Source organism: Flavobacterium sp. I-STPP5a (assembly GCF_009764685.1).
In the GTDB taxonomy this organism is placed as follows: domain Bacteria; phylum Bacteroidota; class Bacteroidia; order Flavobacteriales; family Flavobacteriaceae; genus Flavobacterium.
Map to the genome: position 1 here is coordinate 1 of NZ_VHLM01000050.1, position 57,671 is coordinate 57,671.

The 57,671-nt window shown below is 32.4% G+C and carries 55 protein-coding genes and 1 CRISPR repeat array (1 of these 56 running past the window's edge); of the genes, 24 read left to right on the plus strand and 31 right to left on the minus strand.

Features of this window, described 5'->3' with window-relative positions:
- The coding region (locus FJV36_RS16480; RefSeq protein ID WP_233264941.1) for a hypothetical protein at window positions 1–186 on the minus strand (186 nt) is incomplete at its 3' end.
- Between FJV36_RS16480 and cas2 the strand changes: the two genes are divergently transcribed.
- The 3 genes from cas2 to hemN all read left to right on the plus strand — a co-directional run bounded on the left by cas2 (window position 113) and on the right by hemN (window position 6,850).
- A complete protein-coding gene (gene cas2, locus FJV36_RS09375; protein ID WP_158981053.1) occupies window positions 113–376 on the plus strand; it encodes a CRISPR-associated endonuclease Cas2 in 264 nt (87 codons plus the stop codon). The two genes, FJV36_RS16480 and cas2, sit on opposite strands and share 74 nt — an antisense overlap.
- A gap of 116 nt (window positions 377–492) precedes the next feature.
- A CRISPR array of direct repeats spans window positions 493–3,030; the repeat unit is 33 nt; unit sequence GTTGGGAATTATAAGCTAAAATACAATTTTGAA.
- A 356-nt stretch (window positions 3,031–3,386) separates the two neighbouring features.
- Window positions 3,387–5,351 (plus strand): DUF349 domain-containing protein, encoded by a 1,965-nt coding sequence (locus FJV36_RS09380; protein ID WP_158981041.1) that lies wholly within the window; start codon window positions 3,387–3,389, stop codon window positions 5,349–5,351.
- A gap of 134 nt (window positions 5,352–5,485) precedes the next feature.
- A complete protein-coding gene (hemN, locus tag FJV36_RS09385) occupies window positions 5,486–6,850 on the plus strand; it encodes an oxygen-independent coproporphyrinogen III oxidase (RefSeq protein ID WP_158729491.1) in 1,365 nt (454 codons plus the stop codon).
- Between the two features lie 68 nt (window positions 6,851–6,918).
- On the opposite strand, the gene FJV36_RS09390 is transcribed toward hemN, so the two are convergent.
- The 8 genes from FJV36_RS09390 to FJV36_RS09425 form a co-directional block, all read right to left on the minus strand.
- Window positions 6,919–7,620, minus strand: a complete 702-nt coding sequence (locus FJV36_RS09390; RefSeq protein ID WP_158729492.1) for a sulfite exporter TauE/SafE family protein — start codon at window positions 7,618–7,620, stop codon at window positions 6,919–6,921.
- 61 nt (window positions 7,621–7,681) lie between these two features.
- Window positions 7,682–8,134 (minus strand): FixH family protein, encoded by a 453-nt coding sequence (locus FJV36_RS09395; RefSeq protein ID WP_158729493.1) that lies wholly within the window; start codon window positions 8,132–8,134, stop codon window positions 7,682–7,684.
- Between the two features lie 21 nt (window positions 8,135–8,155).
- On the minus strand, window positions 8,156–9,574 hold the full coding sequence (ccoG, locus tag FJV36_RS09400) for a cytochrome c oxidase accessory protein CcoG (RefSeq protein WP_158981043.1): 1,419 nt from the start codon (window positions 9,572–9,574) through the stop codon (window positions 8,156–8,158).
- Window positions 9,575–9,644: 70 nt separating this feature from the next.
- Complete coding sequence (locus FJV36_RS09405) at window positions 9,645–10,544, minus strand: cbb3-type cytochrome c oxidase N-terminal domain-containing protein (RefSeq protein WP_158981045.1); 900 nt, start codon at window positions 10,542–10,544, stop codon at window positions 9,645–9,647.
- Window positions 10,545–10,567: 23 nt separating this feature from the next.
- Window positions 10,568–10,738, minus strand: coding sequence for a CcoQ/FixQ family Cbb3-type cytochrome c oxidase assembly chaperone (locus FJV36_RS09410; RefSeq protein ID WP_144892684.1), 171 nt, complete (start codon window positions 10,736–10,738; stop codon window positions 10,568–10,570).
- A gap of 5 nt (window positions 10,739–10,743) precedes the next feature.
- Entirely contained in the window at window positions 10,744–12,921 is a 2,178-nt protein-coding gene (gene ccoN / locus FJV36_RS09415) for a cytochrome-c oxidase, cbb3-type subunit I (RefSeq protein WP_158981047.1), read from the minus strand.
- Between the two features lie 31 nt (window positions 12,922–12,952).
- Entirely contained in the window at window positions 12,953–13,159 is a 207-nt protein-coding gene (gene ccoS, locus FJV36_RS09420; RefSeq protein ID WP_158729497.1) for a cbb3-type cytochrome oxidase assembly protein CcoS, read from the minus strand.
- A 111-nt stretch (window positions 13,160–13,270) separates the two neighbouring features.
- Window positions 13,271–15,712 carry a heavy metal translocating P-type ATPase metal-binding domain-containing protein gene (locus FJV36_RS09425; protein ID WP_158729515.1) on the minus strand — a complete coding sequence of 814 codons (2,442 nt, stop codon included), beginning with the start codon at window positions 15,710–15,712 and terminating at the stop codon, window positions 13,271–13,273.
- A 106-nt stretch (window positions 15,713–15,818) separates the two neighbouring features.
- On the opposite strand from FJV36_RS09425, the gene FJV36_RS09430 reads away from it, so the two are divergent.
- Entirely contained in the window at window positions 15,819–16,499 is a 681-nt protein-coding gene (locus tag FJV36_RS09430) for a Crp/Fnr family transcriptional regulator (protein WP_158729498.1), read from the plus strand.
- Between the two features lie 11 nt (window positions 16,500–16,510).
- Here the strand turns inward: FJV36_RS09430 and FJV36_RS09435 are convergent, their stop codons facing one another.
- From FJV36_RS09435 to def, 4 genes are all read right to left on the minus strand, one after another.
- Complete coding sequence (locus FJV36_RS09435) at window positions 16,511–17,959, minus strand: APC family permease (protein WP_158729499.1); 1,449 nt, start codon at window positions 17,957–17,959, stop codon at window positions 16,511–16,513.
- A 140-nt stretch (window positions 17,960–18,099) separates the two neighbouring features.
- Window positions 18,100–18,882: a nucleoside triphosphate pyrophosphohydrolase gene (gene mazG / locus FJV36_RS09440; protein WP_158729500.1), complete on the minus strand. Its 783-nt coding sequence runs from the start codon at window positions 18,880–18,882 to the stop codon at window positions 18,100–18,102.
- Window positions 18,883–18,958: 76 nt separating this feature from the next.
- The gene (locus FJV36_RS09445; protein WP_158729501.1) at window positions 18,959–19,444 is read right to left on the minus strand and encodes a DUF5606 domain-containing protein; all 486 of its coding nucleotides are present in this window, start codon (window positions 19,442–19,444) and stop codon (window positions 18,959–18,961) included.
- Between the two features lie 84 nt (window positions 19,445–19,528).
- On the minus strand, window positions 19,529–20,116 hold the full coding sequence (gene def, locus FJV36_RS09450) for a peptide deformylase (protein WP_086453103.1): 588 nt from the start codon (window positions 20,114–20,116) through the stop codon (window positions 19,529–19,531).
- 192 nt (window positions 20,117–20,308) lie between these two features.
- Here def and FJV36_RS09455 point away from each other — a divergent pair, with 192 nt between their 5' ends.
- Window positions 20,309–22,522: an FUSC family membrane protein gene (locus FJV36_RS09455; RefSeq protein WP_158729502.1), complete on the plus strand. Its 2,214-nt coding sequence runs from the start codon at window positions 20,309–20,311 to the stop codon at window positions 22,520–22,522.
- A 62-nt stretch (window positions 22,523–22,584) separates the two neighbouring features.
- Here the strand turns inward: FJV36_RS09455 and FJV36_RS09460 are convergent, their stop codons facing one another.
- The 3 genes from FJV36_RS09460 to FJV36_RS09470 form a co-directional block, all read right to left on the minus strand.
- Window positions 22,585–24,078, minus strand: coding sequence for a malate:quinone oxidoreductase (locus tag FJV36_RS09460; RefSeq protein ID WP_158729503.1), 1,494 nt, complete (start codon window positions 24,076–24,078; stop codon window positions 22,585–22,587).
- 118 nt (window positions 24,079–24,196) lie between these two features.
- Entirely contained in the window at window positions 24,197–24,613 is a 417-nt protein-coding gene (ruvX, locus tag FJV36_RS09465; RefSeq protein ID WP_158729504.1) for a Holliday junction resolvase RuvX, read from the minus strand.
- A gap of 77 nt (window positions 24,614–24,690) precedes the next feature.
- The gene (locus tag FJV36_RS09470) at window positions 24,691–25,269 is read right to left on the minus strand and encodes a hypothetical protein (RefSeq protein WP_158729505.1); all 579 of its coding nucleotides are present in this window, start codon (window positions 25,267–25,269) and stop codon (window positions 24,691–24,693) included.
- Between the two features lie 339 nt (window positions 25,270–25,608).
- Between FJV36_RS09470 and FJV36_RS09475 the strand changes: the two genes are divergently transcribed.
- Genes FJV36_RS09475 through FJV36_RS09485 form a run of 3 tightly spaced genes read left to right on the plus strand, consistent with a single transcriptional unit; the run spans window position 25,609 to window position 29,476 of the window.
- Entirely contained in the window at window positions 25,609–27,525 is a 1,917-nt protein-coding gene (locus FJV36_RS09475; RefSeq protein WP_158729506.1) for an acyltransferase family protein, read from the plus strand.
- A gap of 10 nt (window positions 27,526–27,535) precedes the next feature.
- Window positions 27,536–28,351 (plus strand): 2,3,4,5-tetrahydropyridine-2,6-dicarboxylate N-succinyltransferase, encoded by an 816-nt coding sequence (locus FJV36_RS09480; protein WP_158729507.1) that lies wholly within the window; start codon window positions 27,536–27,538, stop codon window positions 28,349–28,351.
- 12 nt (window positions 28,352–28,363) lie between these two features.
- A complete protein-coding gene (locus FJV36_RS09485; RefSeq protein ID WP_158729508.1) occupies window positions 28,364–29,476 on the plus strand; it encodes a glycosyltransferase family 1 protein in 1,113 nt (370 codons plus the stop codon).
- A 287-nt stretch (window positions 29,477–29,763) separates the two neighbouring features.
- Here FJV36_RS09485 and FJV36_RS09490 read toward each other — a convergent pair whose 3' ends face one another.
- Both FJV36_RS09490 and FJV36_RS09495 read right to left on the minus strand, forming a co-directional pair.
- Entirely contained in the window at window positions 29,764–30,525 is a 762-nt protein-coding gene (locus tag FJV36_RS09490) for a glycosyltransferase family 2 protein (RefSeq protein WP_158729509.1), read from the minus strand.
- Window positions 30,526–30,544: 19 nt separating this feature from the next.
- The gene (locus FJV36_RS09495) at window positions 30,545–31,300 is read right to left on the minus strand and encodes a Kdo domain containing protein (protein ID WP_158729510.1); all 756 of its coding nucleotides are present in this window, start codon (window positions 31,298–31,300) and stop codon (window positions 30,545–30,547) included.
- A gap of 116 nt (window positions 31,301–31,416) precedes the next feature.
- On the opposite strand from FJV36_RS09495, the gene FJV36_RS09500 reads away from it, so the two are divergent.
- Window positions 31,417–32,394, plus strand: coding sequence for a hypothetical protein (locus FJV36_RS09500; RefSeq protein ID WP_158729511.1), 978 nt, complete (start codon window positions 31,417–31,419; stop codon window positions 32,392–32,394).
- 2 nt (window positions 32,395–32,396) lie between these two features.
- Window positions 32,397–33,587, plus strand: coding sequence for a glycosyltransferase family 4 protein (locus tag FJV36_RS09505; RefSeq protein ID WP_158729512.1), 1,191 nt, complete (start codon window positions 32,397–32,399; stop codon window positions 33,585–33,587).
- Here FJV36_RS09505 and FJV36_RS09510 read toward each other — a convergent pair.
- From FJV36_RS09510 to FJV36_RS09535, 6 genes are all read right to left on the minus strand, one after another.
- Window positions 33,577–34,425, minus strand: coding sequence for a glycosyltransferase family 2 protein (locus tag FJV36_RS09510; protein WP_158981049.1), 849 nt, complete (start codon window positions 34,423–34,425; stop codon window positions 33,577–33,579). The two genes, FJV36_RS09505 and FJV36_RS09510, sit on opposite strands and share 11 nt — an antisense overlap.
- An 809-nt stretch (window positions 34,426–35,234) precedes the next feature.
- Window positions 35,235–35,405, minus strand: a complete 171-nt coding sequence (locus tag FJV36_RS09515; protein WP_158729514.1) for a hypothetical protein — start codon at window positions 35,403–35,405, stop codon at window positions 35,235–35,237.
- Window positions 35,406–35,462: 57 nt separating this feature from the next.
- The gene (locus tag FJV36_RS09520) at window positions 35,463–36,359 is read right to left on the minus strand and encodes an IS1595 family transposase (protein WP_158728160.1); all 897 of its coding nucleotides are present in this window, start codon (window positions 36,357–36,359) and stop codon (window positions 35,463–35,465) included.
- Window positions 36,360–36,403: 44 nt separating this feature from the next.
- Complete coding sequence (locus tag FJV36_RS09525; RefSeq protein ID WP_158728786.1) at window positions 36,404–37,363, minus strand: DegT/DnrJ/EryC1/StrS aminotransferase family protein; 960 nt, start codon at window positions 37,361–37,363, stop codon at window positions 36,404–36,406.
- Between the two features lie 2 nt (window positions 37,364–37,365).
- Complete coding sequence (locus FJV36_RS09530) at window positions 37,366–38,166, minus strand: glycosyltransferase family 2 protein (protein WP_158728787.1); 801 nt, start codon at window positions 38,164–38,166, stop codon at window positions 37,366–37,368.
- Entirely contained in the window at window positions 38,159–38,947 is a 789-nt protein-coding gene (locus tag FJV36_RS09535) for an NAD(P)-dependent oxidoreductase (protein ID WP_158728788.1), read from the minus strand. The genes FJV36_RS09530 and FJV36_RS09535 overlap by 8 nt, the downstream gene beginning before the upstream one ends.
- Before the next feature lie 174 nt (window positions 38,948–39,121).
- On the opposite strand from FJV36_RS09535, the gene FJV36_RS09540 reads away from it, so the two are divergent.
- From FJV36_RS09540 to FJV36_RS09560, 5 genes are all read left to right on the plus strand, one after another.
- On the plus strand, window positions 39,122–39,691 hold the full coding sequence (locus FJV36_RS09540; protein WP_158728789.1) for an L-threonylcarbamoyladenylate synthase: 570 nt from the start codon (window positions 39,122–39,124) through the stop codon (window positions 39,689–39,691).
- Between the two features lie 67 nt (window positions 39,692–39,758).
- Complete coding sequence (locus tag FJV36_RS09545) at window positions 39,759–41,186, plus strand: CCA tRNA nucleotidyltransferase (RefSeq protein ID WP_158728790.1); 1,428 nt, start codon at window positions 39,759–39,761, stop codon at window positions 41,184–41,186.
- A 60-nt stretch (window positions 41,187–41,246) separates the two neighbouring features.
- Window positions 41,247–42,269, plus strand: a complete 1,023-nt coding sequence (locus FJV36_RS09550; RefSeq protein ID WP_158728791.1) for a heme A synthase — start codon at window positions 41,247–41,249, stop codon at window positions 42,267–42,269.
- 52 nt (window positions 42,270–42,321) lie between these two features.
- The gene (locus FJV36_RS09555) at window positions 42,322–43,095 is read left to right on the plus strand and encodes a CDP-alcohol phosphatidyltransferase family protein (protein WP_158728792.1); all 774 of its coding nucleotides are present in this window, start codon (window positions 42,322–42,324) and stop codon (window positions 43,093–43,095) included.
- A gap of 238 nt (window positions 43,096–43,333) precedes the next feature.
- Window positions 43,334–43,516: a CsbD family protein gene (locus tag FJV36_RS09560; RefSeq protein WP_086453503.1), complete on the plus strand. Its 183-nt coding sequence runs from the start codon at window positions 43,334–43,336 to the stop codon at window positions 43,514–43,516.
- 107 nt (window positions 43,517–43,623) lie between these two features.
- Here FJV36_RS09560 and FJV36_RS09565 read toward each other — a convergent pair whose 3' ends face one another.
- From FJV36_RS09565 to FJV36_RS09585, 5 genes are all read right to left on the minus strand, one after another.
- On the minus strand, window positions 43,624–44,391 hold the full coding sequence (locus tag FJV36_RS09565; protein ID WP_158728793.1) for a LytTR family DNA-binding domain-containing protein: 768 nt from the start codon (window positions 44,389–44,391) through the stop codon (window positions 43,624–43,626).
- 66 nt (window positions 44,392–44,457) lie between these two features.
- On the minus strand, window positions 44,458–44,766 hold the full coding sequence (locus tag FJV36_RS09570) for a 2TM domain-containing protein (RefSeq protein WP_158728794.1): 309 nt from the start codon (window positions 44,764–44,766) through the stop codon (window positions 44,458–44,460).
- Window positions 44,767–44,768: 2 nt separating this feature from the next.
- Window positions 44,769–45,083 (minus strand): 2TM domain-containing protein, encoded by a 315-nt coding sequence (locus FJV36_RS09575; protein WP_158728795.1) that lies wholly within the window; start codon window positions 45,081–45,083, stop codon window positions 44,769–44,771.
- On the minus strand, window positions 45,074–46,405 hold the full coding sequence (locus FJV36_RS09580) for a 2TM domain-containing protein (RefSeq protein WP_158728796.1): 1,332 nt from the start codon (window positions 46,403–46,405) through the stop codon (window positions 45,074–45,076). Before FJV36_RS09580 ends, FJV36_RS09575 begins: the two co-directional genes overlap by 10 nt.
- Before the next feature lie 53 nt (window positions 46,406–46,458).
- On the minus strand, window positions 46,459–47,079 hold the full coding sequence (locus FJV36_RS09585) for a hypothetical protein (protein WP_158728813.1): 621 nt from the start codon (window positions 47,077–47,079) through the stop codon (window positions 46,459–46,461).
- 223 nt (window positions 47,080–47,302) lie between these two features.
- On the opposite strand from FJV36_RS09585, the gene FJV36_RS09590 reads away from it, so the two are divergent.
- Window positions 47,303–47,545 carry a hypothetical protein gene (locus FJV36_RS09590; protein WP_158728797.1) on the plus strand — a complete coding sequence of 81 codons (243 nt, stop codon included), beginning with the start codon at window positions 47,303–47,305 and terminating at the stop codon, window positions 47,543–47,545.
- A complete protein-coding gene (locus FJV36_RS09595; RefSeq protein ID WP_158728798.1) occupies window positions 47,538–47,831 on the plus strand; it encodes a type II toxin-antitoxin system RelE/ParE family toxin in 294 nt (97 codons plus the stop codon). The genes FJV36_RS09590 and FJV36_RS09595 overlap by 8 nt, the downstream gene beginning before the upstream one ends.
- A gap of 91 nt (window positions 47,832–47,922) precedes the next feature.
- On the opposite strand, the gene FJV36_RS09600 is transcribed toward FJV36_RS09595, so the two are convergent.
- Window positions 47,923–50,082, minus strand: coding sequence for a TonB-dependent receptor (locus FJV36_RS09600; RefSeq protein WP_158728799.1), 2,160 nt, complete (start codon window positions 50,080–50,082; stop codon window positions 47,923–47,925).
- A 278-nt stretch (window positions 50,083–50,360) separates the two neighbouring features.
- On the opposite strand from FJV36_RS09600, the gene FJV36_RS09605 reads away from it, so the two are divergent.
- The 6 genes from FJV36_RS09605 (at window position 50,361) to FJV36_RS09630 (ending at window position 56,235) form a co-directional block, all read left to right on the plus strand.
- Window positions 50,361–50,921: a sugar O-acetyltransferase gene (locus FJV36_RS09605; protein WP_158728814.1), complete on the plus strand. Its 561-nt coding sequence runs from the start codon at window positions 50,361–50,363 to the stop codon at window positions 50,919–50,921.
- A gap of 72 nt (window positions 50,922–50,993) precedes the next feature.
- A complete protein-coding gene (locus tag FJV36_RS09610; protein WP_158728800.1) occupies window positions 50,994–51,389 on the plus strand; it encodes a hypothetical protein in 396 nt (131 codons plus the stop codon).
- 244 nt (window positions 51,390–51,633) lie between these two features.
- Window positions 51,634–52,173 carry a hypothetical protein gene (locus FJV36_RS09615; protein ID WP_158728801.1) on the plus strand — a complete coding sequence of 180 codons (540 nt, stop codon included), beginning with the start codon at window positions 51,634–51,636 and terminating at the stop codon, window positions 52,171–52,173.
- 84 nt (window positions 52,174–52,257) lie between these two features.
- On the plus strand, window positions 52,258–52,617 hold the full coding sequence (locus tag FJV36_RS09620) for a four helix bundle protein (protein ID WP_158728802.1): 360 nt from the start codon (window positions 52,258–52,260) through the stop codon (window positions 52,615–52,617).
- A gap of 48 nt (window positions 52,618–52,665) precedes the next feature.
- Window positions 52,666–53,724, plus strand: a complete 1,059-nt coding sequence (locus FJV36_RS09625; RefSeq protein WP_158728803.1) for a nucleoid-associated protein — start codon at window positions 52,666–52,668, stop codon at window positions 53,722–53,724.
- 150 nt (window positions 53,725–53,874) lie between these two features.
- Entirely contained in the window at window positions 53,875–56,235 is a 2,361-nt protein-coding gene (locus tag FJV36_RS09630; protein WP_158728804.1) for a GAF domain-containing protein, read from the plus strand.
- Between the two features lie 2 nt (window positions 56,236–56,237).
- Here FJV36_RS09630 and FJV36_RS09635 read toward each other — a convergent pair whose 3' ends face one another.
- Window positions 56,238–57,416 carry a Pycsar system effector family protein gene (locus tag FJV36_RS09635; protein ID WP_158728805.1) on the minus strand — a complete coding sequence of 393 codons (1,179 nt, stop codon included), beginning with the start codon at window positions 57,414–57,416 and terminating at the stop codon, window positions 56,238–56,240.
- A 25-nt stretch (window positions 57,417–57,441) separates the two neighbouring features.
- Between FJV36_RS09635 and FJV36_RS09640 the strand changes: the two genes are divergently transcribed.
- Window positions 57,442–57,671, plus strand: the 5' portion of a protein-coding gene (locus FJV36_RS09640; RefSeq protein WP_158728806.1) for a metallophosphoesterase. The gene runs 3,496 nt beyond the window's last position; only the first 230 of its 3,726 coding nucleotides appear in the window; its start codon is at window positions 57,442–57,444; its stop codon lies off the right edge, out of view.

Consider the following 57,671-nt stretch of genomic DNA (forward strand, 5'->3'; position numbering starts at 1 on the left):
TTTTAGGACATATAACACCAATAGAGAAATGGAACCAGGATAAGCATCTAATTTTAATGAAAAAATTAACCGCATAAATAATAATCGAAATTTAGAATAATACTCTTGTTTTATAGGGGTCAAAACAGCTAGTACTTTTAGAAAGAAATTATTAGACGATGGTTTTTCTATGTTCCAATTTTCCATCTATATGCGTTTTTGTGCCAGTAGAGAAAATGCAGAGGTACATACCAAACGAATAAAAAACAACTTACCCGAACACGGAAAAATTGGTGTAATGCAAATAACCGATAAACAATTTGGAATGATGGAACTTTTTTACGGTAAAAAACCAATAGAACCTGAAAAACCTTCTCAACAATTAGAACTTTTCTAACAAACAGGACTAGAAAAAAGACTAACTCACTGTAGTACAACAAAGAAATACTACTTCTTTTTATTTTCAAAATAAGCTCACAACTACCAACATATCAATCAATTACACTTCGATGTGTTGGGAATTATAAGCTAAAATACAATTTTGAAAGCAATTCACAACTGCGGTTGTGCCATACTTGCGCTTCCTCCGGTTGGGAATTATAAGCTAAAATACAATTTTGAAAGCAATTCACAACCTATCCTTTCGCAATAGTTAACTATTTTTAGTTGGGAATTATAAGCTAAAATACAATTTTGAAAGCAATTCACAACAACTGCTCTATTTTGTCATTTGAGTTCATTGTTGGGAATTATAAGCTAAAATACAATTTTGAAAGCAATTCACAACGATAATATGTAATAAGCTTCTTCAAACGGGTTGGGAATTATAAGCTAAAATACAATTTTGAAAGCAATTCACAACTATTTTTACCTCCAGATAAACCTCCTGCTAGTTGGGAATTATAAGCTAAAATACAATTTTGAAAGCAATTCACAACCAAACTTACGCAATTCTTTAATCGTTTCATGTTGGGAATTATAAGCTAAAATACAATTTTGAAAGCAATTCACAACGATTATCTTCCGCTCTTCCTACTCCTCTAAGTTGGGAATTATAAGCTAAAATACAATTTTGAAAGCAATTCACAACTTGCTATATCTGTTTTCTTCCGCTGTTCCAGTTGGGAATTATAAGCTAAAATACAATTTTGAAAGCAATTCACAACTAGTTTCAAGATTTCTTTTCAAATTATCCAGTTGGGAATTATAAGCTAAAATACAATTTTGAAAGCAATTCACAACTGTTTATGTCTTATTATTATTTATACAAAGGTTGGGAATTATAAGCTAAAATACAATTTTGAAAGCAATTCACAACATTAACTGATACAATAATGAACGTTAGTAGGTTGGGAATTATAAGCTAAAATACAATTTTGAAAGCAATTCACAACTAGTTCTAATTTGTTCCTTTTTTAATCGGAGTTGGGAATTATAAGCTAAAATACAATTTTGAAAGCAATTCACAACTGATGATAACGGCGGTGTAGGCGGTAAGTTGTTGGGAATTATAAGCTAAAATACAATTTTGAAAGCAATTCACAACTATAACATATTTGGTTTAAAATACGTTTGTGTTGGGAATTATAAGCTAAAATACAATTTTGAAAGCAATTCACAACACCAACGTGTCTTCTCCTTTTTTCAACTCAGTTGGGAATTATAAGCTAAAATACAATTTTGAAAGCAATTCACAACGGAAATACCTAATAAAAAAGGATGTGTTGAGTTGGGAATTATAAGCTAAAATACAATTTTGAAAGCAATTCACAACTATTCTTTATTTCATTTACATTATCACTTAGTTGGGAATTATAAGCTAAAATACAATTTTGAAAGCAATTCACAACTCCTTATTCTTTAAATAATCCCCTAAATCGTTGGGAATTATAAGCTAAAATACAATTTTGAAAGCAATTCACAACCTATGAAAGGTTGTTGATTTTTAGAAGTTGGTTGGGAATTATAAGCTAAAATACAATTTTGAAAGCAATTCACAACCTTAACTGCTACAATAATGAACGTTATATTGTTGGGAATTATAAGCTAAAATACAATTTTGAAAGCAATTCACAACTTAGGTTTAACACGGGTTTTAATACGGCATGTTGGGAATTATAAGCTAAAATACAATTTTGAAAGCAATTCACAACTCGTGTCAATTAAATCATCTGTTAACGTGGGTTGGGAATTATAAGCTAAAATACAATTTTGAAAGCAATTCACAACTGTAGCATTGTAAACAGCTAAACTTGGAGTGTTGGGAATTATAAGCTAAAATACAATTTTGAAAGCAATTCACAACCAGCAGTTATAGCTTCCTCGATTGAGCAAAGTTGGGAATTATAAGCTAAAATACAATTTTGAAAGCAATTCACAACGAAAATAAAATCATAGCTAGGGGTCCTTCTGTTGGGAATTATAAGCTAAAATACAATTTTGAAAGCAATTCACAACCTTGTTTAACGAAGTAAAGCAGTCAAACGTGTTGGGAATTATAAGCTAAAATACAATTTTGAAAGCAATTCACAACTTGTCATTATTGTCGTAGAAATACAATAAAGTTGGGAATTATAAGCTAAAATACAATTTTGAAAGCAATTCACAACCGTTTTCTACTCTTAAAAATTGGTTTACGTGTTGGGAATTATAAGCTAAAATACAATTTTGAAAGCAATTCACAACCGGTATCGTTCATTAAGTCGGCAAAAACTTGTTGGGAATTATAAGCTAAAATACAATTTTGAAAGCAATTCACAACCCAGTTTGGCGTATTGCTCTGGTTGTTCGTGTTGGGAATTATAAGCTAAAATACAATTTTGAAAGCAATTCACAACTCTAAAATTCTTTCATAATCACTAGATAACGTTGGGAATTATAAGCTAAAATACAATTTTGAAAGCAATTCACAACGCAATTGGAGTTATAGAGGGCGTGCAACAGGTTGGGAATTATAAGCTAAAATACAATTTTGAAAGCAATTCACAACGTGCCTTACGTGAGAATAAAACGAGGGAAGTTGGGAATTATAAGCTAAAATACAATTTTGAATTACAAATCATGGAACACTTATAAAAAATAAAATCGATGTGAGATAAAGCAATTCACAACATTTGTGGATTCAGTAATTTTGTATTGATATAGTCTCATTATCAAATAAAAACTGCGTGAGCAAATTAAAAAAACTTAAATAAACTATAATCCCTAGCCCAGATGGAAGCGGCATCCTTTAGGGTCCTGATTTTTTTTCAGGATCCTAAAGATATAGCGTACAGCTGGAGAAAGCTCCTAATTAAAACCATCATTTGATGTATGATTAATAAAATGGCTTGTATATTTTGTATTTTGGTAAGGCTTTACTACCTTTCGGACTCAATATTATTTAGAAACCTTATACATTTAAAAAAATGTTAGAAGAAAAGAATGACAACCTGGATCAACATCAAGAAGATGCAGATGGAAATGGTACCGAAACAATCTTGAATGCTACTACTGCAACTCAAGATGATTTAAGTGAAATAACGCAACCCGAAGCTGTACTAATTGAAGCTGATGCAACTACTGCAACAGATGCGATTGCTGCCAGAAATGCAGAGGAAAGCGAAGATGAAACGTTGAAAGAGCGCCATGAAATTCCTATGAAGGATTATGATGCACTTGCACTTGAGGAGCTTGTTGAGGAACTTAAAGGTTTTGTTTCTAGCGATAAAGCACTTGCTTTCAAGGATCATATTGAAGAAATAAAGAAAGCTTTTTTAGCTAAATACAACCACTTAGTTGAAGAAAAGAAAGAGGAATTCCTTGCTGAAAATCAAGATCCTACTGAAGAGTTTGAATACCACTCTCCATTAAAAAGTCAGTTTGATAAATTGTATTCACAATTTCGTGAGGTAAAGAATGCTCATTTTAAAAGTTTACAAACTAACCTAAAAAATAACCTAGAAAATAGGCTTGCTATTGTTGAGGAATTAAAAGAACTTATAAATCCGCAAGCTAATATCAAGGACACCTTAAAACATTTTAATGATTTAAGAGAGCGATGGAATAATGCAGGGGCTATTCCTAAGGATAAGTACAACCATGTGTGGAATAATTATCATTTTCATGTTGAAAATTTTTATGATTATTTACACCTTGATCGTGAAGCGAGAGACCTTGATTTTAAACACAACCTTGAATTAAAACAAAAAATTGTTGCCCGTGTTGAGGAGCTGGTTCTTGAAAAAGATGTTAATAAAGCTTTTAGAGAATTACAAGATTTACACAAAATCTGGAAAGAAGATATTGGTCCTGTTTCAAGAGAACACCGAGATGCTATCTGGAATCAGTTTAGCGATTTGACTAAAAAAATGCACGATAAACGTGAAGTTTTATTTGAAAATCAGCGTGCAGTTGAGTTGGCTAATCTAGAAAATAAAAAAGCCATAATTGCTCAAATTGAAGTTCTGGCTACTGAAAAAGTGAATGCTCACTCGCAGTGGCTAGGCCAAATAGAAAAGGTTGAGGCATTGCGCACTGCTTTTTTCTCGGCTGGAAAAGTTCCTTCAGAAGTTAATGAGGAAACTTGGAGTGCTTTTAAAAATGCGGTACGTAATTTTAATTCTTTTAAAAATTCTTTCTACAAAGACATTAAAAAAGACCAAAACGACAATCTTGCTAAAAAAACTGCACTTGTAGCAAAAGCAAAAGCACTACAAGAAAGCACGGATTTTGCTGCCACTACACCTATAATGAAGCAAATTCAAGAGGAGTGGAAAGAAATAGGTCATGTTCCTAGAAAATATTCGGACAAAATATGGAAAGAGTTTAGAGAAGCTTGCAACCACTATTTTGAACACCTTAAAGAACATAAAAAAGAGGAAAACAGTGAAGAAGTTGCTGCATTTGAAAGTAAAAAAACATATCTAGAATCGCTTAGAGAATTTCAACTTACAGGTGATCATAAAACCGATCTTGATGCTATAAAACTTCATATTGAAAACTGGAAAGGTTTTGGTAAAGTCCCTTTTGCTAGAAGGCATATTGAAGGGAAATTCAACAAAATTCTAGATGCTCTTTTTGAAAAATTAAGCTTGAGTAAAAAGGATACTGACATGATGCGTTTTGCTAATAGAATGGATCAATTATCTGAAAGTAATGATTCTAGAAAACTAGATAGTGAGAAAATTTTCATTATGCGTAAAATTGAGGAAGTACAGAATGAAATTTTTCAATTGGAAAACAACATTCAGTTTTTTGCCAATACTCGTAATGCTAAGAAAGAGAATTCGATTGTATTAGAAGTTCGTAAAAACATTGCCATTCACAAAGAAAGTCTTGATGTATGGAAAGAAAAACTAAAGCAATTAAAAAATATTAAAATAGAAGAATAGATTTTTATCCACAAGGTAGTAAACCCCAATCCAACAGGATTGGGGTTTCTTGTTTTTATGACGTTTCTACATGATAATTATCATTTTTATCTTGATAGACTCGCCCTACTTTTGGTGTGACAAAATGTTCAATTATGAAAAATTCTTTGATTCAAAAATATAATGTACCCGGCCCTAGATACACTAGCTACCCTACCGTTCCTTACTGGGACGAGGATGATTTTACTAGTGATTTATGGATTCAAACGTTACAACAATCATTTCGTAAAAGTGGTCCTCAAGAAGGTCTCAGTTTGTACATTCACTTGCCATTTTGCGAAAGCTTATGTACTTTTTGTGGGTGTAATAAGCGAATTACAAAGAATCACGCCGTAGAACATCCATACATTATGGCCGTTTTAAAAGAATGGACTTTATATTGCAAACTATTGGGCGAAAAACCTACAATCAAAGAAATACATCTAGGCGGTGGCACACCTACTTTTTTTTCGACTCAAAATTTAGAGGACTTAATAAACGGCATTTTCATGCATGCCAATAAATCTGTGGATCACGAATTTAGTTTTGAAGGGCATCCTAACAATACAACCTATGCTCACTTACAAAAACTATATGAGCTTGGTTTTAGAAGAGTAAGTTTTGGGGTACAAGATTATGCTGAAAAGGTTCAGAAAGCCATTCACAGAGTACAACCGTTTCATAATGTAGCAAAAGTAACCTTCTGGGCAAGAGCTATTGGGTATACATCAATAGGTCATGATATTATTTATGGGTTACCGTTTCAAGAAATTGACGATGTAATAGACACTATTGAAAAGACAAAATCCCTTAAACCAGACCGATTGGCATTTTATAGTTATGCACATGTGCCTTGGATAAAAGGAAATGGGCAGCGCGGTTTTAATGACGAAGATTTACCTCAAGATGATAAAAAGAGACAATTATATGAAACTGGTAAAGAGTTATTATATGAGAATGGATATCATGAAATAGGGATGGATCATTTTGCTTTAGAAACCGATGCACTTTACATTGCTTTTCAAGAAAAAACTTTACACCGTAATTTTATGGGATATAGTGCTTCAAAAACTCCGTTAATGATAGGTCTTGGCGTATCCTCAATAAGTGACAGCTGGTATGGTTTTGCTCAAAATGCTAAAAACTTAGACGATTATTACCAAATGCTTGAATGGGATAAACTGCCGATTTTTAGAGGTCATATCTTAACTCATGAAGACCTCATCATTAGAAAACATATTTTAAATTTAATGTGCCAATTTGAAACTTCTTGGCATGATGCTTCATTATATTTTGAAGAACTGCCCGAAGTATTGGAGCAGCTAGAAGAAATGGAAAAAGACGCACTTATCGTGATAAATGAAAATAGTCTCGTAATAACAGAAAAAGGAAAACCTTATATTCGAAATATAGGAATGGCATTTGACTTAAGATTGAAAAGAAAAGCGCCAGAAACAGCTCTTTTTTCGATGACAATTTAATACCTAATCATACAAAATAATAAAGCACGCTCAAGGCGTGCTTTGTGATTTAGACAACCATTATTTATTTAATGACAAGTGGCATTAGATTGAATAAACAAACTCATTGTTGACGGTGATACGTATGGAATACCCAAACCTAAACCTCGCAAAATAAACAAACATCCCATTGTTATGGCCACATAGGGAATCATTCTTTGAATTCGGTTTCGTATAGGTAATGTAATATATCCCTGTATTAAAACAATACTACTCATAAGCGGAATGGTACCTAACCCAAAAAGTATCATGTATACAACACCCCAACCTGCATTTTGCATAGCAATAGCTCCAAATAAGGCAACGTAAACCATACCACAAGGTAAAAATCCGTTTAGTAAACCTATTGTAAACAATGACTTGTAACTTTTATTTTTGAACTGTGCTCCTAAAGTTGATTTAATACTAGCCACGAGTTTAAATATAGGCTTAGAAAAATTATATCTAGCAAATAACTTTTCAGGAATAAGTACCACTGCAATCATTGCAATTCCTATCCCTATAGAAAGTTGCTGCTGTATGCCCGCCATAAAAAAACCTTTGCCCACTAAACCAAATACAAATCCTATAGTGCCATAAGCTGAAATTCTACCCAAATGATACGTGATTATTTGTAAAACTCTTTTTGAGGAGTTATTCCTATCTACAGGTAACATCATAGCAATAGGACCACACATCCCAATGCAATGAAAACTGCTTAATAAACCAAATATAATTGCTGTGTAAAACATGTTGTATTCTTATTGATCTAAGAAATAATGAAGAACATTTTGTTGAAATGATTTCTGGTACTTACCTCACGTAAACCGTTTCCTTTGACAAATATGATTTTCCGTTGTATTGCCACTCCATATTAATGTCCCAACGGCCGCCTGCTAAACTTTTTTTAGGAATGAGCAAAGTTGTAGCATTAGATAATGAAATAGGAATTTCAAAATCTAATTTTTTATTAGACGGCCTGTATAGAGACACTTTCCCTTTTATTTTATTGGTTTCAAAAGTCTTAGGAAATTCTACTTCTATTCCGTTTGCTTTGTTGTTTATAATTGGCCTTTGAGCCAAATCAGCAGCATTTTGTATGCGAGTCATCTCCTCAGCAAAATGAGCATCATGCTTGTAATACTCCTCTACTACCAATTCATTATCATATTTAGAATCAGACTGTACCGTAAATACAAAAAACAAAATGAATGTCATAAACAATCCAAAAGCAATTACTATTCCTGTTCCCCAATTTATTTTCATGTTCCTTTATTTTTATACTATTTAATTGAAACTACGTGGACTTAAAAAACTGGTGGATGTAGTTTCTATTTTATCATTGCCGTTGTAAACTTCAATTTTTAGATTTGTTTTATCGGTATCTAAAATATTTTGATTGATTTCAATAAAAAGTGTTCCGCTGTTCATGCTTTGTTTATCCACTTTTAAGTATTGGGTTCCTACAATTTTCAGACTCCCTTTGGTTCCCACTAATTTAAAATGAACGCTGTCAAGATCTTTACTAGTTTTATTGATCACCTTAAATGTGTACACATTACTTATATTGTCCCCTTTGTGTTGAAACAATTGTCCTGGCAACCTTAGAATTACAGCCTCAACATCTGAACGAAGGAACAACAAACCTATCAAAACACCCGTTAAAATGAACAAAACGGCTGAATACCCTTTCATTCTAGTGGTGAATTTGAATTTTTTCTCCTTTTCAATCTCCTCTTCAGATGCGTATCTAATAAGACCCTCGGGCAGTCCTACACTATTCATAATAGTATTACATTCATCAATACAAGCCGTACAATTGATGCATTCTAGCTGTGTTCCGTTTCGAATATCAATTCCTGTGGGGCAAACATTTACGCATTGTTTACAGTCAATACAATCTCCTTTCCCAGTGTTACTCCTATCCTCTTGCTTATTGAATTTTGCTCTACCAGCGGTTTTTTCACCTCGAATAAAGTCATAGGCTACATTTATGGATTTATCATCTAATAAAACACCTTGTAACCTACCGTAAGGACACGCTATAATACAAACTTGTTCTCTAAACCAAGCAAATATAAAATAGAACACGCCAGTAAAAATACCTAATGAAACTAAGGTACTGATGTGGTTACGCGGTCCCTCCTCAATCATTTTGTAAAGGGCATCACTACTGATGAGATAGGCCAAAAAAACATTGGCAATAAAAAATGATATTATTAAAAAAAGGAACCATTTTAGCCCTTTCTTTCTAATCTTCTCAGCGTTCCATTCCTGTTTATGCAACCTTATTTGAGCTCCTCTATCTCCCTCTATCCAATATTCAATTCTTCGGAAAACCATTTCGAGAAAAATAGTTTGGGGACAAATCCATCCGCAAAAAATACGTCCAAAAATAACCGTAAAAAGAATAACGAAAACAATTCCGATAATCATAAAAAGCACAAACAGATAAAAATCTTGTGGCCAAAAAGGAAATCCAAAAATAGTAAACCTGCGTTCTAAAATGTTGAACATCATGAACTGGTTGCCATTCACTTTAACAAATGGATTTGCTACTAAGACCATTAATAAAAAATAGCTTACCCATTTACGGTACTCATACAACTTTCCAGAAGGTTTTTTGGGATAAATAAATTTTCTATTCCCCTCTTCGTCAATAGTTCCTATGGTGTCTCTAAACGCTTCGTCTGATGAATTTGACATTATTTTAATTTATAAAAACGAGTTTACAAAACTTGGAACTGATGTTCAAACACCAGTTCCAAGATGAAAATTATTCCGCAAGAACCTCAGTTGTTTCTTCAACCCATACCTCCCCTTCAGATGCCTTTGAATCTGGTGGATTACTGCCTTTCAAGGATAAAATATAACTAGCCACTTTTTGCATTTCTTTTGGCTTTAAAGTCCCTTTCCAGGATATCATTCCTTTTCCGTCTCTTCCTCCATTTACCAGTGTGTGAAAAACATTCTTTATACCACCGCCTAGAATCCATTGATCATCGGTTAAATTTGGACCTATTTGACCACCAGCATCAGCTCTATGGCAAGCAGCACAATTCGTGATAAAAATTTCCTTTCCAGCAGCTAGATCAGCCGGTTCTGTCAATAAGGTTACCGTTTTTTCATCCATCAAGTCTGGAGCAGTTTTCATATATTCAGCAATCTCAATTTTGGCTTGAGCCACTTCTTTTTGAAGCTCCATTTCCTGATTATCTGATCCCAATACTTCATATCGCACCATGTACACTACTCCAAAAAGTATACACGCGTAAAACAAATACACCCACCATGGAGGCAAATTATTATCAAGTTCCTTGATACCATCATAATCATGATCTAATAACAACTGTCCTTCATTATCAAGAGGCTGCGTTTTAGTCAGTTTTGCCATTAGATTTTTATACCATGCCTGATCTTGAAAACGAATGTTTTGTTTTTTATGCAAAGCTTCTTTTTGATCTTGCATTAGTAATTGGTATGTAATGCTATCAACAGCTTTCCAAGTAATTTCTACTGCAATCAATAAAAAAAGAAATACTAATAAAAACACGGTGACCATTGGGAATTTTATAAATGCAGGTCGATCTCCTGAGTCAATGAAATACTCCATTACCATAAAAACAGTAAAGAAAATTACAGGAACTCTAACGTATACAGGAAAATTATTTTTCATTCTAACTAGTTTAAATACTATAATTAATTATCGCTCAAGGGCATCTGGCTTAACTCTTGAATCTTTTCTTTTTTATAAGAGAAAACCCAAAGACCAAGACCTACAAAAAAGAAAAAGAAAATTAATAAAGACAGAATAGGATATATGGCTACACCATCAATGGTCTCCATATTGTGTTTAATTTGTTCAAACATAACTACTATTTTTTTACTTTAATATCAGTACCCAAACGTTGCATATAAGCTATTAAAGCCACAATTTCTCTTTCGTTCATTGGCACAAATTTTTCACCTCTTGCTTCGGCTTTTTTCTTACTTTCCTCATAACTTTTTACAAAATCAGGGTCGTTTTTTAAACTCTCTTCGATAGCAATGGCTTGTTTGCGTAAATCATCCAGTCCACCAGCAATTTGCGCAGGAGTGTAAGGAACTCCTAGTGTAGACATAACCTCCATTTTCTTTTGTGTCATGGAAATGTCCATCGGTTTATTATCAAAGAGCCATTTGTAACCCGGCATGATAGAACCAGCAGATATACTTTGTGGATTCCAAAAGTGATTGAAATGCCAGTTGTCATTGTACTTTCCACCTACTCTTAATAAATCGGGTCCAGTACGTTTTGATCCCCATAAAAATGGATGATCGTATACAAATTCTCCTGCTTTTGATTGAGGTCCGTAACGTTCAACCTCGCTTCTAAATGGTCGTACCGATTGAGAGTGACAACCTACACAACCCTCACGGATATATAAATCGCGTCCCTCTAGTTCAAGTGGAGAATATGGTTTTACGCTCGTAATCGTAGGAATATTAGACTTTACCATTATAGTAGGTACAATTTGAATCACACCACCTATTAAGATAGCTACTGTTGCCAAAATGGTCAATTGAATAGGCTTGCGCTCTAACCAAGGGTGGAATTTTTCACCCTTAACTCTACTTGAACTCATTTTTAGTAACGCAGGAGCTTCGGCGTGTTCGTCTTCTACTTTTGATCCAAATCGAACCGTTTGCCAAATGTTATACACTAATACTAACATTCCTACCAAGTACATCGTTCCACCTATCGCTCTCATCCAGTACATAGGCATAATTTGAGTAACCGTTTCTAGAAAATTACCATAGGTTAATGTTCCATCAGGGTTAAATTGTTTCCACATCGATGCTTGTAAAAATCCCGCAACATACATAGGTACAGTATACAAGATGATTCCCAGCGTTCCTATCCAAAAATGAAAATTAGCTAATTTTGTGGAGTACAAATTACTCTTGGTCATTCTAGGTACTAACCAATAAATCATACCAAATGCCATAAAACCATTCCAAGCAAGTGCGCCTACGTGAACGTGTGCAATAATCCAGTCTGTGTAATGTGCAATAGCATTAACATTTTTAAGAGACAACATCGGACCTTCAAAAGTGGCCATTCCATACCCAGTAATTGCTACAACAAAAAACTTTAAAACAGGCTCCACTCTTACCTTATCCCAAACACCTCTTAGTGTTAAAAGTCCGTTGATCATTCCTCCCCAAGATGGAGCAATTAACATGATTGAGAAAGCAACACCTAAATTTTGTGCCCAGTTTGGCAATGCCGAATATAATAAATGGTGTGGGCCTGCCCAGATATAAATAAAAATTAGCGACCAAAAGTGAATAATAGAAAGGCGGTACGAATACACCGGACGGTTTGCTGCTTTTGGAATAAAATAATACATCAACCCTAAAAAAGGTGTGGTTAAGAAAAAAGCAACAGCATTATGACCATACCACCATTGAACTAGTGCGTCTTGAACACCCGCATATACAGAATAACTTTTTAAACCAGAAACTGGCAATGCCAAACTATTAAAGATATGTAAAACTGCAACAGTTACAAAAGTGGCCAAATAAAACCAAATAGCAACATATAAATGGCGTTCTCTACGTTTTAGAATTGTACCAATCATATTGATTCCAAAAACAACCCAGATCAAGGCTATTGCAATGTCTATAGGCCATTCTAACTCGGCATATTCCTTTGATGTGCTGTATCCTAATGGTAAGGAAATAGCCGCCGCAACAATAATTAATTGCCATCCCCAGAAATGCAGGTTGCTTAAAAAATCATTAAACATTCTTGCTTTTAAAAGGCGCTGCATAGAGTAATAAATACCTGCAAACATAGAATTCCCTACAAAGGCAAATATAACAGCATTAGTATGTAATGGTCTTAATCGGCCAAAACTCAACCACGAAACTCCATCGGTGATATTTGGGAATAGAAACATAAAAGCAAGAATAAGTCCTACTAACATTCCTACTACCCCAAAAACTATGGTGGCGTAAATGAATTTTTTTACAATTTTGTTGTCATAATAAAACTGCTGCATTTCCATATTTGTAATTATTTTGAAAGTTGTTTATTGATTATTTTTGAGTTTCTAGATATTCTGTTTTTAAAGACTCTTCCTTATTTTTTGTTTCTTTTTGAATTAACTCATCCTCAAAAAGCATTCGAACAGAGGGAGTATAATCATCATCATATTGTCCTGTTTTGACTGCTCTAATAAATGCTATAAAAAAACCTATAGCAACTAGAATACTGATGGATATTAATAGATAAATGACACTCATATTGTATTTTTATTTCAACAAAGTTACTGGGATGCATTCACGTAAAATATGACATTTATCATACTTGAAACATTTGTTAATGAAATGTGAACTTTGTAAATATTTAATGAACTAGCGTTTTCTTTTAGCATAATAATTACTCATTACAGTAACAAAACTTACAATAGTTATGGTACTCAATGGCATAATAATAGCTGCTATAAGTGGTAATAAATTTCCTGTAATGGCAAAACCTAAGCCCACTACATTGTAGAGTAATGACACTACAAAGCTCATTTTTATGGTGGTAATAGCATCTTTAGAATACCGTAAAAAGAAGTTTAGTTTTTCAAACTCTTCGGCATCCAAAATAGCATCACAAGCTGGTGAGAACACATTCACATTCTCTGAAATGGATATTCCGATATGGCTTTGCGCCAATGCACCCGCATCATTAAGTCCGTCACCTACCATCATCACATTCTTACCCTCGGACTGCAAAGCTTTGATAAACTCTAGTTTTTGTTCTGGTTTTTGATTAAAAATTAATGCTGTGCCTTTTGGCAAAAGAGCTTCAAGAGTAGCTCTTTCTCCATCATTATCTCCTGATAAAATTTTAATTTCGTACTTCTTACTCAAATCTTGAAAGAGCTTCGCTAAACCATCTCTATACTGATTCATGAAGATATATTTCCCATAATAAACTTCGTTAATAGTAATGTACACAACAGTATTTTCAAGTTCAACTTCACTATCAAAACCCTTATTATCCGTCTCTAAATTTGTATGAAGAACAAAATCTCGTGAACCAATTTTTATATTACTTCCACCAACTTGAGCCTGAATACCTTTACCGGCTTGTTCTTCAAAATTCTCAACTTTAATCAATTTTGTTTCAGGTAAAAAATCATATAACATTCTGCTCAATGGATGATTTGAACCTCGCAATGCATTTTTTATTAGTGTATTGGTTTCCAAATTAATTATGGCCTCTTGAACTCCAATCTCATTTATTTCGCTAGGTGGCACATACGTAATTTTAGATTTTTTATTGGTAGTGATTGTTCCTGTTTTGTCAAAAACTATGGTGTCTACTTTGGCTAATTGTTCTATAACCAAAGCATTTTTAAGGTAAAATTTTTGTTTTCCTAAAATTCGTAAGACATTTCCAAAAGTGAATGGAGCGGTCAATGCAAGCGCGCAAGGACATGCCACAATAAGAACGGCGGTAAAAACATTAAATGCAGTATTGGCATTAATAAAAATCCAATATCCAAACCCTATAAAAGCAATTAACAATAATATCGGAGTAAAATATCGACTGATTTTGTCAGTAATTGTTTTGTGTTTTTGCTCCACATTTTTCTGGAACACATCATTACTCCACAGCTGCGTTAAATAACTTTGAGAGACGGTTTGTAAAACTTCCATTTCTATCATCTTCCCAATTTGTTTCCCTCCGGCAAAAACTTTATCTCCAGAATGCTTTACAATAGGCACTGCTTCTCCGGTAACAAAACTATAGTCTATCTCTGCTTTTTCAGACAGTAATATACCATCAACGGGAATGAGTTCTTGGTTTCTAATCAGCAATCTATTACCTTTTTCAACCTCATAAATAGGAATACTCAACTCCGTTCCGTCAGGATTAATTTTAGTAATTGCAATAGGAAAATAAGACTTAAAATCTCTTTCAAAACTCAAAAAACTATAGGTTTTTATTTGGAACATTTTGCCAAGGAGCATAAAAAAGATAAGTCCCGTTAAACTATCAAAAAAACCAGAACCGTAATCCATGATGATATCAAAAGTACTGCGCACAAACATTACAATAATTCCTAAGGCAATAGGGATATCAATATTGAGCATTTTGGTTTTTATACTCTTGTAGGCAGACACATAATAACCGCTTCCCGAGTAGAAAAAACTAGGCAATGATAAAGCAAATATTAACCATCTAAAAAAACCTCGATAGTGGTCCAGCCAATACTCCTTAACTTCAAAATATTCTGGAAAAGAAAGCAACATAATATTCCCAAAACAAAAGAAAGCAACACCCAGTTTGTAGGTTAAGCTTCTATCTACAACAGCCTTACCAGATTCGTAGTTTTCTAAACTTATATAGGGCTCATAGCCTATAGAACTTAGCATTAAAACAATTTCTTTGACAGATACCGTAGCGGAGTTAAAGGTGATGCGTACTCTCTTTTCAGGAAAATTTACCTGTGAAGTGCTTATGCCTTTTTGAAGACGTTGTAAATTTTCCAGAATCCAAATACACGAGCTACAATGTATGTGTGGTATGTTAAGTGAAATAATTGTTGTTTCATTTTCTTTGAATTCCAATAGTTTTGATACAATACTTTCATTGTCTAAAAAATCATATTTACCATTTGTATTTTGCGGTGTTGCTCCGGGTGATTTCTCAAAATCATAATAGCTTTTTAAATCGTTTTGATTAAAAATTTCATACACTGTTTTACAACCCGTGCAACAAAAAATTTTATCGTCAAAAAATATTTCTTCGGCTTTTATGACATCTAATCCACAATGGAAACAGTTGTTTTTCTCCATAACTTTGCTCATTTTTCCTGAAGCAAAGAACCTAAACGAATGTTAATTAAAATATGATATTTATCATAATAAAAAGCTAGTTTTGTATAACAAAAATATCATACCCATGAGTAAATGCGAACAATGTATCGTGCGCGAATTCAGCTCCTTGAAAGCCCTTACTAAACAAGAGCTCGTGCAATTATCTGATTGTAAAACGTCTCATATTGTAAAAAAAGGAGAAATAATTTTTAAAGAAGGAGATACTGTAAACGGAATTTACTGTATTAAAGATGGTGTTTGCAAACTCATCAAGCTTAGCGCCAACGGAAAAGACCATATTGTAAAACTGGTAACCAAAGGTGAATTATTAGGCCAAAGATCTATGATAAGTGAGGAGCCCGTGAATTTAAGTGCAGTAGCTCTTGATGATATGCAGGTTTGTTTTATTCCAAAATCAGAAGTGATGGGATATTTTGACAAAAACAATAAGTTCTCTATGAATGTGATGAAAACTATTTGCGGCGATCTAAAAGAAGCCGATGATCAAATGGTTAATCTAGCTCAAAAAACAGTCAAAGAAAGACTTGCCGAAACTTTGCTCTATTTGCATGATACTTTTGGAACAAATGAGGATGCTTCCCTAAAAGTTCAACTTTCTAGAGATGATTTAGCTAGCATGATAGGTACTGCAACAGAAAGTTGCATTAGACTACTTTCTGACTTTAAAAAGCTAGGGCTCATTGAACTTAGTGGAAAAAAAATAGTTTTATTAGAGCTTTCAAAACTCAAAAAACTAGCCGAGTAATTACTTCAATATTACTGTTTTTTTGGCATTGCTAAATAATAAACAGGGATTCCTAATGCAACAATAGCTAATCCTAGGCCGGTATTAAATGTGTCATAAATTAATAAGGTAAGACAAATAGCCACCGTAACTACAATATAAAGTGCAGGAACAAAGGGGTAACCAAATGCTTTATAAGGTCTATCAGCATGAGGCTCTTTTTTTCTCAGGATAAAAACTCCTAAAATAGTCAAGATATAAAACAATAAGGATGCAAAAGTAGCATACGTCAATAAATCTCCAAATTTCCCCGAAATACACAACACACAAGCCCAAATACACTGGACCCACAAGGCTTTGGCTGGGACTTGATTTTTATTTAATTCGGTGGCTTGTTTAAAAAACAAACCATCCTTTGCCATTGCAAAAAACAATCTGCCACCAGAGAGGATTAATCCGCTATTACAACCAAAAGTGGACACCATAATTAATCCTGCCATAACAAAGACACTTACATTTCCCAATATCATACTTGCTGCTGCCGCACCTACTCGGTCATTATTAGCAAACATGATTCCGTTACTCAAGGCATCACTTGCGCTAGGCGAACCTTGCATTGGCAGTAACGCTAAATAAGCCACATTAGCCAACACATAAACTACAGTCACAATGACCGTTCCTAGAAACAAACTGCGAGGTATATTTTTTTTAGGATCTTTAATTTCGCCTGCTATAAAGGTAACATTATTCCATGCATCACTAGAAAATAAAGAGTTTATAATAGTAGCACCCGCAGCTCCTAAAAGGGCAGTTCCTACAAGTTTTGTAACAGTTACAGTTCCATCTGGGTTAACTACCGTTTTGCTAGCGTCCCACATGTTTGCAAAATTATCCGATAAAACATCCGTTTTTAATCCTACATACAATCCTAAAATAATCAAGGCAAACAGTGCAATTAATTTTGCCGAAGTAAAAACAAGTTGAACCATTTTACCACTTTGAACACCTTTGGTATTGATATAAGTAAGTAAAACAATACTGAAAATGGCTAAAACTTTTTGGTACGAAAAAACAAAACTCGATCCGACAGAAAAAAGCGTTTCATCTAAAACAGGAAAAAAAATAGCTGCATAATTTGCAAAAGTTACTGCTATAGCAGCAATAACTCCCGTTTGAATAACGGTAAAGACAGTCCATCCATATAAAAAGGAAACTAGCCTACCGTATGCACGCTGAATATACACAAATTGACCACCAGCATTAGGCATCATTCCCGCTAGCTCGCCATAACTTAAAGCTGCTGCAACGGTAATTAAGCCGGTAACAATCCAGATCACGAGCAACCAAGCCGCCGATCCTATATCTCTGGCCATAGCAGATGTTACAATAAAAATACCTGATCCTATCATGGAACCTGCAACTAAACTGGTTGCATCTATCAATCCTAAAGAACGTTTTAACTCGGTTTTATTTTCTGACATTGGTAATTATAAATTATTCTAAAACTATACTTTAAACTCTAAATATTGATTACAAGATACTGAATACTGCAAACTGACAACTACAATCTTTTCGCTTCTTCCCAAAATTGAGTTATTTAGAAATCAGAGATTTCCAATTCCTATTTGTTAGGAAGACGCTTCGCTTCTTCCCAAAAAATATCCATTTCAGCTAGAGTCATATCCATTAAAGGTTTTCCTAACTCTGAAGCTTTACTTTCTAAATATTGAAATCGTTTAATGAATTTTTTATTGGTTCGTTCCAAGGCATCTTCGGGATTAACATTCAAAAATCGGGCATAATTAATCATTGAAAACAAAACGTCACCAAACTCCGCTTCTATCTTATCCTGATCTCCCGCTTGCACTTCAACTTGTAGTTCCTCTAATTCCTCTTGCACTTTATCCCAAACTTGATGCGTCTCTTCCCAATCAAATCCTACTCCTTTCACTTTATCCTGAATGCGACTGGCTTTGACTAAGGCTGGCAAACTTTTAGGAACTCCTTCCAAAACAGATTTCTTACCTTCTTTAAGTTTTAATTTCTCCCAATTTTGCTTGACTTCTTCTTCGTCCTTCACTACTGTATCACTATAAATGTGGGGATGACGGTGTATCAATTTTTCAGAAATTTCATGACACACATCAGCAATATCAAAATCACTAGTTTCACTTCCTATTTTAGCATAAAAAACAATGTGCAACAAGAGATCTCCCAATTCCTTCTTCACTTCACTTAAATCATTATCTAAAATAGCATCACCAAGTTCATAGGTTTCTTCAATGGTAAGATGACGCAAGGATTGCATGGTTTGTTTTTGATCCCAAGGGCATTTTTCCCTCAAATCATCCATTATAGTAAGTAATCTGTCAAATGCTTGTAGTTGTGCGGCTCTTGTATTCATCAATATTGTTTTGGTAAAAATAAAAAAATCCCATTCAAGAACGTCCTGAATGGGATTAAATATTTTAAAGCTTTTGTTATTCTTTTTTAGCTTTTGCTTTTTTAGCTGGTTTTTCTGCAACTTCTTCATTAACTTCTTCAACTGCTGGTGCGCTTGGCTCTTCGGCAGTAGCTGGAGCATCATCATTAAGCAATTCTTTTGATTGTAAAATTCCGTACCAGTTTAATATTTTTTTAATATCAGATGGGTATACTCTATCTTCATCATAATTAGGCAAAATGGCTTTGAAATACTCCATTAATTTTGCATTTTCAGCTTTATGTGATAAAGCTTCACCTTTATTTTCTTTATCTGCAATAGTTTGCATGATTTCAGATAATGGTTTTTCACCTTCGTAAGTATAAATCGAAATTTCAGAAAGTAAGCTTACATTACTTTTTAAGTTTACTGTAATTTTTTTTCCATCAGCTAATGACTCAGCCACAAATCCTGATCTAGTTTGTACTTTCAAAATGTATAAACCTGGTTTTCCTGAAATGGCTAATATTTTTTCTAAATTCATGGTTCGTGTAATTGTTATTGAAAATTGGATTAATTAATTTTATCTAGGTACCCAAAAATTGTACCACGCTTGCACTAGCTTGACTTATCTTCCCTTTTTTCCGAAAAATTTCATTCGGTACTCTTGAAAAGTTTTCCCTTCTAATATGTTTTTTAATTTCTTTTGAATTAATCTTTTTTTTAAGGACGAAATTTTATCCGTAAATAAAACGCCTTCAATATGATCGTATTCATGTTGAATTACGCGGGCTATGAGTCCGTCAAATACTTCTGTTTTCATTACAAAATCTTCTTCGCAATACTCTAATGTAATCGTTGGATTTCTGTAAACATCCTCTCTTACATCGGGAATACTTAAGCATCCTTCATTAAAACTCCATAATTCCCCTTCTTCTTTTACCATTCTAGCATTGATAAAAGTTTTTTTAAACCCTTTCAATTTATTTTGCTCTGTAGAATCTAGTTCATCGTCATCGCTAAAAGGAGTTGTATCTATTACAAATATGCGTAAAGCAAGACCTACTTGAGGAGCTGCAAGACCCACACCATGAGCATTATACATGGTTTCATACATATTTGAAATGATTTCCTTTAAATTAGGAAAATCTGCGGTAACAAGTTCTCCTGTTTTTCTTAAAACGGGATCGCCGTAAGCTATAATTGGTAAAATCATTGTACAGTGTTAAAATTAGGAGCTAAAAAATATGGTATCCAGCTTTTTTATTCAGTCTGCAAAAATAGTAAAAAATAAACAATGAATATTATACTATCAATTTTTAAAATAAATTAAATCTTTTAGACAGAAGTACGCTGTTTATACCTCTTTTAACTTTTTCAAATCTTATCTTTGTTACAACCTAGAAATATGCTTACAGAGATTCAAAAATTTATAGATACGGCTTCTTTTACAAACGCACTAAAAGTAACTATTGCGGCGGTAATTCCTGTAGTTGTTTTCACTTATTTTGGTACGTTTAATATAGGTTTTGTACTGGCACTGGGAGCTATATTTGTATATCCAAGTGACATAGCAAGTAGCTTAAACCAAAAAATGTATGGCATTGTACTTACGGCAATATTAACTTCTATTATTACGCTAATAGTCAATATCTTTTTTCCTTACAAAGTCTTATTCTACCTCGTAATCACTTTATTAATTTTTTCTATTTCAATTGTATCTGTCTATGGGCAAAGGGCTAGTATGTTATCCTTTTCTTGCTTGGTAGCTTTGGCTTTAGCATTTTCTAATACAGCTTCAGGTTGGCCTATGTTTTTTCACGCGCTTTTAATTTTTGCTGGTGGGATTTTTTATTTACTAGTTTCTCTTGTGTTTCATTATCTAAAACCAAATAGATATTTAGAACTGCAAGTACAGGAATGCATGAAACTTACCGCGAAATATTTAAAACTTAGGGGTGATTTGTGGTCCTTAAACGCAGATCGAAAAGCAATTACCAAAAAGCAGCTTCATTTACAGGTAGAACTCAACGTCATTCATCAGAATATTAGAGAAGTATTAATACCCAATCATAGCATTAATGGCTCCTCTGCTGCAAATAGAAAAATGCTTGTTGTCTTTATTTGCCTTGTTGAAATTCTTGAATTGGCTTTATCAACAGCATTTGATCATAAAAAACTACACGATAAATTTGACGATCATCCAAAAGTATTAGCTACCTATCAAAAGCTGGCGTACCATTTGGCGTCAAGCCTACAAATTTTTTCAAAAAGTATTAAAAAAGGAAAAACACAACTCGATAAACTTTCATTTTGGGAAGACATAAATGCCTTGCAAATTGTGATCACTCAATACGAGATAACACTTGGTAAACAACAAGCAGTAGAAGGAGTTTTTATGCTAACCACCATGTTACAGTATGCAGACAAGCAAGTTGATAAAATAAAGACTATTGAACATGCTTTTACAAGAGATTATAACACACTTGATTACAAAGGTCTTGACAAGGATATAGAGAAATTTTTAGCTCCACAACATTACCCATGGACAACATTAAGAGAAAGCCTCAGTTTTTCATCCTCTATATTTAGACATTCCTTACGAATAACAGTTACCTTAATAATAGGCTTAGCACTAGGGAACTACTTCCCTTTTCAAAACGCTTACTGGATTTTGTTAACCATTATCGTGATTATGAAACCAGGATATGGTTTAACCAAAGAACGCACGTTTCAACGAATAACTGGAACTATCCTCGGTGGAATTATTGCTTTTGGAATCCTTTATTTCATTAAAGATAATTTTATAATTAGCATGTTTTGTATTATTTGCATGCTGCTTGGGTTTGCATTTTCACAAACTAATTATAAAATCGGGGCTACATTTGTAACCATGTATGTGGTTTTTATTTACGGAATACTAACTCCAAACGTGAATGAACTTGTACAGTATAGAATTGTAGATACTCTTGTAGGAGCTTTATTAGCAGCTGTAGCCAATTACTTTTTATGGCCTACTTGGGAATTTTTGAGCGCTCCCGCAACGATTAAAAAGGCAGTACTTGCCAACCAAAACTATTTAAAAGAAATTTCTATTTATTACAATACCAAAGGTACGCTTTCAACATCTTACAAACTAGCTCGAAAAAATGCGTTTATAGAAATAGGAAATCTAATGGCTTGTTACCAAAGAATGGTTCAAGAACCCAAAACAAAACAATTACACTTAGAACAAGTGTATGAATTAGCCGTTTTAAACCATTCTTTACTTTCCTCGATTGCTTCATTAGGAACTTATATCCAATCCCATAAAACTACTGCGGCATCAGAATCATTTAATGTAGTAGTAAATACAGGAATTCAAAATTTACAAAATGCTATCGAAACTTTAAATGGTAAAAATCTAGCAATTACACCTTCATCTGTAAACGAATTAAAACTAAGATTCACAGAACTAAAAAATATTCAACAAAGAGAAATCAGCATTCATAAAAACAGCACTGAAACTGATTTTGACTCGGTTATGCAAGAGGCGCAACTAGTTATAGAACAACTCATGTGGCTGATTAACTTATCTGAAAAAATAGTTCAAACCACACAAACTTTAAAGAGTATTAGCTAAAAAAAACGCTAGAACATGAAATATGCTCTAGCGTTTTTTTATAAATATGAATCGCCCAAATATTAATTTAACTTCAATACTTTGGCCGTATTTTCACGAACTTCTTTTAATAGTTCAGGGTTTTCATTTAATTTCTGTCCAAATGATGGTACCATAACTTTAAGTTTATCTTGCCATTCTTGAGTTTGATATTCGTCTACAAAACACCTGCTAATCAAGTCAATCATTATAGAAACAGCAGTAGATGCCCCTGGAGAAGCTCCTAACAATACCGATAATGTTCCATCAGCAGTTGTAATTACTTCGGTACCAAATTCTAGAATACCACCTTCCTTTTCATCTTTTTTAATAACTTGAACACGCTGACCGGCACGTTCTAGAACCCAATCCTTAGAGCGTGCACCTGGCACATACTCACGTAAAGCATTAATTCTGTCTTTTTGAGATTGACGCACTTGTTCTATCAGATACTTAGTAAGCGGAATATTTTTGATACCCGCTGCAATCATAGGTATAATATTATCTGTCTTTATAGACAAAGGCAAATCAGAATAAGAACCATTTTTTAAAAACCGAGTTGAGAAACCTGCAAATGGTCCAAAAAGCAATTGTTTTTCTCCATTGATAACTCTTGAATCAATATGTGGTACAGACATAGGCGGAGCGCCCACGCTAGCTTTACCGTATACTTTAGCTTGATGCTTTGCAATCACATCAGGATTAGTACATTTTAACCATTGACCACTTACTGGGAATCCACCATATCCTTTTCCTTCTGGAACATCCGCTTTTTCAAGTAAAGGTAAAGAACCTCCACCAGCTCCAATAAAAACAAACTTAGTATAGGCTTTACGTATTTGGCCGTTAGCCAAATTCTTTATTTTAATTCTCCAAGATTTATCTTCTCGCTGTCTTAGCTTTAGAACTTCATGATTAAAATGAATCGTAACACCATCTAGACTAGTAAGGTAATTAAAAATACTTCGAGTTAATTCTCCAAAATTCACATCGGTACCAATTGCCATTGTAGTAGCAGCAACTTTATCAGTCTCGTCTCTACCTTCCATTACTAGAGGCATCCATTTCTTTAATTCAGAAAAGTTTTCGCTAAAAATCATTTCCTTAAAAAGAGGATTGGCTTGTAAGGCTTCAAATCTTTTTTTAAGATAATCTATATTTTTTTCGCCCCAAACAAAACTGAGATGAGGAATGCTTTTGATAAATTTTTCAGGAGAAGGAACTTTATTTTCTTGAACCAAATAAGCCCAAAATTGTCTTGAAACTTCAAATGATTCAGCAATACTTATTGCTTTATTTGGATTTATACTTCCATCTTCGCCCTCCGGAGTATAATTTAGCTCACAAAAGGCGGAGTGGCCAGTTCCTGCATTATTCCATGCATCAGAACTTTCGGCTGCTGCCATATCTAATCGTTCGTATATTTCGATTGTAATATCAGGCTTCAATTCTTTTAAAATTAAACCTAGAGTGGCGCTCATAATTCCAGCACCTATAAGAACTACTTCACTTTGGGTACGTATCGTTGTATCAGGCATAATAAGATTTTAAAATGCAAAGATAAATTATTAAATTCCAAAAAAAAGTATAAATCGGAACCAAAAAGTTACATTTTTAAAACATTTTTCTCAAAAAGTAAACATATTCTCTTGAACCTTAAAAAGATTTTCTATTTAGGTAATCTTGCAGCATGATAGTGGCTGCAATTTCATCTATGAGCGCTTTATTTTGACGCTGCTTTTTACTCATTCCGTTGTCTATCATGGACTGAAATGCCATTTTGGATGTAAAGCGTTCGTCTACACGAATGACTTTCATATCCGGAAAATGATTGGTAAAATGAGTCACAAATCCTTTTACAATGGAAGCACTTTCAGAGGGTAGTCCATTCATTTGTTTCGGTTCTCCTATTAAAACAGCCTCTACTTTTTCTTTAGCAAAATAATCTTTTAAAAAAGCGATTGCAGTACTAGAAGTCACTGTCGTCAAACCTGACGCAATAATCTGCATTTCGTCAGTAACTGCAATTCCTGTTCTTTTTTGTCCGTAATCAATGGCGAGTATTCTTGGCATATTAAAATATAAAAACTTAGTACTAAAATTAAAATTAGCTAATTAAAATGCTAAGATAAAGTTATTATTTAATTAGCTTAATATTGGCTGAATATATTTCTTATTTTAAGAATTTCAGAAGTGTTAACATTGATCAAGATTGGCTTTCTGTTTTTATAAAACTGAAAACTAAGTGTCTTTATATTTTTAAATTCAAGGAGCTCCTCTTCGTTATAATTCAACTCAAATTGATGCATTAAACGAGAATCACTTTGAAAACCCGTAACAATTTCGACTTTTTTATCCTCATTATCTTTAATAGACTCGGTATCGGTTTTTGTTTCTGTATGTATACTTTTACTGTAATTTTTGATCGTTTTAGAGTAAATTCTATCGTTTATTTTCACATAAACCACGCTGTCTATTTTGCCAAAATCTTGGCTTGTAAACAAATTAAAAAAGGAACTAAATGTATCAGATTCTTTCTTTTTTTCTAAGACAAAATCATTATTTGCATAAAAGATTTCACTGTTATTTTTAATAAAATACCTTTGTTTACAAGAGACTACAATGGTGTTTTTAATTGAATCTGTTTGTCTATAGATGCCATTTGAAGAATAGAGACCACAACTTTGAAAAACAAATAATAGTATCCCAATTAGTATAATTCTTTTCATAAATATAACTTTTACAAAAAGGTAATAGCACATACAATGCCAAAATATCAAAATTAATTCACAAATTTTATCGCTAAGTCTTGGAGTACATTTATAATTTAACTCTAATTTAGATCTTATTTCATTTTTATTAATACAAAAACTTTCTAAACTATACATAATTCATCCAAAGTGAACGATCTCAATAATTAAAGGACTTGGGTTTTAATGTTAGTCTAAAACTCTAATCTCATAACAGCGGTGATTTATAAATTTAAGTTAGATCTGTAACATTTTAGTCTGTTTTTAACTGTTTTGCTTTTGGTTAAAAATTCTATCTTTGCTGCAAAATTAAACTTAATGAAACCCAATTTTTCTTATCGTTCTGACATTGATGGAATTAGAGCAATAGCTGTTATATTAGTAATTTTATACCATGCAAATTTTAGACTTTTATCAGGTGGCTTCATTGGAGTTGATGTGTTTTTTGTTTTATCAGGGTTTTTAATTACATTGACTATCGATAAAGAAATGATCACTAATTCTTTTTCTTTAAAGCAGTTTTATTTAAGAAGAATTAGGAGAATAATTCCCGTTCTTTTCTTTGTTATGTTAATTGTAACTATTCCTGCATGTTTCTTTTTATTTTCCAATCATCTTGAAACATATTCAAGAACTTTAATCCAAACCCTGCTTTGCACCAATAACTTCTACCTTTGGATAAACAATGGGGATTATTTTGCAGAAAATTCAGATTTAATTCTATTTTTGCATACTTGGTCCCTTTCAGTTGAGGAACAATTCTATTTTTTGTGGCCATTTTTATTGTTCCTAATGCACAAAAAATTTAGTTTTCAAAAAAGACTTATTTTAATTTCATTTTTGGTACTCCTTGGCATATTACTTTCGGTTTATTTTACAAACACAAACCAAACTTTAGCCTACTTTTTACTTCCTGCGCGTATATTTGAACTTTTAATTGGTGGCTGTCTAGCGATGTTTTGGGAAAAATTACCTTCGTTGTCAAAAACAAAAAACAGTATATTATCAATCATCGGGTTATCATTGATTATTATTCCTGCTGTACTATTAAATAAATCCAGTTTATTTCCAGGTTTAAATGCTTTGTGGCCATGTCTAGGGACGGCTTTACTAATATATACAGGAAAAGACTATAAAAATAAAGGTTTAGTAAACTTGCTGTTACAAAATAAAGTTTTGGTTTTTCTAGGTTTACTTTCCTACTCTTTATATTTATGGCATTGGCCCGTATTTGTTTTTGTAAAATATTTCGGAATTAGTCTTGATGGAGGGGTAAGAATAGGATCGCTGATTTTTATTTTACTTTTATCCTATTTTTCTTGGTACTTTATAGAACAACCTTTCAGGACAAAATACAAATATGATTTTAAAAAGACAGTACTTGTTGTTTTAGCACCCTGTTTTATAGTAATTACGCTCATATACGCCATTATAGATACTTACGATGGTTTTCCTAACAGATTTCCTGAATTAACAGAATTTATACCCGATACCAACCATCCAAATAAAATAAGAAAACAATGTTTTGATAAATTTAAAATAGGGAACTGCGAAGAATGTTTCTTAGGAATAAAAAAAGACACATTAGATGGTGTTTTACTTGGGGATTCATTTGCAAATCATACTGCTGCATTTCTAAATGTTTTAGCAAAAGATGCAGGATTGTATATACACGATAGTGCCGCAGGAGGATATCCACTTATGAATTCTTTGAATAATGATAACTCACCTAAATTTCCAAGAAAATATGCTTTAGACAGGCTGGAATATGCTGAAAAATTTAAAAATATTTTTATTGCTGCTAGCTGGGAAAGTCTTTCTGAAGATAACAACAAAGCAACATATCTTAACACAATAAAGACTTTGGAAAGATTAGTGAAAACTGGAAAAAAAATAATTATTTTTGAGGCCCTAAGAACAACAACAGAGATCAATTTACATAGGGCAAAATTAGTCAAAGCAAAAATACCTGTTTATTTTTCTCAGCGTGAATTTTCATTTATTCAATACAAGCGACCAAAAAATTACATTATAAACGAAATAAAGAGAAAATTTCCCTCTATAATTATAATAAATCTTAATGATGTAATGTGTAAAGATGGGAAATGCGAAATAGACATTAACAATACAATTGTTTATAGAAACCCCGACCATTTGAACACCAGCGGAGCAAAATTCATAGGTGAAAAATACATTAAAATAAAAGGAAATCCCTTAAAAAATTTAAAACCATAATATTAAAAAGATGAATCCATTACAAACAATTATAGAGCAAGCTTGGGAAAATCGTGCCTTGTTACAAGAAACCCCAACAACAGATGCTATTAGAGAAGTTATAGAACTTTTAGACTCCGGAAAATTACGTGTTGCAGAGCCTCTTGAAAATGGATGGCAAGTAAACGAATGGGTAAAAAAAGCAGTGGTAATGTACTTCCCTATCCAGAAAATGGAAACATGGGAGTCTGGTATTTTTGAATACCACGACAAAATGCTATTGAAAAGAAACTATGCCGAAAAGGGAATTCGTGTGGTACCAAATGCAGTAGCGCGATACGGTGCTTACATTTCAAGTGGTGTAATTTTAATGCCTAGTTATGTAAATATTGGTGCTTATGTGGACGAAGGAACAATGGTTGATACTTGGGCAACAGTAGGAAGTTGCGCTCAAATTGGGAAAAATGTACATTTAAGCGGTGGTGTAGGAATTGGTGGTGTACTTGAGCCATTACAAGCTGCGCCAGTAATCATAGAAGATGGAGCTTTTATTGGATCTCGTTGTATTGTAGTTGAAGGTGTACACGTGGGTAAAGAAGCAGTTCTTGGCGCTAATGTTTGCTTAACAGCCTCTACTAAAATTATTGATGTTACCGGAGAAACTCCAGTTGAAATGAAAGGATACGTACCAGCTCGTTCTGTAGTAATTCCTGGAAGTTATACAAAATCATTTCCAGCAGGAGATTTTCAAGTACCTTGCGCATTAATCATTGGAACTCGCAAACCTTCAACAGATTTAAAAACATCATTAAATAATGCCTTACGTGAATATGACGTAGCGGTTTAAAAAAAAAATCAGATGAATATTGGCTTTGAAGCAAAAAGAATCTTTCATAACAAAACAGGACTTGGTAACTATAGTCGTGATTTAATACGTTTACTAAGCCAATATTATCCTGATAATATTTATGCCTTATACAACCCAAAAAAGGCATCGCAAACCTTATTTAAAACTAATAACATTAATGTTTTTGAGAAAAAACCTCAGTCTCCTTTTTACCAAAAATTTTATAATTTATGGAGACAAAAAGGAATTGTACAGGATTTAACAAACGACAACGTTACAATTTTACATGGTTTGTCAGGTGAAATTCCTTCTGGACTAAACCAATCCAATATAAAAAGTGTAGTTACCATTCACGATCTAATTTTTGTAAAATTCCCTCATTTATATTCCTTTTTTGACCGCAAAATTCACTTTTATAAATTCAACAAAGCTGCACATCAAGCAAATTGTATCATTGCAATAAGTGAACAAACAAAAGCAGATATTATAGAGTACTTGAAAGTTGATCCCGAAAAAATAAAAGTAATTTATCAAGGATGCCACGCTGTTTTTAAAAAAGAATTCACTGAGAACGATAAAAAAAAGGTTGTATCAAAATACAATCTACCAAAAGAGTTTATTCTTAACGTGGGTACTATTGAAACTAGAAAAAATATTTTACTAGCTGTTAAAACACTCCATAATATAAATACTTGTTTAGTAATTGTAGGCAAAGACACTAATTATGCCATTGAAGTAAAAAGTTACATCAAGAAACACAATTTAGAACATAAAGTGATTTTCTTAAAGGGACTGTCTCTTGAAGAGCTGGCGATAGTATATCAACTAGCTACGATTTTTGTTTATCCATCATTATATGAAGGTTTTGGAATTCCTATTATTGAAGCATTATATTCAAAAACTCCAGTAATATCAACCCAAGGCGGGGTTTTTCCAGAAGCTGGGGGACCAAATTCAATATATATCAACCCAACAAATGCAATAGATCTTGAACATGCCATACAAAAATTATTGGTTGACAAAGAGCTTCAAAAAGATATGGTGGAAAAAGGTTTTAAATTTGTGCAAAAATTCAACGATGATGTTATTGCTCGTCAAGTTATGGATGTATACAAAAATCTCTAATAATTTATAACAATCAAATATCCATAATTTTGAATAAATGATGTTGTCATTTATTTTAATACCAAATCTTCCAATTAAAAATAGGACTCATTGAACTACTGAGAATTCAGTTATAGATTAAAAATTATCTGAACGACCTAACATTCTAATAAATTAAGATTATAGAATTTATACTAGATTTTTCCCAAAATTGAAATTACTTTAATCTCAATAAAAGATATTGACAAACAATTATTAATCCGAATTTAATAAAGTGCATAACAATTAAAATAGATCACAATCAATAACTATTTTTTGTCTAAAAAATAGAGCTCATTCGTTTTAATACACTTAACACCTGTATAAAAAGCAGAAAAATAAGACCAATAAAAACCCTCTTTTCCATTTAAGAAGTTTAGTTCGATAAAATATTTTTTAATAAATTCAAATTTTATTTTAATGATAATTTCAAAAAGAGAATATTTCTTGTTTTTTTTGAATTTGCTCTCAGCATAAAGCTGTGTATATTTATTTAGCTTGTTAATATACACATTTAACGACTCAGAGGTGTAATGTAGATAAACATTTTTAAGATGGCGTGTTTTGCCATTTACATGAACACTTTCATGAACACTATTGCTATTAAATTGACCGCTTTTTTTATTAAATAAACGTAAAACGCTTCTACTACTTTCATTTCCATATTTAAAAGCTCTTCCTAGAAAAACATGCCTGCAATTTATATAATAGCCATAAATATCTGGATTATTTGCTTCAAACTGATCTTTAATCTCCTCTATTAATTTGTCCGATAAAACTTCGTCTGCATCCAAAGATAAAATCCAATCATGAGACGCTTGCTCAACTGCAAAGTTTTTCTGTTTGCCGTAATTAACAAATTTATTAAATATAACTTTTGCATTATATTTTTCACAAATAGCCACAGTTGAATCAGTGCTACCAGAATCAATTACTATTATTTCTTCTGCCCAATATAATTTTTTCAAGCATTCTTCAATAATTCTTGCCTCGTTGTAAGCTATAATAACAACAGATAATCTAATTTTCATAATCTTATTAGTAACTACTCTATGCTTTTTTAAAAAATAATTTGATCTTTCGTTTCCTAACTTGCTTTTTATTGTAACTCGTCATATAAAAAACTAATTTTTCAAAAGTTTCTTCAAAAGATTTATTGTACAATTTAGCGTATTCACGACTAATTGTAATAACCATATCGGTCCTTGTTACAAGTTTACTCAAGTTTTTTATTCTCTTATCGAAAGACATTTTTTTATGAAAATTCATTCTATTCAAATCAACTAAGAAGAACTCATATTTTCCTTCTGAACTTTTCTTAATTAAAGTATTACCTGGAGAATGATCTAAAAATTCAATTCCCTCTTCATGCAGTGTGTAACAAAAGTTTGTAAACTGTAATAAAATATTAGTTAAATCCGGGTAGTTTTCAGTCTCAACTAAATCTCTAAACAAAAAATCATAGTATAAATGCTCACTTACATAATAACTATGTGACAACCCTAGCAGGTCATAATTTTCTACTGAAGCTATAGGATTTGGAGTATTGAGACCTTTTTTCAATAAAATTTCAGCAAACTCAAAAGATCGAAGTGCTTTAGATTTCCTAAAAACAGCATAGATTATTTTATTAAAAAAAAATGGCTTTTTGAATGATTTAACATTGTAATTAACTCCATTACCAGAGAAAAATTTTATTTCATTTCTCTTTCCTTTATCAACGACTTCGCCACTTATATCAAATTTGTTAATCAAGCTTAATATTTCATCTTTGCAATAATCTTTTTGAACTTTAATCCGATACATCTTTTTATTGCAAAAATAAAAGATATTTCCTCAAAATAAGATAATTTGGCCTAAAATAATTTGTGTTTTCTATTATTTATTACTGGCAGAAAATCTAAATTTGCAAAAATGAAAATATGAAAAAAAAAATCTGCGTAATAAGTTTTGACCATTGGGGCTATGACCATAACATAGTAGATGCCCTGACAGAGAAAGGAATTGAATCTATTCATATTAAAATTGGCAATTTTAAACATAAAAATTTTTTTCATCAAATAACAAATTCACTATTTAAAATTTTTACGAACAAAAATCCTAAAAATAAAAAAAGACAAGATTATATTATTGACACCTTAAAAAATATTGGTAGACAAGATCAAATATTAGTAATTAGTCCTGAAACTATAGATTTAGAGTACCACTTAGAAATAAAAAAATTCACTTCGAGATACATAGCCTACCTTTGCGATAGTTCAAATAGAGCTCCAATAGCGCATTTATTAAAAAATGTTTTTGACGAAATTTACTCATTTGATCAAGATGATGTTCTAAAATATAATTTAAAAAAAACAACAAATTATATACCGTTATTGAGAAAGCTTGAAACTAGTAAAAAAACAATACATCAAGCTATTTACATAGCTTCTTTTGACAAAAGAGTAAAATCAATTCTCAACATATCAAAAAAATTAGAAGAGTATAAAATAAATCACCTCTTTATTATTGTTGGAAAAAAAGTTTTAATCAAACAGATACTTAGTTTATTTAAAAAGAAGCAATCAATTGCATACAGAAGTAAAAAAATATCAAAAGAACAAATGTATGCACAGTACCAAGAAAGTGATGTGATTTTTGATTTAGTTCGGGAAAATCAAACAGGACTAAGTTTTAGAGTTTTTGAGGCAATGGCTTTACAAAAAAAATTAATAACCGATAATACAACCATTTCAAACTATAGTTTTTACAATGAGAATAATATTTTTGTAATAAACGAAACAAATATGGACTCCATGTATAATTTTTTCTCTACACCTTATGAACAATTACCTAGTTCAATATATAGAGAGTATACCGTAGCTAGCTGGAGTGATACTATATTTGGCTTAAAACAATAAAAATGAATATTCTTATCTTAACAAGGGAATACAAACATGATCTTCTACCTGGTTGTGGGGGTACTGGATCATTTTATACAATGTTCTCGAAAGAATTAGTGAAAAAAGGTCATTCTGTCTACGTATTTGGTATTGCCAAAACAAATATAGAATTCAAAGACGAAGGTGTTCATGTAAAATTTGAAAAAAATTTATTTAAAAAAAGCAACTTTTACAACCTAATGCGATCAATTTCAGGTAAGATTAAATGCTTACAGAAATTACATTTCAAAATTCATCGATTAGAAAAAAAAGCAATTGCAAATAAGCTGTACAATTATATTAAACAAAATAATTTATCGATTGATATTATTGAAACTCATGATTTTGAAGGACTTTCTTTGTATTTAGATAATAGTACTCCATACGTAGTACGTTGTCATGGATCCTATTCTATTTTAGGTACCTATTTTGGATATAAGTTTGACATCGGAAGGGTTCAATGTGAGAAAGAAGCATTCAAAAAGGCAAAAAATATAATAGCTATTTCAGAATTCTCTATCAAGGCAAATACTGAATTATTTGGTATAAATAAATTTGAACTTATTTATAACGGGATTGATACTGATAAATTTATAGTAAACAAACAATCTAAGATAATTCAAAAATCAATATTTTTCTTTGGTAATATATCAATTGAAAAAGGAGCTGATATAGCCATACAAGCTTTTGTAGCTTTAATAAAAACTGAACCCGATGCCACCTTACATTTTTTAGGCAAAGAAGGAAAATACACAAACGAACTAGTCAAAATAATAAAAAACCAAAATATTGAAGAAAAGGTCTTTTTTTATGGGATAAAAAACACCAAGGAAGCAATTGAAATCATATCTAAAGCTGCTGTGGTTATTTGTCCTTCTAAAGGTGAAACTTTTGGCTTAGCTTTATGCGAAACAATGTCACTTTCCAAACCGGTTGTTACTTCTAATATAGAATCATTTCAAGAAATTATTGAAAATAGAGAAAATGGCTATATTGCAAATAATATTGAAGAGTACGTATCTTATATTAGTTATTTATTTGAAAATGAAGAGGAATCACAAACAATTGGATTACAGGCAAGAAATACAATCATTGAGAAATTTAGCCTAGATAAAACAATTCAAAACTCATTAGACTATTACACAAAGGTGATGGATGACTTTAAATCTTAGTATAATTATTTACAGTCCCAATTTGTTTTTTAGATTCAGAAATTAACAACAGATTCATAAATCCCTTTAACAATTTCCATTTTAATTTGTTAGATTTTAAATACATAAAATGTTTAACTCTTTTTGACTGGAATTCTTGAATCATTTTAGTGTCTTGATAAAACAAAGGAAAAATATTTTTTAAAACTTCTTGTTTTTCCACAGTAATTTTCTGTAAATTTTCTTTTCTACTTGATAATCCGCTATCATCAAAATCTGAAATTACTATGTCTAAATGCTGATACTTTTCATTCATTTTGCAAATACAATAAATAAAAAACTCCCAATCAGATATAATTTTTAGTGATTCATTGTATAAAAAATATTTAAAAAATAAATCTTTTTTAATAAAACTTGCAGGATGTGGTAGTGAATTATTAAGGAAGTAAGAAAATGACAGCTCAGCAGGAGGCGTCCATAATAGCGTTCTTTTCCCTTTGTTGCTATAAAATAAATTACCATAGTAAATACTTGCTTTACCGTCTAATTTATTAAAAACTTGAGACAGTACCGTTTCATTTACTAGAAAGTCACCACTATTTAAAAACAATAAATACTCGCCTTTTGCAACTTTAATTCCTTTATTCATTGCGTCATAAACTCCTGAATCTTTCTCAGAAATTGAATAATCAATGCGTTTATTATCTTGAATTAATGCTGCGCTTCCATCATTACTCCCGCCATCTATAACTAGATACTCAAAATCCTGCCATGACTGGTTAATGACACTATTTATAGTTTTTTGCAAACCAAGTTTGTCATTATAATTTATTGTAATAATTGATAATTTTTTTGTCATTAATTTACTTTAAAAATTTATTCTCATAAACTGTTTGAATACCATCTTTGAGAGAAATACTATATTTCAATCCTACATTGGTTAATTAGTAACATCCGTTAATTCCCTTGGAGGTACCATCAGGTTTTGCAATATCAAAAACTATTTTTCCTTGAAAACCTGCAATCTCTTTACGAGATTACAAAATCTTCTGGTTTAACTTGTTGTAAGATCAACCAAATTGCCTCAACATAAGCTTGAGTTTGCCGCCATCGCTCTAAGCTTCTATAATAAAAAACAAATTATTTCATACATAACTAATGCCATTTGAGCAACATCTCTTGTTACTTTTCTATTTACATCTTTCGCTCATCTTAACAGACTTTCATGACCAAAAAGAACAACATTACACATATACATATCATAGGGTTCTCTGTAATTTACTGTAATCTAATCTTACAACATCTAGAATTCCCAGTATCCCTACTCCATGGGTATTTTTACTATATTCTGGCACAACAAAACATACTTTTACAGGACTCATAGCGCCACGCCTAAATTATAAATTTTATCAGGTTGCGGTGGTTTGATTATACGTGTCAAGTTTGTAGACTCGTATAAAATAACTCAATAAAATTCAAAATGCTGATTATGTATACATGAATCTTCATAAACATGAATCTTGATAAACATGGTCAATTCTTTGTGTATTAAACAAGGAACTTCTTCTTTTTTACTCCGTGTACTATATACCTTTTAACAATAATAATTCAGCTAAATAAGCATCGTCTTGCCCCGTAATTGATGCGCCTTCTATTATGCTTTCCTTTTTAGAAAAACTTAGGAATTGCAACTTCCATAAATTTTTCTGTTACAAATTTAATTTTTTCTTCGTTGATATATAAATGATTAGGGAGATAAAGTCCATAATCGTGAACAATATCAGCCACTTCAAGTGGTGTGTAACCAAATCGTTTTATCCAAAATGGTTGTTTACCCATTGAGCCACAAATTAAAGGTCTAACTTCAATACCATTATTTTTTATAGAGATGTAAAGTTATTTACTTGTTTTAATTGTTTGTAAACCAATGTGCTTTTGGTTAATCATTCTTGTGATTAGATTGTCAAATATGGTTTGCTTGTGTATTGACCTGTTTAATCGATAGCTATACTCGTCTAAATACTTTTCAATATTTTGTTCATGCATCCAAGAATATGTACTTCTTAACCATGATTTTACTTGATGTATTATTGTATTTATCTGGAAAAAATCAGAAGTATTACTTTTAATTTGTTCAATATCATATTCCATTTTCAATGGTTTATACCCAGTCCATTTATCGGTTTTTACCTTTGCTTGGGTTGATATATGACTATGAAAAATTTTACCAAGTTCATCAGAAGAGTAATCGTCAATTCTTTTGAAATATGCTCTTTTTATGCCTCCTTCATCATCAATTTCAACCGCTGCCACAATCTTCTTTTTTTTACTATCGTTGCTTCTTCCTTGTTTCAGATCTTCCTTACCGCCATAAACAAATTCATCAACATAAACGGTGCCAACAACTGGGTTCAGCTCACTGCTTTTCATTGCTGAACGGACTTTGTGCATAAACAGCCATGCTGTTGGACGACTAATAGAATAACGTTTTGCCATCTGAGAAGAAGATAAACTTTTTGTGGTGGCACTCATTTCAAAAACAATTCCAAAAGCTTTTCGGATTCCAAATTTTACCTTGTGAAAAATTGTATTGGCAGTAGGACTTTCTACATGATGACATAAATTACAATCTCGGGCATAGTTTAACTTACGAATGGTAAACTTATTGTGATTGCATTTTGAACACTTAAAAGCGCCTTTCCATTTTATTGAAGCCAAATATTCCAAACAGTCTAAGTCTGTTTGGAATGTGTCAAAAAAATCGATAATACTTTCTCCTTTGAATGATTCCATAACCTTTTTTGTTTTCCGAAATATAAGAAAATATCTTTACAGCTCTAATTTTTTAAATGGTTAAAAACCTCTACTCTATTTTCTACAATCGTTCCGAAAGCAAAACTTGACAACTGATTGTATTGGCTTTCTTGACTCCAGTATTTGTCACCCAAATACTTTTTATACAATTTAAAATTTTCTTGTCTTACTTTTGTAATTTCCTCCATTTTAGTAAGTTGACTTATTCCTAAAAAGGCATTTAAATCTGTAGAACGCAAATTAAATCCTGGATAGTAAAAAGTATAAAACTCCCTAACTTCATCAATATTGAAGGTTTCTTTCCATTCGTTTTTAAAATTACTATCAACATCTCTTGACCAACCGTGAGAACGAATAGATAACATCAAATTATACAATTTGGTATCATTCGTGGTAACTGCACCACCCTCAATAGTAGAAATATGATGGCCATAATAAAACGAAAATGAACCTGCTAGAGATAAATTTCCAGCTTTTCTTCCGTCAGTATAGGATGTTCCTAGAGCTTCGCAGGCATCTTCAATTAATAAAACGTCATATTTTTGACATAATTTGGTAATGGCATTCATATCGTTAAGATGTGCAAGTACGTGCACAACTATCAATAATGCTGGTTTTTCATTAATGAATAATTCTTCAAGTTTAACAACATCTAAACCTAAACTTTGCTTGTCACTATCACACAATAAAACATCAAACCCAAACTGCAAGAAAGGAGAAAGTGTTGTTATCCAACTAATTGCTGGCACTACAACCTTTTTATTTTTTAGATAATCACCTTCTAGTAAGGAATAAGCCATCAATAAATTAGCTGATGAACCACTATTTACCATTACACAATGTTTTGTTCCAGTGTATGCCGCAAATTGTTTTTCAAATTCAACAACTAATGGTCCTTTGGTTAATTGTGCCGCACCGGGAATCCATTGGCTTAAAGCTACTAATTCTTCCTGAGTTATAGTATTTTCTGCTAGTCTTATCATGTCTATTTTTTAATTTTAACTTTTTTTATCAATGAAAATATATTGTAATTTTTAATTAGTTTTGCCAAATAAAAATATACTCTAGCATCATTGTATGCGTTTTTAATTTTTTTCTGTTTTGAGGAATCCGACAAGGCATCAATAGTAATTGACTTATCGTGAGCTCTAAAAATTGCTAATGGTTCATTAATAAAACCATATAACGGATAATCAATACAACTCATAATTGAAAATAAAATATCAGGTCCAACGCCGTGGTATTCATTTTGAGTAAAAGGAATTTTCCCCACGAACAAATTATCCAGAAGTAGTTTTTTTCTAAAAATAACAGCACCTGGCGAAACCATATTGTTCTTACTTAATTTTAAAAAATTCTTAACTGGAAAAACGCCAGATGTATCATTTAATTTGAACAATTTTTCGCTGTATTCATTTTGATTTTCATAATAAACCATTACGTTAGAAAACACAAAACCTACTTTTTCATCAAATAATTTAACACAATCTTCAATAAAATTAGGCTTTATCCAATCATCATCATAATTAATGTGAATTAAATCATTGGAACAATGCAAAATTCCATCCATCCAGCAAAAGTGTACACCCGAATCTTTTTCTCTTCTAACGTATTTTATTTTATCTCCATATTTTTTAACCACTTCAGGCGTATTGTCAGTACTACCATGGTCGCACACAATTATTTCACAAGCCTGTGTTTGGGCTAAGCATGAATCTATACATTCAATTAAATAATCAGCTCTATTAAATGTTGGTATTACTATTGAAACTTGTTTGTTAGTCATTTTTTATAATAGAATTTAATAATGAAATATCGGCATTTAAATGATTAACAGTTTCAGTATCATCAAAATCAAAATTTATTTTTTGAGGTGCCATTTTTTGTGCAAAATCAATAATTTTTATCGATTTACCAGAGGCGATATTAATTGTTCCTTCATAGTTACCAAGAACTAATTTGATAATGATATCGCAAGCTTCTTCGGCATTTAAGAAATCTCTCGTTGAATTGGCTCCAAATAATTTGAATGGCTTTGATAAATCTTCCTCTTCAAAACGCTTCATTAAGTTTGGATATAAAAAAGGGGGAAGTTGTGATTTATGATAAAAACTAAATATGCGTCCGATACACAAATTAATATTTGAATATTTTTTCTTAAAATCATTGAGCAGCATTTCCGACATCCATTTTGTTAATCCATAGGAATTTATAGGATTAACAGTATCACTTTCATTCAATATTTTAGAGGAACTTTCATAAACATGACTAGTACTAGCATAGAAAAAACCTATAGGTTGGTTGTGAATTTTTATTGCTTTAATTAAATTAATCGTACCTGAAATATTTACGTCATATGCTTCATGAATATTATTCTCAACATCAGAAACTGCAACTTTTGACGCCAAATGAATAATGTATGTTAATTTGTTATTTTTAACCCAATCTATAACTGCATTATCGTCTCTAATATCAGTATTAAATGTAGAAAATTCAATGTTATCTTTTTCTAACTTATTACAAATAATTTTCCCTAAAACACCAGAAGCTCCTGTAATTCCTATCATTTTAAAATTGATTTATAATCATTTCAGTTGTGAAAAAAGAACCCTTTCACATAGATTATTTAGCTGACAACAAAGATAATTTTTTTAGTAAAAAAAACTAACAATTCAAGAAAACAAAGCACTTTAATAATTTAATCGTAAAGTTATATCTTTGCAAAATTTTAAAATTAGTTTATGAGCGATATTAACACCGAAATACACAATGCTTTCGAAATCATTAAAGAGGGCGGTATTATCCTTTACCCTACAGACACCGTTTGGGGCATAGGCTGTGACGCCACGAATCCAGAAGCTGTCGCCAAAATATACAAACTCAAACAAAGAGCCGAAACACAAAGCATGATTGTTTTGATGAACGGAGAAAAAATGATGTATAATGTTTTTAAGGACATCCCTGAAGTAGCCTGGCAACTTATTGATTTATCTGAGAAACCTACGACTATAATATTGGACAAACCAAGAAATGTAGCGCCAAATTTAGTTTCAGTAGACAACTCATTAGGAATACGAATTGTAAAAGAGCCATTTTGCTTTAAGTTAATGGAAAAGATGAAAAAGCCACTGGTATCAACATCAGCAAATATTTCGGGACAACCTACTCCTATTGCTTTTAAAGATATTAGTCCAGAAATTATAAAAGGTGTAGACTATGTTGTAAATTTGCATCGCGAAAAAATCGCCGGTAAACCTTCGACAATTATAAAATTGACGAATGATTCTCAGGTGAAAGTGATTCGAAAATAGTTTGCAGTATTCAGTTTCTAGTTTTCAGTTTACCAACTTTAGACTTTAGACTTTAAACATTTTTAAAATGAGCATTAAAACTTCATATAAAGAAGCCTTAAATAATAAAATTTTCGAAGTCATCTCTCAAGCTTCACAAGAACTCAACGTAGACAGCTACGTAATTGGAGGTTTTGTGCGAGATCTACTTTTAGGTAGAGATTTCAAAAAAGACATCGACATTGTTGCGGTAGGAAGCGGAATTGAGTTGGCTTTAAAAGTATCTCAATTGCTTCCTAACAAACCAAAAGTTCAGGTTTTCAAGACATACGGAACAGCAATGTTGCGCTTTGAGGATACAGAAATTGAATTTGTAGGTGCTCGAAAAGAATCCTATCAATCTGATAGTCGTAATCCTATTGTTGAAAACGGTACACTGCAAGATGATCAAAACCGACGCGATTTCACAATCAATGCACTTGCTTTAGCTTTGAATAAAGATAATTTTGGAGAATTACTAGACCCCTTTAACGGTCTTGAAGATTTAAAAAATAAGGTTTTAAAAACCCCCTTGGATCCTGATGTTACTTTTTCTGATGATCCGTTGCGGATGTTGCGAGGCATCCGTTTTGCGAACCAATTGGGCTTTGATATAGAAGAAAATTCGTTTCAATCCATTACAAAGAACGCAGAGCGAATCAAAATTATTTCTGGAGAGCGCATCGTGGATGAATTGAATAAAATACTTTCAACAGATCAACCTTCAATCGGATTTTTACATTTGTTCAAAACACGACTTTTGGATATTATTCTTCCCGAGTTAACGGCTTTGAACCAAGTTGAAGAAATAGAAGGTCACACCCACAAAAATAATTTCTACCACACGCTGGAAGTGGTTGACAATATTTGTCCAAATACGGATGACGTTTGGCTCCGCTGGTCTGCATTGTTGCACGATATAGGAAAAGCTCCAACAAAACGTTTTAATAAAAAACAAGGTTGGACATTTCACGGGCACGAATTTCTAGGTGGGAAAATGGCTAAAAAAATATTTGAGCGTTTGCACATGCCATTAAACCATAAAATGAAATTTGTTCAAAAAATGGTCATGATGAGTTCTAGACCTATTGTTCTTTCCCAAGATACTGTAACTGATAGTGCGGTGCGCCGTTTGGTGTTTGATGCTGGTGAAGACGTAGAAAACTTAATGACACTGTGCGAAGCGGATATCACAACAAAAAACCCAAACAAATTTAAAAAGTACCACAAAAACTTTGAAATAGTTCGAAAAAAAATTGTGGAAGTTGAGGAACGTGATCAAGTACGTAATTTTCAACCGCCGATATCTGGTGAGGAAATTATGGAGCATTTTAACATAAAACCCTCTAGGGAAATTGGCCTCATAAAAGAAGCAATAAAAGAGGCAATTCTTGAGGGTGAAATCCCAAACGAATATGATGCAGCTTTTGATTTTATGCTAAAAAAAGCATCTAAATTAGGTTTAGTCAAAGTTTAACTATTGTCTAGTGACCTACTCCATAGAAATGAGATAATTTTACAACAAAATAGAATTCCTGTGCAAAAATACTTTCTAAAATCCGCAAAAATAGCTCTCGTTTTAGTTTATCTAGTCATCTTTGCAGGTGCCTTTGTTCGATTGACTGGCTCTGGAATGGGCTGCCCAGACTGGCCTAAATGTTTTGGGTATTACATTCCACCAACAGACCAAAAAGAGCTTTTGTTTACACCGAATAAAGAGTACAATAAAGGCCAAGTAATTATAAAAGAAGAATCATTATTAGTTGCTAAAGAGGATTTTGTTGCTAAAGAAAATTTTGAAACACCTAATTGGATACCTTATCAAAAACACGATTATGCCATTTTTAATCCTATTCACACTTGGGTAGAATACATCAATAGGCTCTTTGGTGCCCTAGCCGGAATTGCATGTGTTCTAACACTCATACTTTCTTTTGGATATAGAAAACAACAAAAAAATCTTATTTACATGTCCTTTTTTGTGTGTGTTCTTATGGCATTTCAGGCTTGGCTAGGGAAAACAGTTGTAGATTCTGTACTGAGTCCGTATAAAATTACCACACACATGCTCGCTGCTTTGTTAATCCTAGCTATACAACTTGTGGTTATTTACAGCGTAAAAACAAATAACAAACCAGTGGTCTTCAACACAAAATTCAATACTATTTTACTTGTTTCATTAGCACTGACAATCGTACAGATTGTATTGGGTACAGATGTAAGAGAACATGTTGACATTGTTTCTAAAACAGGAGCGCCAGAGTTCATGTGGCTTCAAAACCCAACTGTAGAATTTTACATTCACAGATCTTTTTCGATACTTGTGCTTGCTATTAATACTTATTTATTTTATATCAATAGCAAACTAAATTTAAATGCAAGTAAATTAAAATGGGTCATGTTCCTGCTTGCTTTTGAAATTATTTCGGGTATTGCAATGTATTATTTTGATTTTCCTTTTGGCACACAAACTATCCATATCGTTATAGCAACCCTACTTTTCGGGGTTCAATTTTATTTGGTTTTAGAGTCTTATTCGCAAAGAAAAAAACAACTTTAAAATCCGTTCTTGACTATATTGTCACATCTATTTTTGCTTACTAATTATTAAAATGTCTAAACTTGCAGCTCAAGATAAATTTTTAGATTTATCAGATTACGGGAGATTTTTTGGAAAATTTCTTGCCAACCAATTAAAAGATACACGCTTCACTCCCATTCATGTTACACTCCTTTTTGGCATTTCTGGATTACTTGCCATTTACAGTATTTTGCAAGGACATTACTTTTGGGCAGCCTTTTTTTTACTCTTAAAATCAGGAATTGATGCTGCCGATGGTGAGCTTGCCAGATTAAAAAAAACACCTTCTTACACGGGTAGATATCTTGACAGTGTGTTTGATATTATATTGAATTTTTTGTTTTTAATGACTATTTGCTATGTCTCTAAAACTACTTTACTTCCTACAATTTTAGCGTTTATTGGTATTCAATTACAAGGTACTTTATACAATTATTACTATGTTATTTTACGAACAAAATCTGTAGGAGGAGATACTACTAGCAAAATATTTGAAAATAAATCTCCACGAGCTTTACCAGGAGAAACACAAAAATCAGTTGACATTTTATTTACTATTTACACAATCGTTTACGGTGTGTTTGATAAAATTATTCATGCACTTGATCCTGATGCATACAAAGTAAAAACATTTCCAAACTGGTTTATGACCTTGCTTTCTATTTACGGATTAGGTTTTCAATTGTTAATTATTGCTACTTTACTTGCGCTTGACTGCATTGAGTACATCATACCTTTCTTTATCTTTTACACTACTTTTATTTTAGTCTTAATAGGTATTAGAAAACTTGTTTTTAAGACATAAACCCATCATAGACAATATCTATACCCATTAACTAAAAACCACATTACCATAACTTTAAAACAAAACATTTATAGTTATAATTTAACACCTTATTCCAAATCAAGGAATTTTGACAACAAGTATTAAATACTATTAGCTATTGGAATTATGCAATACATTTAAAGAATTGTATAACATTCAAACAGCTAAATTTTACCAAATTTGTGAATAACAAATAGTAATTTAAAAATTAGATATTATGCCAAATTCAAATGAAATTAAGGGTACTTGGAATGAGTTAAAAGGAAAACTGAAACAAAAATTTGCCGATCTTACTGAAGATGATTTATTGTATGAAGAAGGTAAAGAAGATGTGATGTGGGGTAAATTACAACAAAAATTAGGCAAGACAGAAAAAGAAATTAAATCTTTACTTGACTAGTTTTTGATTACAGGGACAAGTGTTTATAGTACCGTTTTTAAAACATTATTGATTTGAATTCTTTTTAAAAACAGTGCTAGAAACACTTTTTTTGGACTACAAAAAAACTATCCTATCCAAGTCTTAAAATCAGTTACTTTTTCACGACTTACAACTACCTCATCCTCTTTGTAAGTGGGTAAAACAACCTTCAATCTAGAGTTGCTATAAAGGACAATTTCCTTAATTGCTTTCATGGGAATTATAAACTTTCTGCTAATTCTAAAAAAATCTTTTGGGTCTAATTCCTGTTCTAAATTTTCTAAAGTAACATCTATTAAATAATTTCTGTTATCATACGTGTGAATGTATGTGCCTTTGTTTTCGCTAAAAAAACATTCAATTTCATCTATTGAAATTACTTTGAGATGCTGCCCTATTTTTACGGTAAAACGTTTTTTATAATTTTTTTCAAAAGGAGTGGCTAGCATCTTTTTGATTTGTTCAAAATCAATAGCGAGGTTTTGAATCGGTAATTCTTGCTTAGGTAAAAGCGATTTAAATTTGGCAACAGCCACTTCTAAATCATCCTCATCAATAGGCTTCAAGAGGTAGTCAATACTATTTAATTTAAAAGCCCTTAATGCATATTCATCATAAGCTGTTGTAAAAATTACAGCACTTTTAATTTCAACTTTTTCGAAAATTTCAAACGACAAACCGTCGGACAATTGAATGTCCAAAAAAATCAAATCCGGATGTTCGTTTGCAGAAAACCATTCGACCGCTTCTTCTACAGAGTGAAGCATCGTTTGCACTTGTATGCCTAACTTTTCTACTTTACGTTGTAAAAGTCGTGCTGCTGGTTTTTCGTCTTCTATAATTAATGTTGTCATGTATTTTTATGCTTGCTTTATAAATGATTGTTTGGCTTTTATTGCTGAGTAAAAATAAGAATTTAGTTATTCCCAATTCGAGTTTTTTTGTTTCTCCATCAGCTCTTTGATTTTGCGTTCTTCCCAATCGCGTCCTAAAAATACTGGCGGTAAAAAAACCGATAATCCATGTGCGGCTAAACCAATTCCCCAAAATAAAGCGGTAGCAAAATTATTCCATTGAAAATAACTTTGACCAGGTTTAAGGTTTTGTATATTTAACACTATAATCATAATGTTGATCACAATGTAAACTATAAGGTGCGTATAAAACCCCTTGATTTTTCGAACTCTTTTTAGTGCATTATCGTATGCTAATTGATCGGTTGTTGTCATGATTACTCGTAGGTGTTAGTTTTGTTTTTCTCTTCTTGTATGTACTGTTTCATTTTTCTCTCTTCCCAGTTCTGTCCAAAAAATGGAAGCCAATTAAAAACTCTAATAGCGTGAAATAAAAGTCCAATACCCCAACTTCCAAAGGTCCAAAAGAAAAATATATGGTTTGGAGAATATCTAAAATTTATTAGCATAAGAATTCCATTTACAAGTACAAATGAAGCAAGGTGCGAATAAAACCCTTTTAACTCCTCTACTTGCTTTTTAGCAATTTGATATTGTTCAAATTCGCTATTGTTTGGTTTATTTAGTTCCATTTGTTTGTTTTGTTTTTATTTAAAATCTGTTGAATTTTTTGTTCTTCCCAATTTTTGCCGTAACCAAAGGTTTCCAGTGCATGAAAGGTAAGCCCCATTCCCCAGCCCAGAAGCGGGAACCAAAACCATTGAAAAGGATGTGGCGAACTCAGGTTAACGATGATTAAAATTGGGATTACAATACAGTACGAAATTAAATTTCCGTAAAATCCTTTTAATCTTTCTACTCTTTCTTTAGCTCTTGCGTAAGCTAAATTTTCGTTGCTAATTGTATTTGTTTCCATAGCGGCTATTTGTTTGGTTAAAATAGGAATCAGCACCTTAAATTCTGTTTCCGTTTGTTCTACTAAAACTTTTCTCTTTGATAGCAAGGCATATCGGCTTACAATGTTTTGCAATCCTACTCCTTGACGGTCTTGTAATACTTCTTTTTTTTGTAAATTATTTTGAACTACCAGGTAATTATCCTGAATGTAAATGGTAATTTGCAAGGGTTTATTTTCACTTACTACATTGTGCTTGATGGTATTTTCTAGTAACAACTGTAAAGATAATGGCACTACCCTAGCTTCTAAATTATCAAAATCAGTTGGTAATTGAAAGGTGATGCTGTTTTCAAATCGCATTTTCAATAAATTCATATAGGTTTTGGCAAAAGCCAATTCCTCGGCAACACTAACAAGTTCTTTGTCCTTTTGTTCTAAAACATATCGATAAATTTTAGATAAAGAGGTTGTAAAACGCTGTGCATTTTCAGGATTTTCCTCTATGAGTGAACTCAAAACATTCAAACTATTGAACAAAAAATGCGGGTCAATTTGGTTTTTTAAACTTTCGAATTTGGCATTGGCTGTACCAGCAATAATTTTTTGTTCTTTAACTTTATTCTCATTGTACGCTTTGTAAAAATAGATGGCATGAATTGTTAGCGTAACAAAAAAAGTTATGATACTAGATACAATGTAGCTCTCTGGTTTTTCATTTTCCAAAAACTCTTGCAAACTTTTGTTATCATAAACTACTTCTTCAAACAAGTGCAATAAAAAAATTACGATTAAAGACAGGACAACCGAGCCCGCGAAACCAACAAACAATCTCTTTTTAGAAAAACGTTCCACAAATAAAGCGTCCAATTTTATAAAAAAAAGTGCATTGGTACCATATAATGTGAGCGTATACAAAGCAGTGAACAAAAAGTGAGTTAGTAATCGCTGGTTAAATCCTATTGTGCCGCCCATAACTACCGTAAATAATTGCATTGAGACAAAAATTACTAAGGTTAGTTTGAATGCTTTTTGTAATTGTTGAAGAAATAAGTTCATTTTATAAATTCTTTAGTTTCTTGCTAGTCACAGCAACGTCAATGGTTTTAATTTTATTTACAATTTTTTTGAGCCATTTGTGCTCTTTCTAATCCCCATGAAGGTGAAAAAACTGTTTCAGGTTTAAAAGTAGCAAAAAGTCCAATAGCTTTTTCAATTTGCGCACACATTGGTTTAGTATCGGTTCCCCAGAATTTCGCTCCGCCTATTTCAAATTCGGCTTTGCAAAACACAACTCTTGGGTTTTCAGGAGCAATTGCCTTTGCTTTTCCATACAATTCCATTACGGGTCCGGCTAATTTTTGTCCGTTTGTCATGGGGTCAAATGCAATCCAGGCGGTATGAATCATGGCTTGAACCACAAGCAACTCTGCGTTATTAGGGTTTTTATCCATTTCAACATCAAGGGCTTTTTGAGCTTTATCAATCAATAAACTTACTTGCTCTTTATCCTTTGTGCCAAAAGCAGCATTTGTATTTACCAGTGCCACATAATAATTAGGCAACCAGCTTGATTTTTCGGCAGCAGCAATTCTTTCAAATAAGGCGGATGCTTCGGTACTTTTTCCTTCACCCCATAATTGAAGTGCTTTGCCCATACCTTGTTCAAATTGGCCTTGAGCCGAAATATAAGAACTGATAAACAATACGATGGTAACAATAATTTTACTCATAACTTTAGTTGTTTTAATTGAATTTTGGTTCATTGTTGTTTTCATGATTTTTTGATTTTAAGATTATTTGATATGATGTTTGAAACGCTTTATTTTAATTACACTTCAAAAGTAGATTGCTTTTAACAGCTTAAAAATTGATTCCTACCGAACTGTAGAATTTAATGGATGAGTTGTGTTTTGAATAGATATTTATTTGTAATTTTGATAAAAAGACTTGAAGATGAGCACTGCCGAATTAAAATTAAAATTATTCCGTGAAATCGATAATTTGGAGCAAACCAAACTAGAGAAAGTGTACGGGTTACTATTAAATTTTATTAATTCGGAGAATAATGGTAATGAATGGGAAGCAATGTCAATAGCTCAGCAACAAGGACTACAAGACGCGATAGAAGAAATGGATTCAAATTCTGGTCTTAATCATCAAACTGTTCTGGATAAATACAAAACAAGATATGAATAAAGCAATCAGGTGGTCTTCATTTGCTGACAAAGACCTTGCTGACCTATTAGAATATCTTGATGCAAAATGGAACAAATCAGTTTGTTTAAACTTTATTGACCATTTGGATTATTGCATCACTTTAATCCAAGAAAACCCTGCACAATTCCCGTTTATCAATAAAAGACTCCAAATTAGAAAATGTGTGATCACTAAACAAAATTCTGTTTACTACAGAGAAACAGACACAACTATTGACATTTTACGGCTTTATGACACCAGGCAGCATCCTACAACTTTAATTTGAGTTGAAAGTCTTAAAGTCGAAAGTCTTAAAGTAACAAACGTATGTATCTATAAGGACTTTTAACCTTTGACTTTAAGACATTATGACTAATTTAAAGATTCCTTAATTGATTGTCTTTTTTATCGTTGCTGATGGTCCAAAAGAATCCGACGAAGAAAAAACGATCTGCGGTAGGAATAATTTCTCTACGGTTGTAAATTCCAGCGCTGTTTGGATTTTTAGCGTATTCGTAGCCAAATACATTTTGAGTTCCTAAAATATTTGAGACAGAGAAATATAAAATTTTCTGCGGAGCCAATAAGTACGCCCAATTAAAGCTTAAATTGTTAAAATCTTTCGTTTTACCGTTCATGAATTTTGTTTCATTGGGATTGTTGTACGGGCGACCTGAACTGTAGGAATTCGTAAATCCTATTTGCGATTTCCAGTTTGTAATAAAGTATTTTGTAACGATAGACAAGCTGTGATCAGCAACAAAACTTGGTGTGACTGCGGCCTTGAAGTTTCTATAATCTCTTTCGGTATCTATGTAGGAATAGGAAATCCAATACTCAAGATTTTTGATTGAATTGTTGTCGCGCCAAAACAAGTCTAAACCTGTAGCGTATCCCGAACCAGAATTATCATAATTTGAATTAAATGCAGCTACATCAGTATCAAATTTTACTAAATCACGATAGTTCTTGTAATAGGTTTCGGCTCTAAAGGTTTTTCCGTTTTTAGCATACTGAAAGTTTAAAAGATAATGTGATGCTTTTTCGCTTTCTAAAGGAGTACTTGCCATATACTTTAGATAATCAGCGTTAGGAGTTTGAGTAAAATCGCCATAAGCAAATGAAAACTGACTGTTTTTAGCCATTTTGTAAGCAAAAGAAACTCTTGGCGAAATAGCATTTTCACTTAGAACACTGTTATTTGCTGCGCGTATTCCCACTTTTGCCGCCCATTTTTTAGAGAAGAAAATATCAGCCTCAGAGTAGACTGCCGCTATTTTTGAATCATATCCACTGTTAAAAATCATACCTGAACTTTGGCTGAAATCCTCATGGAATTGCGTAACAAAATAATCAGCTCCAAAAGACAGTTTTAATCGATCTGAGAAACTTTTTTTCAACTTCACTTTTAAATGAGCTGCATTTTCTTCATTGGTCACTTTATCTAAATCTAACTTTATGGCATTATTGCTGTAACCATAACTCAATCCAGAGGTGATTTGCCAGTTGCTCCCAAAAACTCCTTTGTAAGACGTATTAAAATAGAAATTGTCGTTGTTTAAATCTACTCTTATTTTCTCTGGAGCATTGATATTTTCTTGATTGATATCAAATTTTGAAGCATCAAATGCAGCGTATACTTTTAAAATACCATTATTAAAATTATAGCGATACACCGTTTCTCCAGAAAGGGATTGAAAAGGACTGTTCCAATCTACGTTTTGAGGAATCGCAGCTTGATAAGGAGCAAGATTCAAATAATTAGCATTCACACTCAAGGAACTCTTTTTCCATTTTTGGGTATTCCCAATTCCTAAACCTACGGTCATCAGGCTAATTTCGGTTTTGTTTTGATCCGGATTATCCTGAGTATTGAGTAACAACACGCTGGATAATGCTTCGCCATATTCTGCAGAATAGCCACCGGTAGAAAAAGCGATTCCGTTAAATAAAAACGGTGAAAATCGGCCACGAGTAGGTAAATTGTTAGTACTTGCACCATACGGTTGCGCTACCCGAATACCATCTACAAAAGTTTGGGTTTCATTAGCCTCGCCACCACGAACAAACAATCTTCCGTCCTCGCCTACCGTTTGTGTTCCTGGCAAGGTTTGCAAAGCCGCAATGATATTCCCTGCTGATCCTGCTGTGGTAACAATATCTAGAGGTTTTAAAACCGAAACTCTAGATTTATCGCCCGCTTCAAATGTACCTGCAGTAATTACAACGGCATCAAGCGCTGTAACACTTGAACGGAGTTTAATGATTATATCTGTAAAAGTAGCCACATCAATTGCAGTTCTTGAAGTTTCATAAATCAAAAAGCTAACTACTAAGGTTTGATTTCCCGTAGCTGTGGTTGTAAAACTAAAACTACCAGAATCAGAACTTGTGGCGCCGTCATAGGTTCCCTCAATAAAAATATTAGCCCCTGCAACAGGCTTTCCTTTCTCATCTACTACTTTACCTGATATTGTTTTTTGTGCGAAAAGAAACGAGCTAAGTACTAAAAATAAAAATGTGAGTGTGGTTTTCATAATGTTGTGATAATTTGATAAACCAAAAGTATCTCAGAAAAAAAGATTTAAAAACAGAACCTTACTCAACTGTTGAAAATGGATGCTGAGTTGTACTATTTTTAATTTTGGAGTACTTTTACAAATTAGCAAAAGGCTACAACAAGCAGAATCGCGTGAGGGATAGCAGTGAAAATCCTTTGCTGACCCGTTGCAAAAAGGGGCAGGAAAGATTGTAACGTATAGCCCGACCAAAGCTTTTGCGGAGGGCACGCCCAAAAAAATGAAACCCAATGAATTTGAAATCAGAGAAGGAAAAAATGATTGCTGGTGAATATTATTTGTCTGGTGATCCGGTGTTGGTTAAAGACCGACGACGTGCGAAGTTATTATTGCATCGCTTGAACGTGACGGAGTATCGGATGACTAAAAAAGCGCGCGAAATTATTCAGGAATTGATTCCCAATGCAGGGACCAACTTATATATTGAACCACCATTTCATTGTGATTACGGGTACAATATTGTGTGTGGCGATAATGTGTATTTTAACGTAAACTGTGTGGTGCTAGATTGCGCACCTATAGTAATAGGATCGAATGTTTTTATAGCGCCCAACGTGCAATTGTATACCGCTACGCATCCACTTGATGCGGAATTGCGCAAAACGCTAGAAAACGCTTTGCCAATATCCATTGGTGATGATTGCTGGATAGGTGGCAACAGTGTTATTTGCCCTGGAGTGACTGTTGGCGTAGGTTGCGTAATTGGCGCAGGATCTGTAGTGACAAAGGATATTCCGGACCACTCATTAGCGGTGGGAAATCCTGCAAAAGTGATACGAAAATTAAATGATAAGTAAAAATAAAAAAATACGAATTCTTCAAAATATTTTTTTTGTTATCTTTGCTTCCAAAAATTTAAATAAAACATAATGAAACATCTTAAAACATTTTTAATATTGGCGTTTATTGTTGTTGCAAACTCAGTATCAGCACAATCTACTTTTGATAAATGGCCTGCCATAAAAGAATTTCACGGAGTATTATCAGAGACCTTTCATCCTGCCGAAGAGGGGAAATTGGCTCCTATAAAAGCACGCTCAGCGGAGTTATTAGCAAAAGCTACGAAAGTGCAAAAAACTGAAATTCCTGCAGAATTTAGAACAGAAATCATTACAGAATTAGTAAATCGATTACAAGCCAAAAGTAAATCTTTACACCAACTTGTTTCCAATAAAGGTGCTGATGATGAAATAGTAAAATCAATAACGGGGCTCCACGATATATTTCATGAAATTGTTGGTATCTGCTCCGACTCTAAAAAATAAAACACCAAGCCTAATCAAGTGATTAGGCTTTTTTTTGAAATAAACGCAATTAGAACCAATCCTTATTTAGTTTTATTTTGCAACTGATAAAAGTAGTTTTTATCCAAAAAAGAAAAAGCAAATATATAGTTGCCTTAACTACCAAGCTAACAAGTAAAATAAAAATCTTATCAACAATTCGAAAAACTAAAATCGAAAACTGAAATTAAATTTTACCTTTGACCTTTCAATAAAAACAACGATTATGGTTTATAAATTTAGAGTCATTCTAGACGCCGAGGAAGATATCTTTAGAGACATTGCAATACTTGAAGACGATACTTTAGAGGATTTACATAATGCTATTTTCAATTCCTTTGGTTTTGACGGAATGGAAGTAGCTTCTTTTTATACGTGTGATGAAACTTGGAATCAAGAGGAAGAAATTCCGATGTTTGATACCGGCGATGTTCCTGGCGAACAAAAAACCATGAGCGACTACATATTATCGGACATTTTAGATAAAGAAAATACGAAAATCATTTACGTATACGACTTTATTAACATGTGGACGTTCCTTGTAGAGCTTGCCGCTATTGAAGAACAAGTTCCTGGAAATTTCTATCCTGAAACTTTATTTTCTCACGGCGAAATGCCCGATGAAGCGATGGAAAAAAACTTTGAATCTGATAATGCTGATGATTACAATGACGAATTTGAAGACGGTTTTGATGACGATGACCTAGACATGTTTGAAGGCGATGACAGTTTTGAAGATTATGGTTTTGAAGAGAATTGGAATTAAATTTTAAAAGGTACTGAGGCACTAAGTTGCAAAGGGACTGAGGTTTGAAGTAAAAAAGATTCAACGAATTTTAAATAGATAGTAATGAGTACATTTCGAGACTTACTAATTTGGCAAAAATCAATGATTCTAGTTACGGATATTTATCAGTTAACAAATACATTTCCCAAAGAAGAAATTTACGGATTAACTTCGCAAATTAGAAGGTGTGCGGTATCAATTCCAAGTAATATTGCTGAAGGATACGGAAGAGATAGCAACAAGGATTATTTGAAATTTTTAAATATTGCAACCGCCTCTTTGTTTGAAATACAAACGCAAATTGAAATAGCATTCAATTTAAAATACATCACTGAATTACAATTTAACAATATATACGAAGCAAGTAAAGAACTAGAAAGAATGATGTGTTCTTTTATTAGAAAAGTAAAGGAACGAAATTAAAACCTTTGTTTCTTTGTCACTTTGCTGCTTTGCACCTTACCAAATAATATGATCAACTTATTTAACACCCATATCGAAAATTTATCCATTCACAGAGTGGGTAACAAGAGTAGAAACGAAGCTATTTTTTTATCAGAACAGCCCTTTAATCTAAATGATGAGATTGTTCCTTTGATGAAAGAATTTTTCTTTAAACCTTTTCGAGAAAAAGAGGAAAATTATTTCCAATTTGCACACGAAATTGACTTAGACTACAATGACATGTTCAAATATGCCACCGAGATATTTGACAATCCGAACAATGTACACGAGGTTTCAAAAAAAATCACCACGCATTTGTTTGAGCAGTCCAATCATCCACATATTAAAAACGGTGAGGTATACGTAACTTATTTAAGCAATTTAAGCATTGACAATAATGTGGTAGATGCCATTGGAATTTTTAAGAGTGAAATACAAGCTGACTTTTTACAATTTGAAGAGAAAGCTTCTCAACTTGAAATGATTTTACAACAAGGGGTAAGTTTAAACAAACTTGACAAAGGTTGTTTGATTTTTAATTACAAGAAAGAAGAAGGCTATAAAATTCTTACTGTTGATAGCAATCGTTACGATGCAAGATACTGGTTAGAGCATTTTTTATCAGTAGATGCTTTTGAGGACGAAAACTTTATCACCAAAAAGTATTTGAAGTTTTGTCAAAATTTTGCCAAGGATGTTGTTTTTCCAGCTGAGGATAAAAAGGAAGAAGTGATGTTCATGAACCGATCTGTGAATTATTTTGCAAAAAACGATCAGTTTGAAGAAACTAACTTTTTGAATGAAGTTTTAGACAATCCAGATTTGATACCTGAGTTCAAAAACTACAAAAGCGATAAAGGAGAAAAATACAGTATAGAGGATGTTACCTCCTTCCCTATTGCGAATGCAGCGGTGTCTGATGCACGAAAATCAATAAAAAACGTGATCAATTTAGATACGCACATACAAATCAAAATGGATTTTATTAATCCCGAAAGTGCAGAGAAATTTGTAGAAAAAGGATGGGATGAAGAGAAACAAATGTACTACTACTTAGTTTACTTTAACAAAGAAGAGAAAAGTTAGTAACTCCTAATACTAGCATAATATAACATTGAAAGGTCCGCCATTACAACCGTAATTGCGGACCTTTTTATTTGCGAAATAAAAGGAAAAAAAACGAGTCTTAGAAACTTACTTTATTCCTAAATTTACTGATTCAAAAATCAGTTCTAAATGTCACACTATTTTTTCAAAGAAACCCCATTCAAAACTCTTATTTCATTTCATAAACTCATTGATGGGCTGGAGGAGATTGCTAATAGTCCTATAGATTACAGAGCTAATTATGCCAAGGCATTGCTACGAGAAATTGAACCCTTTCCCGAGTTTAAAACAGGTATTGAAGATTTTGACATTATTTTTAAAAATAAAGAATTATTAGAAAACATATTAGCTGATTTATTCCCTACAGTTTTAACACACAACGAAATCAAAGCTGTTACCATTCCGTTTCAAAATTTTACATTTAACTATTCCAAGCGGTTTCAAAAAATAATAGAAAACGCAGGCACACCTTTTGACATGACCATTAGCGATTTTAATGAAGATCAATTTTACGTCATGAGTTGTATTCTAATTTTAAATACGTTTTACAAACAAAATTTTGATTACAATAAGCCTTTGTTTTATGACATTCCAGATAAAAATGGAATTATCAAACATTATCGTATTTTGTATAATGCTGATTTTATGGAAATCATTCCTACAGCAAATGCCCTAACACTCACTGTTAACGAAATAGATTTATTAATGGATAACTTTGACGATGTGGCACTATGGAAACAAAAGTTCCCTCAAGAAAGTTGGATCCTGAAAGGTTTTGGAATTGTATCTTTATTTGATGCAACAATTGAAAATGCTGTATCAAACTTAAAGAGCAATCTTTTAAAAACAAAATCTGAACCAAATGAAAATCCCGGAGATTTTGAAGGCATCTTTCGTTCAATTTTTAAAATACCCGACTTAAAGGTTGGATTTATCATGTTTGATGAAGAGGAACAAAAATTTGTAAAACCTCCTTATGATGCAACTGGAAGTTTTATGCTACAAGATTTACAAGAAGTAGATTGCAATAATTCTCTTTTTGGATGTTCATTAGAAAGTATTCTAAATCAAAACAAACCTTTTATTATTTCTAATGTGGAGCAGTTTGCCCAAGAGATAAACAATGAAAAACTAGGAAACTATTTGCTATCACAAGAAATCAAAAGTTGTATATTAGCTCCTGTTATAAAAAATGGCAAATTATTAGGTATTATTGAGCTTGTATCTAGCAAATCTAGAGCGTTAAACAGCATTAATGTCAATAATTTAGATATGATTTTACCCTATGTTATTGATACCTTAGAACGGTATAATAATGATATGCAAAATCAAATAGAAGCCATCATTCAGCGGGAATACACTGCAATTCACCCAAGTGTGTACTGGAAATTCAAAAAAGAAGCAGTTACTTATTTCAAAACACAAACTAAAGATTACAATTTTAAAGAAATTGTTTTTAAAGAAGTCTATCCTTTGTATGGACAAATTGATATCAAGGGATCCTCAAATCACAGAAATGAAACCGTACAAGAAGATTTAAAAAATCAGTTGAACGCATTGATTCAAATTTTTGAAAATCAAAGATTCAACACCAATTTAGTATTGTCTGAGCAGCGCACTTTTGAATTACAAACATTATTAACGCAACTAGATGCTCCGCTAAAAGCTGATACGGAACAACAAATACAACTGTATATAGAAAATGAAATTCATCCTATTTTAAAGAATACTATACAAGCTAATGATGACAACACTTTAGAAAAAAAATATTTTGAAAGTCTAGATCCCAAAACGGGAATGTTTTATCATTCTAGAAAAAAGTTTGATCATGCACTATCTATAATCAATAAAAAACTAGCTTCTATCCTTGACAAAAAACAAACTGAAGCACAAGAAATTTATCCTCACTATTACGAACGTTTTAAAACGGATGGAGTAGAACACAACTTATACATAGGCGCTACCATTGCACCAACCAAAACTTTTGATACCTTGTATTTGCACAATTTAAGGTTGTGGCAATTACAAACTTTATGTGAAATGGAAAAAGAGCACCATCAATTAAAATATTCACTACCTTATGAACTAGATGTAACATCGCTAATTCTAGTTTTTAGCTCTCCTATTTCAATTCGATTTAGAATGGATGAAAAACGTTTTGATGTAGACGGCACCTATAATGCGCGCTATGAAGTAGTTAAAAAACGAATTGATAAAGCCCATATAAAAGGAACCTCTGAACGAATTACCGAAAAAGAGAAAATAACTATTGTATACTCACACAATAACGAAGAAACAGAATATCTCAATTACATTAAGTTTTTGCAATTCAAAAAAATACTTGAGCCCGGTATCGAACAATTTGAAGTCGAAGAGCTGCAAGGTGTATCTGGACTAAGAGCAATTCGTGTGAAAGTAAGCAATACGAGCCAGAACCCAGTTGATTCTAATTATGGCTTTTATGAAAATAATCTAGATAAAAGGAATTAATGTTACCCCATTTTAAATGCAATTACAAATGAAATTACAGAAATTATTATTCCAATCATAAAAAAATTGTACGTTAACCTAAGCAAGCGGTATTTTTTTTCAAGCACTACCCCTAAGTAATATAAATCTTTAATCATTGAATTGTACAAATACTCTTTGTCTTTCATCATTTCATTCATAGCCCATTGGTATTCCTCCAAAGGCATTTTATAAAAATTACCAAAAAAAAGTAAATTCACTTTTTGATTTTCAATATCTTGATGCGAAAAAACACCTTTTGTTACTTTGGGCCTAGTGGATAAAATGGCAAAAATTATTGTGGTAACACTTGACATAAGCATGATAAAAGTAGGTATCATGAGATGTACATTTTTAGGGCTATCCAATTTGGGAATTAAAATGGATAACGCAATAGAAATAATAATTGCATTTACAGATAATAAGATATTCGCTTTGCTATCAGCAATACCGCTCAAAGTAGTATGATTGTTAAGAGTAACCCTAAAAAGTGTGTCAACGGCACGATCTGGTTTATCTTCCTTTTCCTTTTTAGTTGGAACAAATTCTAGATCTTTACCCTTGTTCAATCCCATTTTTTTAATTTTTTTTTGAAGTTTTTTACTATTTTTCTCTTTTAGTGGTTGCCAATGTTCGCGGGCATAATCTGTGTAATAACGATGCTTATTGGTAAGAAAATCTATATTCTCGAGAATCCAATCTTTATCTGAGAATTTTTTTTGATCCAAACATGCCCATTCCTCTCGTAAATCATTGCAAGTAGTAGCATAATTAGGTGCTGAAAGGTGAAAACAATCGCCATCTTTCATGATTTTTTCTAAAAGTGTTTGAGGTTCATACCCAAATTCAGTAGCCATTATTAGTACGGCCACCTGATCTATAAAATCAGATGACTTTTCCTTATCTGATAGAAAATCACGCATTAGAGAAACACTTACTTCTTCATGATGATCATAACAATTTGTATATCCCGTATCATGAAACCAAGCGGCAATTTGTAAAATTTCAAATTCATACTGGCTAACATTTTCTTCATTAGAAAGCAATTCTACTGCAGTAACTACCTGAATAGTATGCTGTACATTATGATAGGTAAATGAGTTAGAAAGTTTATCTTTGAAGAGTTTTTCAACGTGACCCCTAGCTTGTTCTATTAAATTCATGGACATTTTTTTACACTACTAAATTATGAAATTATTTTCGGATAAATCTTCTAATCCTTTTTATATAACTGGAATTTCAATTCTGTTTGTTTTTACTCTTTTCACGTCCTGTGCAACACATCATGCACAATATGGGAAAAATGCAAAAAACCTAACTCAGAACGCAACAGATAGCCTAAAAATTGCACATACTTTTTATTTAATTGGTGATGCAGGAAACGCAAATGAACCAAAGGCGAAAGAAACGTTGAACTT

What these genes read in the sequence shown, in the direction of transcription:
- FJV36_RS09380 (WP_158981041.1), top strand. Translation starts at nt 3,387, where the DNA reads ATGTTAGAAGAAAAGAATGACAACCTGGATCAACATCAAGAAGATGCA.
- hemN (WP_158729491.1), top strand. Translation starts at nt 5,486, where the DNA reads ATGAAAAATTCTTTGATTCAAAAATATAATGTACCCGGCCCTAGATAC.
- FJV36_RS09390 (WP_158729492.1), bottom strand. Translation starts at nt 7,620, where the DNA reads ATGTTTTACACAGCAATTATATTTGGTTTATTAAGCAGTTTTCATTGC.
- FJV36_RS09395 (WP_158729493.1), bottom strand. Translation starts at nt 8,134, where the DNA reads ATGAAAATAAATTGGGGAACAGGAATAGTAATTGCTTTTGGATTGTTT.
- ccoG (WP_158981043.1), bottom strand. Translation starts at nt 9,574, where the DNA reads ATGTCAAATTCATCAGACGAAGCGTTTAGAGACACCATAGGAACTATT.
- FJV36_RS09405 (WP_158981045.1), bottom strand. Translation starts at nt 10,544, where the DNA reads ATGAAAAATAATTTTCCTGTATACGTTAGAGTTCCTGTAATTTTCTTT.
- FJV36_RS09410 (WP_144892684.1), bottom strand. Translation starts at nt 10,738, where the DNA reads ATGTTTGAACAAATTAAACACAATATGGAGACCATTGATGGTGTAGCC.
- ccoN (WP_158981047.1), bottom strand. Translation starts at nt 12,921, where the DNA reads ATGGAAATGCAGCAGTTTTATTATGACAACAAAATTGTAAAAAAATTC.
- ccoS (WP_158729497.1), bottom strand. Translation starts at nt 13,159, where the DNA reads ATGAGTGTCATTTATCTATTAATATCCATCAGTATTCTAGTTGCTATA.
- FJV36_RS09425 (WP_158729515.1), bottom strand. Translation starts at nt 15,712, where the DNA reads ATGGAGAAAAACAACTGTTTCCATTGTGGATTAGATGTCATAAAAGCC.
- FJV36_RS09430 (WP_158729498.1), top strand. Translation starts at nt 15,819, where the DNA reads ATGAGTAAATGCGAACAATGTATCGTGCGCGAATTCAGCTCCTTGAAA.
- FJV36_RS09435 (WP_158729499.1), bottom strand. Translation starts at nt 17,959, where the DNA reads ATGTCAGAAAATAAAACCGAGTTAAAACGTTCTTTAGGATTGATAGAT.
- mazG (WP_158729500.1), bottom strand. Translation starts at nt 18,882, where the DNA reads ATGAATACAAGAGCCGCACAACTACAAGCATTTGACAGATTACTTACT.
- FJV36_RS09445 (WP_158729501.1), bottom strand. Translation starts at nt 19,444, where the DNA reads ATGAATTTAGAAAAAATATTAGCCATTTCAGGAAAACCAGGTTTATAC.
- def (WP_086453103.1), bottom strand. Translation starts at nt 20,116, where the DNA reads ATGATTTTACCAATTATAGCTTACGGCGATCCCGTTTTAAGAAAAACA.
- FJV36_RS09455 (WP_158729502.1), top strand. Translation starts at nt 20,309, where the DNA reads ATGCTTACAGAGATTCAAAAATTTATAGATACGGCTTCTTTTACAAAC.
- FJV36_RS09460 (WP_158729503.1), bottom strand. Translation starts at nt 24,078, where the DNA reads ATGCCTGATACAACGATACGTACCCAAAGTGAAGTAGTTCTTATAGGT.
- ruvX (WP_158729504.1), bottom strand. Translation starts at nt 24,613, where the DNA reads ATGCCAAGAATACTCGCCATTGATTACGGACAAAAAAGAACAGGAATT.
- FJV36_RS09470 (WP_158729505.1), bottom strand. Translation starts at nt 25,269, where the DNA reads ATGAAAAGAATTATACTAATTGGGATACTATTATTTGTTTTTCAAAGT.
- FJV36_RS09475 (WP_158729506.1), top strand. Translation starts at nt 25,609, where the DNA reads ATGAAACCCAATTTTTCTTATCGTTCTGACATTGATGGAATTAGAGCA.
- FJV36_RS09480 (WP_158729507.1), top strand. Translation starts at nt 27,536, where the DNA reads ATGAATCCATTACAAACAATTATAGAGCAAGCTTGGGAAAATCGTGCC.
- FJV36_RS09485 (WP_158729508.1), top strand. Translation starts at nt 28,364, where the DNA reads ATGAATATTGGCTTTGAAGCAAAAAGAATCTTTCATAACAAAACAGGA.
- FJV36_RS09490 (WP_158729509.1), bottom strand. Translation starts at nt 30,525, where the DNA reads ATGAAAATTAGATTATCTGTTGTTATTATAGCTTACAACGAGGCAAGA.
- FJV36_RS09495 (WP_158729510.1), bottom strand. Translation starts at nt 31,300, where the DNA reads ATGTATCGGATTAAAGTTCAAAAAGATTATTGCAAAGATGAAATATTA.
- FJV36_RS09500 (WP_158729511.1), top strand. Translation starts at nt 31,417, where the DNA reads ATGAAAAAAAAAATCTGCGTAATAAGTTTTGACCATTGGGGCTATGAC.
- FJV36_RS09505 (WP_158729512.1), top strand. Translation starts at nt 32,397, where the DNA reads ATGAATATTCTTATCTTAACAAGGGAATACAAACATGATCTTCTACCT.
- FJV36_RS09510 (WP_158981049.1), bottom strand. Translation starts at nt 34,425, where the DNA reads ATGACAAAAAAATTATCAATTATTACAATAAATTATAATGACAAACTT.
- FJV36_RS09515 (WP_158729514.1), bottom strand. Translation starts at nt 35,405, where the DNA reads ATGGGTAAACAACCATTTTGGATAAAACGATTTGGTTACACACCACTT.
- FJV36_RS09520 (WP_158728160.1), bottom strand. Translation starts at nt 36,359, where the DNA reads ATGGAATCATTCAAAGGAGAAAGTATTATCGATTTTTTTGACACATTC.
- FJV36_RS09525 (WP_158728786.1), bottom strand. Translation starts at nt 37,363, where the DNA reads ATGATAAGACTAGCAGAAAATACTATAACTCAGGAAGAATTAGTAGCT.
- FJV36_RS09530 (WP_158728787.1), bottom strand. Translation starts at nt 38,166, where the DNA reads ATGACTAACAAACAAGTTTCAATAGTAATACCAACATTTAATAGAGCT.
- FJV36_RS09535 (WP_158728788.1), bottom strand. Translation starts at nt 38,947, where the DNA reads ATGATAGGAATTACAGGAGCTTCTGGTGTTTTAGGGAAAATTATTTGT.
- FJV36_RS09540 (WP_158728789.1), top strand. Translation starts at nt 39,122, where the DNA reads ATGAGCGATATTAACACCGAAATACACAATGCTTTCGAAATCATTAAA.
- FJV36_RS09545 (WP_158728790.1), top strand. Translation starts at nt 39,759, where the DNA reads ATGAGCATTAAAACTTCATATAAAGAAGCCTTAAATAATAAAATTTTC.
- FJV36_RS09555 (WP_158728792.1), top strand. Translation starts at nt 42,322, where the DNA reads ATGTCTAAACTTGCAGCTCAAGATAAATTTTTAGATTTATCAGATTAC.
- FJV36_RS09560 (WP_086453503.1), top strand. Translation starts at nt 43,334, where the DNA reads ATGCCAAATTCAAATGAAATTAAGGGTACTTGGAATGAGTTAAAAGGA.
- FJV36_RS09565 (WP_158728793.1), bottom strand. Translation starts at nt 44,391, where the DNA reads ATGACAACATTAATTATAGAAGACGAAAAACCAGCAGCACGACTTTTA.
- FJV36_RS09570 (WP_158728794.1), bottom strand. Translation starts at nt 44,766, where the DNA reads ATGACAACAACCGATCAATTAGCATACGATAATGCACTAAAAAGAGTT.
- FJV36_RS09575 (WP_158728795.1), bottom strand. Translation starts at nt 45,083, where the DNA reads ATGGAACTAAATAAACCAAACAATAGCGAATTTGAACAATATCAAATT.
- FJV36_RS09580 (WP_158728796.1), bottom strand. Translation starts at nt 46,405, where the DNA reads ATGAACTTATTTCTTCAACAATTACAAAAAGCATTCAAACTAACCTTA.
- FJV36_RS09585 (WP_158728813.1), bottom strand. Translation starts at nt 47,079, where the DNA reads ATGAGTAAAATTATTGTTACCATCGTATTGTTTATCAGTTCTTATATT.
- FJV36_RS09590 (WP_158728797.1), top strand. Translation starts at nt 47,303, where the DNA reads ATGAGCACTGCCGAATTAAAATTAAAATTATTCCGTGAAATCGATAAT.
- FJV36_RS09595 (WP_158728798.1), top strand. Translation starts at nt 47,538, where the DNA reads ATGAATAAAGCAATCAGGTGGTCTTCATTTGCTGACAAAGACCTTGCT.
- FJV36_RS09600 (WP_158728799.1), bottom strand. Translation starts at nt 50,082, where the DNA reads ATGAAAACCACACTCACATTTTTATTTTTAGTACTTAGCTCGTTTCTT.
- FJV36_RS09610 (WP_158728800.1), top strand. Translation starts at nt 50,994, where the DNA reads ATGAAACATCTTAAAACATTTTTAATATTGGCGTTTATTGTTGTTGCA.
- FJV36_RS09615 (WP_158728801.1), top strand. Translation starts at nt 51,634, where the DNA reads ATGGTTTATAAATTTAGAGTCATTCTAGACGCCGAGGAAGATATCTTT.
- FJV36_RS09620 (WP_158728802.1), top strand. Translation starts at nt 52,258, where the DNA reads ATGAGTACATTTCGAGACTTACTAATTTGGCAAAAATCAATGATTCTA.
- FJV36_RS09625 (WP_158728803.1), top strand. Translation starts at nt 52,666, where the DNA reads ATGATCAACTTATTTAACACCCATATCGAAAATTTATCCATTCACAGA.
- FJV36_RS09630 (WP_158728804.1), top strand. Translation starts at nt 53,875, where the DNA reads ATGTCACACTATTTTTTCAAAGAAACCCCATTCAAAACTCTTATTTCA.
- FJV36_RS09635 (WP_158728805.1), bottom strand. Translation starts at nt 57,416, where the DNA reads ATGAATTTAATAGAACAAGCTAGGGGTCACGTTGAAAAACTCTTCAAA.